Genomic DNA, 40,372 nt, shown 5'->3' with positions numbered 1-40,372 from the left:
AGTTCAAAAATGAAATCAAATTTTTTTCATTTTCCTATTGACATTTATTAGCTGGACTTAATCCAATGCTTCCTTCAGCACAGAGAGGTTATTTTCCATAACAGAGAGGTAGGTTGTGCCACTCTTTACATCCTTTGAGGTTGTAGCCTGCATGGAATCCATGGTCAGGACTTTCTGATTCTTATCCCTGGTATTTTGTACGATGGTTTCAGCAATCTTATGTTGTGCACCCTCTATGGTCAGCACGCAGGGCAGCTTCAGTTCATCCACCTTCTTTGCAAGGAAGGATACCGTTTCAAAGCTGGCTTCCGTTTCAGCGGAGCAGCCCACAAAGGCAGCATGATAGCTCAAGCCATAATCGTCCACCAGGTAGCGGAACGGGAACCGGTCGCCAAACAAGAGTGTCTTAACAGAGCCTCCGGAAACCTCCACCGAATAGGCATTGTCCAGTGCATTTAACCGTTCTTTATACTTCCGGACATTATTTTCATATACATTTGCATTCTCCCCATCTATACGAATAAGTGCATCGGCAATAGCGTCGCATAAAAGAGAAGCGTTTTTCAAAGAGAGCCACACATGTTCATCCAGTTCTTCTTCATGCTCGTGTTCTTCGTGTGCGTGTTCTTCATCCTCATCGCTGTGATTATGCCCAATCAGCTCTTCACACACCTGTTCAGCACTCAAATCTGCCGGGAAGAAGGTCGGCCAAGATGTTTCAAGGTCAGAGATGGCATCGAAGCTCTCCTTGCTCATTCGGATATGGAAATGTGCCGCCTGTGCAGGCTCAATCATGTGATCATTAAATTCAATATATGCAGGTGTGCCAGATTCCTTATCTGCAGCCTCAAACCTGTACAGAGCAGCTCTTGTGCCGCTCGACCAGTCCTGAATGACATAGCCGACATATCTGTAATCCGATTTTGCCGTATTCCCTTTGTTATCCGTGAATGTAATGGTATCGCCATCAATCGTGATGTGGTTGTAATCGGTTTTATATCCTCTTTGGTAATATTCTTTATATTCGTCGGCTGTCATCTCACCGGATTCAGCTTTTGCTTCAAAGGCCTTATCAAGAGCTCCGTCCAGTGCCAGCGGATAAGCAGACTGCCATTCGCCCGCCCAGTCTGAAAGGCTTCTATCCTGCACTTCATTATCTTCAAAAGTAGAGACTTCTTTGCTATGTCCGTGACTATGGTCATGGTCTGTTTCCATTCCCTCAACGACTTCTTCGGCTTTCGCCCTGTCTCCAAGCGTTTCAAGAAGATTGATGACGACCATGTCCTTATTGGTCGCCTGGGCGAGTACGTCTTTTACCCAGCCGTCAGATTCTCCACCGACATAGACAAACAGATCACAGGTGGATATTTTCAAAATGTCCTCCGCTGTCGGCTGGTAGCTGTGCAGGTCAACACCATTATCTAATAGCATGGTGATTTCAGCGTTTTCAGCCTTGTCACCCAAAATCTCCCGTACCCAGTCATATTCCGGGAAAATGGTGGTGACAACACTTAATTTATTTGTCTTTGCGGGTGCAGCCTGCTTTTGGCAGCCTGCCAAAGAACCGACTGCTAAAAGCAGGACAAGAGTGAGTGTAATTATTCTTTTCATAGTTCAAATAAACCTCCAGATTATAATAAGATTAAAAAGGGTACAAAATTTAATCCAGAAGCTCGACCTTGAGAGAAACCAGTGTAATTTTTTGAAGGTTTTCCGTATACGACTGAATTGCCTTATACAGAATATATAGCAATACTGCCCCAAAGGCTGTGGCAGAACCAGCAAGTGCAAGGTTTTTCAGAATATTTTCACAGATGCTAATCTGCTGACAAATTGGGCAATCTTCACCCTGACAATCATGATCTGCTTCAACAGCAATGCAGGCAACAGAGAGTAACAAAACAAAGACTACAGTCGTAGCCAGCAGTATACAAAAAAAACGATTATGCTTTGTCATTGTAACTCCCTTCCGTGTTAGCTTTCTTTACATTCTAAACAGATGCCATATAGAACGGTATCTGTTGTGTCTAATGTAAAGTTTTCACTTTCTTCCAAATACTTTGTAAACAAGGTAAGATTACCATGTGCCATATGAAAGGTCCTTCCACATTTTATACATATCATGTGTAAAGCACCTTTACAGGCTTCAGCGGCAATATACTGATAAAAAACTTCTCGTGTCCCAGCCTTTGTACATCGCCTTACCTTTTCCTCAACCTCCAGCTGTGAAAGGTTTCTATATACAGCACTCAGGCTAATTCCCTGATTTTGTAATGCTTCTGCAATCTGATGGGTAGACATCAATTTATCTGGGTGCTGGTTCAAATACGCAAGTAGAATTTTTCGCTGTTTTGTATTGTATTTCGACAAAGGGGTGAACCTCCAATTTGCGATTTATTCGCAATTATTATAACGCAGCAAGCTGCAAATGTCAACTGTAAAGTAAATGTTTCCTGATTACAATTAATCTAAAAAAAGTGTAAGCTTTGCTTACACTTTCCAAGTTAAGGTTTACTGAATATCTACAATAACCTTTTTGTCATCTCTTGATGCAGCTGCCTTTACAACGGTACGAATGCTTTTGGCAACACGGCCCTGTTTGCCGATTACCTTACCCATATCGTCAGCAGCAACCTTTAACTCAACAACAATTGCCTTGTCGTTTTCAGTTTCGGTTACAACCACTTCTTCCGGATGATCTACCAGAGACTTAGCAATTACTTCGACTAATTCCTTCATTACCTTTCACCTCCGAAGAATACCGATTATTTTGTGATTCCTGCATTTTTGAATAACTTGCCAACAACCTCAGTAGGCTGTGCACCGTTTGCTAACCACTTTTTAGCTGCTTCCTCATCTACGCGGAAAGCACTTGGCTCCTGGTTAGGATCATAGGTACCGATCTCCTCAATAAATCTACCATCACGAGGACTTCTGCTGTCAGATACAACAATTCTATAGAAAGGAGCCTTTTTCTGTCCCATTCTCTTTAAACGAATTTTTACTGCCATTTGTTTCACCTCCTTGGAATGTAATTAAAATCTATAGCTAGAAGCCAAATGGCATTCTAAACTTACCTCTTTTTCCTTTGCCGCCCATCATACCCGGCATCTGCTTCATCATTTTCTTCATCTGCTCCATCTGTTTTACCAGACGGTTTACCTGGCTGATATCCACACCGGCACCATTCGCAATTCTTCTTTTGCGGGATGGATTTAAAATCGCCGGATTGCTTCTCTCCTCCAGCGTCATAGAGGAAATAATTGCTTCAATTGGCTTAAAGGCATTATCATCAATTTCAATATCCTTTGGAAGACCGCCAGCTCCCGGAAGCATATTCAAAATACCGGAAATGCCACCCAGTTTCTTCATCTGCTCCATGGAATCTAAGAAATCATTAAAATCAAAATCTGCTTTTTTAAGCTTCTTTCCAAGGGCCTCTGCCTTATCTGCATCAATGGAAGCCTCTGCTTTTTCAATCAGCGTCAGTACATCTCCCATGCCAAGGATACGAGATGCCATACGGTCTGGATAAAACTGCTCCAAATCAGAGAGCTTTTCTCCCATACCAACATAGAGAATCGGCTTACCAGTCACTGCACGAATAGATAAAGCTGCACCGCCTCGGGTGTCGCCATCCAGCTTTGTAAGAATAACCCCATCAATGCCAATCTTTTCATTAAAGCTCTCGGCAACATTTACGGCATCCTGTCCGGTCATGGCATCTACCACCAGAATGGAATGTGCCACCGGAAGATTTTCCTTTATCTCAATTAGCTCCGTCATCATATCCTCATCAATATGAAGACGTCCAGCGGTATCCAGAATCAAAACATTCTGTCCGTTTTTCTCTGCATGCTCATAAGCTGCCTTTGCAATATTGACCGGCTTATGTCCATCGCCCATGGAAAATACAGGAACACCCTGCTTCTCTCCGTTAATCTGCAGCTGCTTAATCGCTGCTGGACGGTACACATCACAGGCTGCTAAAAGCGGTTTTCTGCCCTTCTGCTTAAACTTTCCAGCCAGCTTTGCTGTGGTAGTTGTCTTACCTGCACCCTGCAGACCACACATCATAATGACAGTAATCTCATTGGATGGCTTCAGGGCAATCTCTGTCGTCTCATCCCCCATCAGCCTAACCATCTCTTCATTTACAATTTTAATTACCATCTGGCCCGGTGTCAGACTGTTAAGTACATCCTGTCCAACTGCACGCTCCTGTACGGACTTCACAAAGCTCTTTACGACCTTAAAGTTCACATCGGCTTCCAACAGAGCCATCTTGACCTCTTTTAAAGCGGCTTTTACATCAGCCTCTGTCAGACTGCCCTTTCCACGAAGGTTTTTGAATACGTTTTGAAGTTTTTCTGTTAAGCTGTCAAATGCCATAATCGTTATCCTCCCTTCGCTTATTCCGACAAAAAAACTGCCGTTGTCTTAGCCGACTTTGATAGTGTATCACAGAAATTTATGAGTGTCAAGTATTTTTCTTTACACTTATATGAAGTGCTTATATTCTTGTGATATCAGCCACTGGCACTTACATATTTCCTTACAGCCACATTCCAAAGAGCCTTTGTCGCAGCAAAAAATATAACTGGTCCCAGAATTCCCCATATTAACTCAACTACCGTCAGCTTTCCTGTTACAAACAAGGTTCCATAGTTTGCCATAGGAAATAATGGATAAATAAAAGTTCCTATTCTCTGAATCAGTTTGCCATACACAGCTCGCGGCATCTTATTCATATCATGTACTGCATATCCTATGCTGTATACACCTGAAACTTTTACTGTCCAGAAAGAAAGGAGTGCCGGTAACAGCTGTAAAACATATACCCAGACGGCACCTAAGATAATAAATCCAAGAAATCCCAGTATATTTACAGTAGAAATGGGTATTCCCATTTTTCCCCAGCCAATAACAATAAGTACGATACCCACTATGAAGTCTGTAATCGGATATCCAAAATCTACATATCTGAGTGTAACTATAAATTGCAGTGAAAGTGGCTTTGTAATAAACAAATCTAGCTGTCCTGTCCTTAGATATTCCGGAATATTATAAAAATTTGTAAAAAACATACTCATATAGATTCCAGTTATCACCAGATATGTGCCTACAAACAAATATAAGCTATCTCTTCCAATATCCCCAATAGAAATATCCGAGGTATATAAAACCATCAAATATAATAAATGCGAACATACCCAGCCGCCCTCTGCCAATATGGAAAACAGGAAATTAACTCTATATTCCATTTGTGCCTGCAAACAATTCCTTAAAAACACAGAGTATAATAAGCAGTAATTTTTAATCCTTCCAAACATATATCTGACTCCTTACATTGACATACTATCAGCCTCCCACGGCGGCATATTTCTTCAATCCTGCAAACCACGTCATTTTGCATATGATGAAGAATAGACCAATCCATGCTATTTGAATAAAAATCCCTCTAACAAAACTATGTATATCTACCGAACCATTCAAGGTATTTGTTAAAAAATATGTAGTATAGGTAAATGGAAGAAATTCAAATATGTGGCTGACCTTATCTCCAAATATACTTAAGGGAAAGATACTTCCACTCACGATAGCCACTAATATATCTATGATACTATAAAGCCTGCCAACCTCAACTATCCAAAAAGCCAGCATACTCACACTTAGAAATATAAGGAAATTTAGTATCATTGCTGGAATGAAAGCTATAAGGAACATCCCTATCCCATTAAACTCTACACTCATTCCCATGCCAGGTGCTACCACAAATATAAACACCAGCAAAATTGTAAACACAATTAGCATTTCTAATATTTTCTCGCCAAAGGAACGAAACACCTGATAAACCACATACTTAATCGGTTGAACCAAAAACTGGTTTAAGGTGCCGCCTTTTATATCCTGTGATATTTGATGATGACAGCCTGTACTTATAAGCTTTGCTACAAAGCCTGCACATAGTGTGTAAATAATAGCTTCGGCGTAAGTTAAACCAAATATTCTTTCTCCTTCAGCTTTTCCTGTAAATACTGCTGTCCACACAAAATACTGCATCATAATCGGAAAAAAAACACTAATTAGATTGATTGCATAATTTCCTCTGTATTCTAATGCATTTTCAAACCCCAGCATAAAAATAGAATAATATTTTTTTAATTTATTTCTTCGCATATAGCCTTTCAAGCCCTTCTTCCAATGGAATATCTGATATACTAAAATCATTGATAGGCAAAGAATTCGTCACCTTCCATAGCAAATCCTTAACCGCATCCTTCTCTACTTCAATTTCCGCCTCTAACCTATCACACTTTCTAAGTCTTCCAAATTCCTTAAGCATCTCTGCCTCTACTTCATCGGAAAACTTAAGCGATATTATTTTTTTATTGTTATATATGGAATTTATGTCTTCATTCTTACCATCATATACTATGCTTCCTTCATTTATAACGATTATCCTGGAGCATAAATCCTCTATATCCTTCATATAGTGGCTGGTTAAAAGTATCGTGGCCTTATACTCTTTGTTGTAATATTTAAGAAAATTCCGAATATTTTTCTGAGATACCATATCAAGGCCTATCGTCGGTTCATCAAGAAAAATAATTTTAGGCTTATGAAGCAGGGCTGCTATTATCTCAAGCTTCATTCTCTCACCCAAGGAGAGTCGTCTAACCTGCACATCCATGACATGTCCTACCTCAAGCAAAGCTGCCAGCATATTTATAGTCTTTTTATATTCCTCATCACTAATTCCATAAATGCATTTATTTAGATATAAAGATTCCTTAGCCGGCAAATCCCACCAAAGCTGATTTTTCTGCCCCATTATTATAGAAAACTGCCTTTTAAACTCATCCTTTCTCTCCCATGGAGTATATCCTAAGATATCTATTTCACCCGTAGTCGGAAATAAAATGCCGGAAAGCATCTTTAATGTTGTCGTTTTCCCCGCTCCATTTGGGCCTAGAAAACCGACAAATTCACTCTCTTCAATATTAAAAGATACATTTCTAACAGACTCTTTGATTAGCTTCTTCCTGTGGAAAAAGTTTTTAACGGAACCCCTTACCCCTTCTTCCTTTTTGTAATACTCAAAGCTCTTAGTCAAATTTTTTACTTCTATACAATTTCCCATAGCAATTCCCCAGCATACCTTTCCCCAACAATTTTCTATATTTTTCACAGCAATCAATAATGATGGCTACATTATATTCTCCTCCAGGAAGAATTACAATATAAATTTGTGGTTTTTCTTGGATTTCACATACAATTTTCGATAAAAATCGACAAAATTATTTTTTACAGTTCCTCCAGTATCTCATCTGACAGTTCTACAATTTTCTTAAGCTCTGGTACCGTACCAGCCTCTTCAAGCTTGCTGGCTGCCTGATGAATTTCTCCGACCTTTTCTTTAATACAGTTAAATTTCTGTACCAGCCCCAGCCTTTCTTCATAATCAAAAAGCTCCCGGCTGCACCGCTTAATGGAATCATGGATGCCCTGTCGGCTGATTCCTCGCTCCCTGGCAATCTCCCCAAGAGACAAATCATTCAATATATAATCCTCAAAAACTTCTCTTTTTTGTTCCTTTAATAAAGCACCATAAAAATCATATAAAAGAGAGAGCTCATAAACATCTTCAATTTCTTTCATAACACCCCTTCCCCTTCCATTAAATAATACGCAAAAAGCATAACATAAAATCAGGAAGTATTCAACGCTTTTGAACACTTCCTGCTTCTGTTTTATGCTTTAAATTCTTTCATCTGGGTACGGATAGCTGCCGCAGTTGTCTCCAGGCTTTCAGCCATATTTTCTACCTCATGGCTGTTATCAGCAATATTCTGTGACTGCTCATACAGATTCTCAGAGGTAGCCAGAATCTCTTCTGTACTGGCTGACTGTTCCTCCGTGATTGCTGCCATGGAGCTTGCTACATCTCCAACTTCACGAATTTTAGAGGTAACATTTTTAATATTTTCATTTGTTGTAATAACCTTATCATAGATTTTCATAAAGGTTTCATAGGAGATATCTACCAGCTCCTTGCTTTCTCTTATGCTGTCTACACTCTGGCTGGTCTGATCAATTGTACTGCCTACCTGCTGGTTAATCCTTTCAATTAAATCAGAAATCTTCTTTACGGCATCTGCACACATATTAGCAAGAGTACCAATCTCATCTGCAACAACGGCAAAGCCTCTTCCCGCTTCTCCAGCCCGAGCTGCCTCAATACTTGCATTTAATGCCAATAGATTTGTCTGTCCTGCAATATCACCAATAATTTCTGTAATATTATTAATCTCTGCTGTAGACTCACCAACCTCACGGACAATCTTAGATAAAGCTTCAATACTTCCATTAATCTTATCCATATTAGCAGCAACCTTCTCAATGTCACTTTTTCCTTTTTCAGCTGCTACTACTGTCTCTGTCACCTTTTCTTCCGCTTCGGTCCCGTTATTAAATACAACACTTACCGCCTCTGCCAGAGAGGTTGCATTCTCTGCAATGCTTTCAATGGAATGTGCCAGGTCATCTACCGTTGTAGTCATCTGCCCCATAGATTCAGACTGCATAGCAGCAGACTCACTCAATCCTTTTGAGACCTCAGCACTGTTAGCTGACTGCTCACCCAAATGAGAAGAAATATCTGTCAGCTGGCATATGGTGCCACGCATGCTTTCAATGAATACCTTAAGCTTTTCCGACATCGTAGTAATTTCATCATTCCCTACCGGAATAACCTCTACGGTAAAATCGCCAGATGTCATACCTTCAATTACACTGGTAAGCTTTTTAATCGGCTTGGTTTTGCGATGAATAGAAAATGCAATAATAACCATAACAACTGCAGATAATATAACTGCAATTAAACTGATTTTAGAAAGCAAATGATGCAGCTTATTTAATACGATACCTTCTGAAATACAGGATACCAGATACCAGCTGGTGTTTTCTACCGGCTCAGCTACAACCATATAAGTGTCTTTATCTGTAGAAACTGTCAAAATCTCATCCAGATTGTCCGCTTCTGTAATCTGCTTCTGGAGCTGAGCGATAATGCTCTCCTGTGCGGCAGCTTCAGATAAGAGCATTCCGTTGTACTGTGACTCCTTATGAGCAATTATAATATCACTGCCAGGATCAAATACAAAGGAATAGCCTGCATTCATAACGGTAAGCCCAGAAATAAACTCCGAAATCCGGTTCAAGTACATATCTCCTGCCAGAACCGTATTTCCCCAGCCCTTAATATTTGCTTTTGATGAAATACTTACAATCGTTTGTCCTGTATTTGCATCCTGGAAAGGTTCACTTAACAAAAATTCCCTGTTCTGCATACTTTTCACATACCAGGCACGCTCTGTAACTACAAAATCAGATCCTGGCACCCATAACGAGGAGTCAAGGAAATGACCTCTGTCATCTCCTATATATACACCATTGGGAATACTCTCATTCAATGTTACTGTCGTTTCCATATAGCCCAGACGTTCTTTATCATCTGCAAAGTCAACGTTTTCCAAAGTATCCCTTATCGCCCTTAAAGTACTTATCACATCTGAAATAAATCGTGCCAGAACCTTTTCATTTCCATAGGCCTCTTTTTTTAACTCAGATTTTGCCATCTCACGAACAGAAATATTTGTCAGCAACATCGTTAATCCAACTGAAATAATCATCAGGACTGCAACCAAAGGAATTATGTGCGACATAAGCTGTGTGGTTATTGACGTCCTTTTTTTCATATTGTATACCTCCTATTTTAAACAGGATAAGCCTTATTATCTATATCTGCTACCGTCTGATCCACACGGGTCTGCTGAGCCTCACGATATTTAAAAAACTCTAAAGCAACCTGCGGGAACAGAGCATAGGATAATACATCCTCATCCTGCTGCTTATACTGAGCCATTTCTTTTTCCAGCTTTGGAAGCTGGGGCTCGATTAAGTCAGCCGGACGACAAGTAATTGGCTTAGTATCGCCAATACACTTCTTCTGTACCTCAGAGTCAAATGGCTTTACAGTCTGACCAAATTCACCGGATAAAAGCTTCTTGGATTCCTTGGTAACCATTTTGTAGCGTTCACCAGAAACCACATTTAAAACAGCCTGAGTACCTACAATCTGGGAAGAAGGAGTAACGAGCGGCGGCTCACCAAAATCCTTACGAACTCTTGGAACCTCCTCTAAAACTTCATAGTACTTATCTTCCTGACCCATTTCCTTTAACTGGGATACCAAGTTGGAAAGCATACCACCAGGTACCTGATACATCAATGTCTTAATGTTTACGCCCAGTACCTTTGGATTCATCAGTCCGCTTTCCAAAGCTTCTTCTCTCAGAGGACGGAAATAATCAGCGATTTCAGCCAAAAGATTCTGGTCAAAGCTCGGGTCATAAGGAGTACCACGGAAGGTCTCAGCCATAACCTCAGTAGCCGGCTGGCTAGTACCTAAAGCAAATGGAGACATTGCAGTATCAATAATATCACAGCCTGCTTCTACTGCCTTTAAGTAGGTCATGGAAGCTACACCGGAGGTGTAATGGGTATGTAAATCAATCGGCATATCCACAGTTTCCTTTAAAGCAGTTACCAGCTCTTTGGCACGGTATGGAGTTAAAAGACCAGCCATATCCTTGATACACAGGGAATTTGCACCCATATCCTCTATCTTCTTTGCAATATCCTTCCAATAATCCAGAGTATAAGCATCTCCTAAAGTATAGCTTAACGCTACCTGGGCATGTCCTTTTTCCTTATTTGCTGCCTTTACAGCAGTTTCCAGATTGCGGATATCATTTAAACAGTCAAAAATACGGATAATGTCAATACCATTCGCAATGGACTTCTGTACAAAATATTCTACTACGTCATCAGCATAGTGATTGTAGCCTAAAATATTCTGTCCGCGGAAAAGCATCTGCAGCTTTGTGTTCTTAAAGCCATCTCTTAATTTACGAAGTCTTTCCCAAGGGTCTTCCTTTAAGAAACGAAGGGAAGCATCGAAGGTAGCTCCACCCCAGCACTCTACGGAATGGTAACCTACCTTATCCATCTTTTCAATAATTGGAAGCATCTGCTCCGTTGTCATTCTTGTTGCAATTAAGGACTGATGTGCGTCACGAAGGACTGTCTCAGTAATCTTAACCGGTTTCTTTTCTGTTAAAGACATATGTCTTACCTCCTATACCATCTGAATTAGTGAACTCCAAAAATTGCCATGAATACACCGGCGGCTACCGCAGTTCCGATAACTCCAGCTACGTTTGGTCCCATCGCATGCATTAAAAGGAAGTTGGTTGGGTCAGCCTCTGCACCAACCTTCTGGGATACACGAGCTGCCATTGGTACTGCAGATACCCCTGCTGAACCAATCAGAGGATTAATCTTTCCTCCGGACAGCTTACTCATAAGCTTACCAAATAATACACCAGTTGCTGTACCTACAGCAAAAGCAATCAGACCAAGGGCAACAATCTTTAAGGTATCTAATTTTAAGAATGCCTCTGCACTTGTAGTTGCTCCTACAGAAGTACCTAACAGGATTACTACAATATACATTAACGCATTGGAGGCAGTCTCTGTCAGCTGCTTTACAACGCCGGATTCACGGAACAGATTACCTAACATCAGCATACCAATTAATGGTGCCGTAGAAGGTAAAATCATAACAACTACAATAGTAACCACAACAGGGAACAGAATCTTCTCTAATTTAGATACCGGACGCAGCTGCTCCATCTTAATCTTACGTTCTTTTTCTGTGGTTAAAAGCTTCATAATCGGTGGCTGAATAATTGGTACAAGGGACATATAAGAATATGCTGCTACCGCAATAGGTCCCATGTACTGTGTCTGTCCCAGCTTACCAGCAAGAAAAATAGAGGTAGGACCGTCAGCACCACCGATAATAGAAATCGCTGCCGCTGCCATATCGTTAAAGCCCATTAAAATAGCCATAATATAAGCACTGAAAATACCGAACTGGGCTGCTGCACCTAACAGGAAGCTCTTGGGATTGGCAATCAATGGACCAAAATCCGTCATGGCTCCAACACCAAGGAAAATAAGGGATGGAAGGATACTCCATTCATCCAGTAAGTAGAAAAAGTGCAATAAACCGCCCTCTTCCATAATTGGTGGATACATATTTACCAATAACATACCGAAGGAAATCGGTACTAAAAGAAGAGGTTCATATTCTTTTGCAATTGCTAAATATAGGAAAACACAGGCTACTGCAATCATCAGGTAGTTTCCCCAGGTAAGGGAAAAGAACGCCGTCTGCTGCAGCAGGTTTCCCAAAGTTGATGTAATATATTCCATTTGGACGATACCTCCGGTCTGATTAGTTTAAAGTAGCTAAAACAACTCCTGCTTCTACAGAATCACCAACAGAAACGTTGATGGTTGCTACAGTTCCATCCTCTGGAGCTACTACTTCATTTTCCATCTTCATAGCCTCCAGAATCAGAATAACCTGACCTTTCTTTACAGCGGTTCCGACTGGAGCCTTTACATCCAGAATTTTTCCAGGCATTGGAGCATTTACTTTAATACCTCCCTGTGCATCTGCTGGAGCAGCTGGTGCGGCCTTTACTGGAGCGGCTGGCATCTTAGGAGCACTTACAGCTGGTGCTGTACCGGCACCATTTTCTTCTACAGTAACATCATAAACATTTCCATTTACAGTAATTGTATAATTTTTCATTTTTTATCCTCCTATAATTTCCTGAATTATTAGCTATGTCTGCGGCGGATAGAACGGACAGTAAAGCCACTGCCGTCACCACCATTTTCTTCTGCACGAAGTGCCATGATTGCTGCTGTAATAACTGCAACAAGCTCTGTATCATCTGCTTCCGTTGGCACCGCCACTGGTACCGGAGCTGCTGCAACTGGGACAGCCACCGGCTCTTCTTTTTTCTTTTTCTCAAAAAGAGCTGGTACAAATTTTAATAACCATATGATAACAGAAATGAAAATCAGTACAAGAAATACGATTCCCATACCCATCAGAGTATTCATTCCCGCCTTTACCATGTTAGCCTCTCCGCCATTAGCGGTCGGAAGAGTTGCATCAATGGAAAGAATAGCATGGGACGGATCCTGCTCTGCAGCTGCTTTGTCAAAGGTAATAACAAAGTGAACACTGGAATTTGTATATTTCTCAACCAGGGTTACAACTACTGTATCATCTACCTCTTCTACTCTGACTTCAGTTTCTTCCTCATAGTCACCAATCTGATTCTTAATTTCCTGCCACTTGGTATATTGTTCAAGAATTGTCTCATCTGCAATGACACCCATATCTATATATTGCTGGAAATCCGTTTCATTCCAAATCTGGAAATAATACTCTGTCACCTGGGTAACAGCATCCTCACTGTATGCAAAGGCTGTCATACTGCCAAAGCCCAGTGTCACGGAAAGAATCAGGATAAACACACTTAATCTGGACAAAAATTTCTTCATCGCTGTCTCTCCTTATATTATACTGTGCCGTGTTTTCTGCTTGGACGGCTCTCCCTTTTTGTAAATAACATATCAAAGGCAAAAATAAGATGCTTTCTTGTCTCCTCCGGGCGGATAATATTATCTATGTAGCCTCTCTTAGCTGCAGACTCTCCGGAACCCTGTAATTTACGATATTCTTCTGCCCTTTCTTGAATCATAGCAGTAGAGTCAGAAGCCTCCTTAATCTCCTCTGCATACATAATTTCTGCTGCAGCCTTAGGCTCCATCATACCAACCTCAGTATCAGGAAGTGCAAAGACTAAATCTGCTCCGATATGCTTGGAATTCATGGTGATATAAGCACTTCCGAAAGCTTTTCCTACAATCAGGTTTACCTTTGGAACCGTTGCATTTGCAAAAGCATAAGTAAGCTTCGCAACAGCCTTTGCAATTCCTCTTTCTGCACATTTGGTAGCTTCATAGCCGGTTACATTTGTAAGAGTAAGCACCGGAATATTGAAAGCATCACAGAAGGATACAAAGGACTCTGCCTTTCTCGCTCCGCCAGTTGTTAAAACTGTATCGAAGCTTTCTGTCTCTTTTCCTTCTTCATCAAAAACAGCAGTACGGTTTGCTATAGCTCCAACGGTCATTCCATTTAAGCGAATAAATCCAGTGACCATACTCCTTGCGTATTCTCTTTTCACTTCAACAAATACATGGTTATCGGAAATCTCTGCCAACGCAGCAGCTGAATCCTTTACAAATGCAGCAAAGGATGGAACCAGACGATTTAAGTCATCGGTACATTCCTCATAGGAATCATCATCCTCGTTATTTGTAGGAAGAATAGAAACAAGATTTCGAATTTGAGACAATACATCCAGCTCATCCTCACCTACGAAATCTACCAGACCTGATTTTGCCTGATATTCAGCAGAGCTGGTATCACATTTTTCTATGTAATTACCCTCTAATGCATTTGGAGAATTTACAAAAAGATGACTTTCCTCCTTTGCCATAAAGGTAAAATCACTTAATGCTGCAGAAATTGCTGATCCTCCTCCGCAGGTTCCAAATACAGCAGAAATCTGTGGAATCACACCAGAAGCCATGGTCTGCTTAAAATATAGGTCACCAAAGCCTGCCAGTGCATCGGTAGCCTCCTGAAGGCGAAGTCCTGCACAATCAATTAATCCAATTACCGGTGCGGATACCTTTAATGCCATATCATAGATTTTTGCAATTTTCTTTGCGTGCATCTCACCCATAGAGCCCCCAAGCTGGGATGCATCCTGACTATATACATATACCAGATTGCAGTCAATGGTGCCATAGCCTGTGATAACACCATCAGCAGGAACGGACTTTTCCTGTAGGTTGAAATCTGTGCTTCTCTTTGTTACACAGGCACCAATCTCAACAAAACTGTTTTCGTCAAGCAGGGATTTAATACGATCCATCGCTGACATTTGAGACATTTTACTCATTTTTAGCCCTCCAATTCAATTTATGGTAAAAATAAACCAATATTCTCGCGATTATAATTGTAGTCCATTTTGCATAAAAATACAACGGACTTTACAATAATTTAACAATCTTTTTGTTTCATAAAAAGAACTCCTTCAGAAGCTGAAAAAAGTACCAATGAAATGTCACCTTAGGCACCGTATTCTGTGCCATTACGTTCGATTCGCCCAGCTTTTCTTCGTTAATGAAATAACTTACTTTCCCAACTACCGCATGCTCCTCTAAGGGAGCTGTTAAAGATGCTGGAAGCTCTGTTTTTACAACCAGTTGTTCATCCTTTCGAAGCAATAAAGAATTTCTCCCCTCCATGCTGCCGTCCAAAAAAGGCTTTTCTAATACCAGTGCTACTTTTGCCTCCTCTCCATAACATTTAGGCTCGCCGTCCACAACAGGAACTACCTTTAACACTTCTCCCTTTTGGGGAAGCTTTTCCAAGGATTTTTTTTCATAGTTGGCAATCCCATATTCCATCAGCTTTTTTGTATCCTTCCACTTATAGCCTTTATTATTTGGCCAACCACAGCCGAGTAAAGAGACAACAAAGGTTTTTCCATCTCGTCTTAAAGCACCTACATAGCAATAGCCTGCTTCTCCGGTAAAGCCTGTTTTTCCTGTTAGTGCTCCCTCCATCATATTAAGAAAGGCATTGTGGTTATTACAGGTAAACTGCCTTTTTCCTTCCAAATCAGAAAAGGAATGTGAGGATTTTTGAGTAATTTCTAAAAACTTTTCCTTTTGTGCCGATTCTGTAATACAATAGGACAAAAGCCTTGCTAATTCTACAGCTGTAGTTCTGTGTTTTCCTCCATCATCCTCTCCGTCCAGACCATTAGGAGTAACGAAATGTGTATGGGAAAGAGTAAGCTCCTTAGCTTTTTGGTTCATAAGATTTGCAAACCCCTCTACACTGCCACCCACATGCTCGGCAATCGCTACCGCAGCATCATTGTGGGATTCCAGCATAAGAGAATAGAGTAAATCCTCTAATTTATATTTTTCCCCGGTGCAGATATTCAGCTGAACGTCCGGCTGTCTGGCTGCATTTTCTGAAATTTTGACTTCATCCTCTAAATTTCCATGCTCCAGAGCAACTAACAGAGTCATAATTTTGGTTGTACTTGCCATTGCCCGTTCTTCTTCTCCGTTTTTTTCAAATAAAATACGCCCTGTATCTGCATCCATAAGACAAGCAGACAGCGCGTATAAGTTGTCCGGTTCTTTTATTTCTTCCATATTTGAAGCTGCAATGGAAACTCTCCCTTCAAAAAAAATGCAGCTAATAAGTAAAACCATGATGATAAAAGCTCCGATTTTTTTTCTCCAAATATTCAATGTACATTCCCTCTTAAAGGAGTTATCATTTGATTTTATGCAAATACAGAAAAAATATACCGTTATAAAAGCCGGTTCCGGTATTCGTTGACAAAGACACCTGTAAAGGTCATCGCTTCTTCAATTTCCTCCAGCTTATTTGTTTATTTTTGTACTTTCAGAATACTGGAAAACATATTTATACCTGTGTCCAGTATATCATCGGGAAATTCATAGTTTTCGGTATGAAGCTGTGGATACGTCTCTCCATCGCCAATGCCGAAAAAAGCTCCTTTTGTCTCTTTCAGATAATAGCCAAAGTCTTCCGACCACCGAAAAGGCTCTTCCACCTCAACAATGGATAATCCAGCTATCTTTGCAGCCAGACGTACCCGTTCTACGCAGGAATCAAAATTCACCGTATCCGGAAAGCCTTCCTGATAGGAAAAGGATACCAAAAGTCCATATTTTAACGCCTGCTCCCGGGAATAAGCCTCCAGTCTGTCCTTAAGACGGTTTAAATCCTTTTCATAGTGGGCACGAATCGTAAACATAATCCGGCTGTCACTGGCAGATACACCAAAAGCCGGCTCACCAAGCTCCACACAGATAGGCGTACACAAAATCATTCCTGTATAGCCTTTCTCTGACAGAACCTGCTCCGCCATAGTAAGTACAGCTCCTGTCGCTGCACCAGGATTCCTTCCAGCCTCCGGATAAGCGGCATGGGACAGCTTACCTTCAAAATGGATTGTCATACCGACAGATGCACAGGCAAAGGTGTTATCCCTTACTAAAATGGAATTTTTCGGAAAACCCGGAATATTATGAAGCCCGTACACTTCCTCTATCCCTTCTTCCAAAATAAGCTGACTGCACTCCTTGCCACCAGTACCATTTTCTTCTCCATGTTGAAAAATAAAATATACCGTATCCTTAAGCTCTTCCTTTGAAAGAGCCATGGCTGAACCAGCCAAAATAGAACTGTGTCCATCATGGCCGCATATATGCTTTGCCCCTCCGTCCTTTGCTGCTACTGCATCAAAGTCGGCACGAAAGGCAATTTTATGCCCGCCGTGTCCTTCCTTTTTTGCATAGAACCAGTTACCCCGGTCTATGATTTCCAGATTTGTATGTTTTATTAAAAATTCTTTTAAGATTTCCTTTGTTTTTGTCTCACAACCGGAAAGCTCCGCATTTTTATGAAGCTGCTGACGTAAGGCAAGTATTTCTTTCATTGCCAACTTTTACGCTTCCTTTCTTTTACCGTAGCTTTCACGGATTTTTTTACGAACCTTTAATACCATGCTTGGTGATACAGAAAGCTCATCAATTCCCATACGAAGGAATTCCTCTGTCAAGGAAATATCCGCTCCCAGTTCACCACAGATACCTACCCAGATGCCGTTCTTATGAGCATTCTTGGCTGTCATCTCAATCAGCTTCAAAACTGCCTTGTGATGAGCATTATAGAAACGATCCAGCTTTGCATTCTGACGGTCAATGGCCAGTGTATACTGTGTTAAGTCATTTGTACCAATACTGAAGAAATCTACTTCCTTTGCCAAATCATCACTGATAATGGCGGCAGCAGGTGTCTCTATCATAACTCCCAGCTCAATTTCTTTAAATGGAATCTTAAGCTCTGAAAGCTCTGCCTTGACCTCTTCTACAACTCCCTTAATTTCACGAAGCTCTTCTACCGAAGTAATCATAGGGAACATGACGGAAATCTGTCCATAGGCAGATGCCCGGTAAATCGCCCGCAGCTGGGTCTTGAAAATATCCTTCTGCTCCAGGCAGATACGGATAGCACGATATCCCAGTGCCGGGTTTTCCTCTGGATCCAGCTTAAAATAATCCACTTTTTTATCAGCTCCGATATCCAAAGTACGAATAATTACCTTTTTACCTGCCATATTTTCAGCAACGGTCTTATAAGCCTTAAACTGCTCCTCCTCCGTTGGGTAATCAGAGCTTTCCAGATATAAAAATTCGCTTCGAAACAAGCCGATACCCTGTGCATCATTTCTGAGCACAGTTGCAATATCCTTAACATTACCAATATTTGCATAGAGGTTTACCTTCTGTCCATCTAAGGTTACAGTCTCTTTTCCCCTCAGCTCCTGTAAAAGCTCCTTTTCTGCCAGACATTCCTCCTGCTTTTTCCTCATAGCTGTCAGTGTTTCCTCATCCGGATCAAGATAAATCTCTCCGGTAAAGCCATCCACACAGGCAAGCCTTCCATGATATTCTGGCAAAAGCTCAATATTTGTCTGAATAATCGCCGGAATATCCATGGTTCTTGCTAAAATCGCCGTATGTGAGTTTGCAGAACCTTCCCTTGTAATGAACCCCAAAAGCTTATCCTTTTCAAACTGAACTGTCTCACTTGGTGCCAAGTCCTCTGCCAGGATGATAACCGGCTCCTTCATTGTAAAGTCTGCCTGTTCACCATTAGAAAGCTCGGTCAGAAGCCTCTCTGTAATATCCTTGATATCAGCAGCTCTTCCCTGCATGTAAGCATCATCCATTGCCGCAAACATCGCTGCAAAATTATCACCGGTTGTGCCAACTGCATATTCTGCATTGACACTCTGCTCTTTAATTATATAGTGAATTGAATCCAGGTAATCAAGATCCTCTAGCATCATCTGATGCACTTCAAAAATCATCGCATTAGCCTCGCCGACTTCAGCAACAGCCTTTTTATATAGCTCTCCCAGCTGTACTATCGCTCTTTCCTTTGCTGCCTCAAACCGCTTGATTTCTGCATCTACATCATTAACATGCACCCTCTCAATCTTGTTTTCCTGCTTTTTGAAAAGAAATAGTTTTCCAATCGCAACTCCGCCAAATACGCTGGTTCCTTTAAAGGTATTCATTCCTTAAATTCCTCCTGTGATTATATTTAGCTCTATTATACTACGATTCTACATCCTTTTTCAAGACACCAAGTAAAATTGCACCAACTACAGTACCAACAACTAAAGAAACAACGTACTCCATCCTCCTTTTTTATATTAAATGACCGGTGCTCCGATACATTTAAAAACACCTTTCGTTAGAAGCTATCAGCTCTTCATAAATTTTCCGAACCTCATCCTTTGTAGCCAGACGTTCCGAAAATGCACTGGCACTTCCTGCTGCAATTCCTGTATAAAAGGCATGCTTATAATCACCCTTTTCCAGATAACCAGTAATAAAACCGGCAACCATGGAATCTCCAGCACCTACTGAATTAACTACCTTTCCCTTTGGTGCTTCACTTTTAAGAACACTTCCATCCTCTGCTACGAGAACAGCTCCATCTCCTGCCATGGAAATCAACACATTTCTTGCACCCATTTCCTGCAGCTTCTTTGCATAGGTAATAACCTCTTCCTTATCCTGAAGCTTCACACCAAAGATTTCACCCAGCTCATGATTGTTTGGCTTAATTAAAAACGGCCGGTACTTCAACACATTTACTAAAAGATCTCCTGTCGCATCTACCACAACACGAATATCCTTTTCTTTTAGTCTAGCCATAATATCCTGATAAATGGAAGCCGGAAGGGTGCCTGGTATACTTCCAGCCAGGACAAGCACATCACCATTTTCCAGACAGTCAAGCTTCCGATAAAGCTTCTCCAGATCCTCTGATGAAAGCTTTGGTCCCTGTCCGTTGATTTCTGTTTCCTCTTTTGCACGAAGCTTTAAATTAATCCGGGACATTCCCTGCTTTACAGAAATAAAATCTGTAAAACAGCCCCAGTCCTTTAAGCTGTTCTCAATCTCAGCTCCGGTAAATCCGGCAACAAAGCCAAGTGCTGTGCTTTTCTTTCCCAGGTTCATAAGTACCAGAGAAACATTAACACCCTTTCCACCCGGATAAACTAATTCCTTTGAGGTTCGGTTTACTCTGCCAAGCTCAAAATTTTCAACAGAAACAATGTAATCAATAGATGGGTTAAAGGTTACTGTATAAATCATTACTTTGCCACCTCCCTGACATTGTCATAGCCATCAAACTCTTTTGATTTTATTTTTGATGTAATAATGTCTGCTGCTTTAAAATCTGCAAAACGAATCGCCGAAATCTGATTGAATTTGGTAGAATCCGCTAGTACATAGCTCTGCTTACACTGCTCCATCGCCTTCTTTTTCACCATTGCTTCATCAATATCAGGAGTAGAAAAGCCCCGCTTTACACTGATTCCATTGGTTCCGAAAAAGCCCAGTGTAAAATTATATTTGTCCAATTCACTGATGGTTTCATTTCCAACCACCGCTTCTGTAGAAAGCTTTATCTTTCCACCCAGAATATGAGCCTCACAGCCCTTCTGCACCAGCCTCTTAGCATGGCTGATACCATTGGTAACATAAATTGCGTTTTTTTCTGTTATGTAATCTATCATCAGCTCTGTGGTCGTACCGGCATCCAGATATACAAAATCCTCTGGGAGGATCAAGGTAGCCGCATATCTGACAATCTCTAACTTTTCTTCTCTGTTCTGCGTCATACGGAGGGCAACATCCTCATCCTTGGTAGTATAATGGCCGATTGCTGTAGCACCACCATGCACCTTATTCAGCTTTCCCTCCTTATCCAGAATAGACAAATCTCTCCGGATAGTAGATTCCGATGTGTTCAGAAGCTCAGTAAGCTCCTGTACCGTAACCGTCTGCTTTTCCTCTATAGCCCTTAGAATCTCATAAAACCGTTGCTCCATTAACATACTCTTACCTCTTTTTGATTTATTTTGAGTGTTTTTGATTATATTTATTATACTACCATCATTTTCCGTCATTGTAAATCATTTTCCGTCATTTTGTTCACAAAAATAAGGAGCTATTTTTGTGCAGTTTACACAAAAACAACTCCTTATCTACCACGTTCTTGTTTTATTCTTTTAAATATCTAACTTCAGCTGAATCTCTTCCTCTGCCTCCAGCTTGAAATCCTCCAGCTTCTCCGGATTCATAACCGGAAGATCCTCCAGGGACTGAATACCGAAATGACGAAGGAAATCCTCCGTTGTTCCAAAAAGAATCGGACGTCCAGGAGCATCCAGCCTTCCAACCTCACAGACCAGATTATATTCTACCAGCTTATTTACTGCATGATCTGTCTTTACCCCACGAATTGCTTCAATCTCAATTTTCGTAATTGGCTGTTTATAAGCAATAATCGACAGAGTCTCTAGCAGCACATCCGTAAGGACATATTTTTTCGGCACATGAGCAATTTTAATAATTGACTCGTACATAGCCGCTTTTGTACACATTTGAAAGGCCCCATCCAGTTCAATAATCTGAATGCCTCTGTCCTCCTCCTCATACCGGTCCATCATACTGCGGATTACTTTACGGGTCGTATCTTCATCATGCTCTACTGCAGCAGCAATTCTCTCAAGCTCTATTGCGTCTCCCATGGTAAACAATATCGCCTCAATCACTGCCTCTAGCTTCTTTATCTGTAATTCCAATGCTATTTCTCCTTTTCCTGATACGTAATAAAAATATCATCAAAGATTGCCTCTTGAACAATTTTTAATTTTCCCATCTTCATAAGCTCTAAAATACAGAGAAAGGTTACAATAAGCTCCATCTTGCTGCACTGCTCCTCCAAAAGGGCCCGGAAGCTAAACTTCTTATGAGCCTTGGCATAGGCCTGGACATACAGCATCTTTTCCTCCTGGTTAACCTCCTCTTTTTCAATCCTACCAAACCGGCTCCGAATCGGGTCAATTTTGTCTACCTGCTTTTTCATGACAGAATTAAATACCATCTGAAGCTTGTTAAGTGTCAAATCAGACAAAAGGCTTCCAAGGTCTACCTCTTCCCGGTAATCTGCTACCTCCTCCGGTATTGTTGGCTTTTTGTACATTACCTTGGAGGCATCCACCTGTTTATCCTTCAGCTCATAAGAAATATACTTATACATCTTATATTCCAAAAGCCGCTCCACAAGCTCTTTTCTAGGATCCTCTTCCTCCTCTTCCTCTAGAACCTCCTTCGGAAGCAGCATACGCGATTTAATATTAACAAGAGTCGCAGCCATAACTAAGAATTCACTCATAACATCCATGTCTCTGGATTCCATCGCTTCAATATATTCCAGATACTGGTCTGTAATCAGGGCAATCGGAATATCATAAATATTTACTTTATTCTTTTCAATCAAGTGAAGTAAAAGGTCCAGTGGTCCTTCAAATACTTCCAGTTTTACAGGAATTCCCATAGCTTGTCCTTTTTACCTTTCTAACAGAAACAAAAAGATATTGGCACTAAAGCTCCGTATAATTCCAAGAATTATCGTCAGAATCAATATCATTTTGATTGTATAGTCATTTTTTATAATACTAAAAAATTTCTCTGGTGCTACTCCTGCAACAATCAGCCCCAAATCAAAAACAGATACCGGAAACAGATTGACAAAAAACATACCGATACTCAGCACCGACATATACTGGGCAATAACAAAAACTGCAACCGTTTGTGTTGTCCGACATACCAAAAGCCCGGCTACAGCAACTACAAGCAGCGTTATAAAGCCGGCAATTCCTACATATAAATTTGTTTTTCTGTCCCGCATCCGGTACATATAAGGCTTTGAAAAGCCCGAAAAGCCAAATAGACAAAATAAAAGCCCAATGGGATCAATATACTGATATATATGGAATATCTTGTGCTTTTCCGATGACTGTCCCCGGCTTCGTATTACAAACACAAGGGATTTTACCAGCTCATGTACTATCATGACAAAGCATCCGGCTCCCAAAATTGCCGCCACCGTAATCAACTGTTCCTTCATCCTATTCTTCCTTTCTTTTGGCCTACCTTTTTATTCTACTAATTCTTGAAGGTTTTCGCAAGTCTTTTTTACTCTGCTTATAACAGCCCACTTCCCTGTATTCCTTCTCCCGTCCTGTTTTTTTTCAATGTCAAAATCGAAAGCTCCGGTGGATTAAAAACGCGAAGCTTGATAGTATGAGCCCCCAGTCCCCGGGATAATACCATCTGGCTTTCCTTATTTGTAAAATAGCCATAATCGTATTCCGGAAATAAATCGTAATCAGGGGCTATTACACCTCCAAACCCTTGAAGAATCATAATGCCGCCGTGAACATGTCCCGACAATACCAAATCAGCTCCCCATTTGGCATAAGCTTCAAAATACTTCGGTGTATGAGCCAATAATATAGAAAACCGTTCTTTATCACATTCTCCAAGATTCTCAGTGATATAAGAAGACTCCATTGTTACAGCCTTCCATTTTTTACTATAATATTTATAATCCATCGTCAGGCCATAGAGCCGGACTTCCCCGGCTCCATGCCTAAGTGTTACTGCTTCATTATTCAGAATCCAGACTCCCATCTTCTCTAAGGCTTCTATATACTCCGGAAAAGAGCTGTCCTTGGTTTCCTCATAAGCCATAAGCTTCTGTTCATGATTTCCCATTCCCATATAAACGGGATATTTTTCTGTCAGACTTTGACAAAGCTTCAATGCTACTTCGGAAGAAAAGTCCCGTTTTCCTACAATTAAATCCCCGCCAAACAGTACATAATCCGGTACTGACTCATCAACAGCAGACAGCAATGCCTCGTTTTCCCTGCCAAGGCTTTCACTATGTAAGTCGGAAAGATATGCAATTTTAATTCCATCAAATTCCTTTGGAATCCGTTCCGATGCAATTCGGTAATTTTCTATTACAAGTCTTCCCATTTCATCTCCTCCATTTTACTTTCCCGTTTATTTCTCTCTTTTCATAAAAAAACGATCCACTGTTTTCTTAAAATAATCACCAAAGTGAGCCTTTTCTATTCCCTCTGTCGCAACGATAGCTATCGTTCCTGTCTTTGTTCCCTTTAAATAATAACTGATTTCTCCAATCTTGTCACCCGTTTTTATTGGTGCTTCCAGATTTTCATCATACACAATCTTTTTTGTAATATCATTTTCCGACTCATCCCTCATGAGTACCTGGGAAAAATCTGTTTCTGCCATAATTCCAACCTCATCCTTTTTTCCCCGCAGAACCGGCAGCCTGACATTTAAGAGCTCCTCATTTTCATCGGTATAAAGACTACAGCTGGCAAAGCCATAATCTAAAAGCTTTGCTGCATCGACAAATCGCTCCTTTGGGCTTTCTGATGCCATAACCACAGCAATTAAATCCATTCCATTCCTTTTCGCCGTAGCAGACAGACAATATTTTGCCTTACTGGTACTTCCCGTTTTTAAGCCGGTAATTCCATTATAGGTACGAACCAGCTTATTGGTATTAGTAAGTCCAAATTCACTGCTTCCTTTTTTGGTCGTATGGGTAAAGGAATCCATCCATACAGTAGAATAGTTACTAATCTGCGGATGCTTTGTAATTAATTCTCTTGACATCAAAGCAATGTCATAGGCAGAGGAATAATGTCCTTCGGTAATAGTATCATCCAATCCACAGCAATTTAAAAAATGGGTATTCTTCATTCCCAGCTCCTTGGCTCTTTCATTCATTCGTGCGACAAATTCACTCTCTGAGCCGCTGATATGCTCTGCCATGGCAACAGAAGCATCATTGGCACTGGCTATGCTGATACACTTAATCATCGTATTTACCGTTTGTTTTTCAAAGGGCTCCAGATAAACCTGAGAGCCACCCATACTGGCGGCATACTCGCTGACAGAAACCTCCTCCTCTAAAGTAAGCTTTCCAGTATCCAAAGCTTCAAAAATCAAAAGCAATGTCATAATTTTAGTGATGCTGGCTGGTATCAGCTGTTTATCCTTATCCATCTCATACAGAATCTTTCCAGTAGAGCCCTCCATCAGTACTGCTGACTGAGCTGAAATAGTAATAGCTGTCTCTTCTGCTCCTACCCCAAAGCCTGGAAGGAATGTCAGAAAAATGCAGAGTATACAAAAAATCCTTTTTCTCCAATAGCGCTTCATTTCTTTACTTCCAATCTTCCCATTCTTATTAGATTATATGAGAAGATAACAAAAAAATGCTGTCACACTTGCAACAGCATTTCATATTCTGTTATTGACCAGTACTTACCTCACCCTGAGCATCATCCAATTCTACGCTTTCGGCATTCTCATCATGTCCATAGATAAATTCCTGTAGTGCCGCATTGTTAAGCTCAAAATTTAACACCAGAACACTTCCTGCTCCATCTCTCTTTGCTCCATAATAAGCATCCTTCATCGGGATACGGAAGGTTTCAAGTTCTGTACTGCCGGTTGCTACAAAAGCAGAAATATAGCTTATAATATCAGTTTTTGTAAGATTCGTCGTAATATATGGCAGAATCTCATTTGCTATGCCAATCATTTCAATCAGGTTCTTGTTTTTATACTTTTCAAAGATGCAGCTTAATACTCTCCGCTGTCTTGCCGTACGTCCAAAATCATCGCGTTCTCCATCAACTTCCTTTACATAACGAACGCGGCTATATCCCAGAGCCTGGTTACCGTTCATATTGTTAACACCTGCTACCATCGTACGGTTTGCCCGATTCGAAATGTAATTGGTGCGATTTAAATATCTGGCTTCTTCTTCCGAAAGCTCAATTTCCACTCCGCCCAGCTTATCAATAATTGTTTCAAAGGCATCAAAATCTACCCGTACATAGCCATCCAGATGTACCTTGAAGTTTTGTTCAATCGTAGCGGCAAGAAGGGCTCCACCGCCCTGATTGTAAGCGGCATTCAGCTTATTATCTCTATGACCCGGAATAGAAACATAGCAGTCACGCATGATAGAAGTAAGCTTTAAAGACTTCTGCTTCTGGTTAATGGTAGCAATCATCATGGAATCAGAACGTCCTCTGGTACCATCATTTATCTTCTCCTCACCGATTAAGAGAACATTGATTACATTGCTGTCTGCCGGCTTTACATCTGCATTTTCATCCAGCTGAAGCGGCTCTCCACTTTCTGTTACCAATTCTTCACCTTTCTCATAATTTAAACGATCCAGGAAATAGTTTCCTGTAATTACAACTAAAAGGCAGATTGCAGCAAGTACACCTACTACAATACCTATTATTTTCTTTTTATTTACCGGCTTTTTCTCATTTCTTTTTGTCAATGGAATTCCCGGTTCCTCATCCGGGCTATGAAGGTTCTCCCGACGCTCCTGCTCCTTATTTTCCATCTCAGAAGTCACCTGCTCTCCCAGGCTCTTGCTAAGCTCCCGCATAAGGCTGTCAGCAGAATAATCATCGTCAAAATGGCTCATTACTCGACCTCTTTTCCTATTTTTAACGTTTTTAAGCTTTTCTAAAACACTTTAGCACCATTTTTTCAATTCGTCAACTAAAAACGACATCTAAAATCCTTAAATTTTACTTAACTTTTTAATAATCTGCCGGAAATACGATGTCCATCTGCTTTCTTGCATCATCCAAAAGATGAATGGTATCAGCAGAATACCTGTTATACTCTTCTGGTGCTTCCTCCCCCTGAATCATCTTAAGAAAAGCATTTATCTCATAATACATATCTGGCTGTATCATATCCGGCTGAAGCACCTCTTCTTTGCCATCCCGGAAGATAAACCTTATTTTCCCGGGTGCTGCTAAGGGATAAAATACGATATTTCCCTTTTCTCCCTGTATCTCAGAGGGAATATAGGAATTGGTAATCTTGGAATAAATAATTTCTGTCTGCATCTCCTTATATTTTCCCACTAAAGTTCCCATAGCGTCTATACTTCCCGGAAGCACAAGCCCCTTAGCAGACAGACTGTAGGGTCTTCCGAAAAGGCTGACCAGAAAATGAACACAATAAACACCAATATCCATGATTGCTCCATTAGAAAGCTCCGGCCGGAATGCATTTTCTATTTTTCCTGCTTTGAACTTATCATAACGCGAGGAATACTGGCAATAGTTTAAGTTAACTCTCCGTATCGTCCCCAGTTCTGGAAGCCGCGTTTTTATCAGCTCATAGCCAGGAGTAAATACACAGCGGATTGCTTCTAAAAGCACTACCTGATTCTCTCTGGCAATATAGAACATACTTTCCAGCTCATGGGTATTGGAAGCTATTGGCTTTTCGCAAAGCACATGCTTCCTATTCCGCATCATGAGAATCGCCTGATTTGCATGACAGGAGGTCGGACTGGCAATATACACTGCATCTATCTCCTGATCTGCTGCCAACTGATACAAATCATCATACGCCTTTTCAATATTAAATTTCTCAGCAAACTGTCTTCCTCTCTCCATCGTGCGGGAATATACAGCTTTTATCACTATTTTTTCTGTTTTTTCTGCCCCAATAATAAAACGTTCTGTAATAGCCCCCGTACCAATTACTGCAAACCTTACCTTTTCTTCTGTCATATACCTTTCCTCCAGCCCTTTTCACTGATTTTATCATATTCCTATATAAAATGCAATTCTCTCAAGAATTCCCGTTGACACAAAAATTATTTCAGTTTAAAATAGAAAAAATCAAGGATAATGAATCTATTTTGCACAGGAGGTACTTATATGAGCTTACATTTCATCAAGGAAGCCATTTCTCCAAAGGAGCTTTTAAGGGAATACCCGCTTCCAAAGGAGCATGCTCTTTTAAAAATAGAACGTGATAAAGAAATCAAAAAGGTATTTACCGGAGAATCAGACAAATTTCTGGTCATCATTGGTCCCTGCTCCGCAGATAATGAAGATGCTGTCTGCGACTACATCTGCCGCCTGGCTAAAGTGCAGGAGAAGGTAAAAGACAAGCTGATTCTTATTCCAAGAATCTATACCAATAAACCAAGAACTACCGGCGAGGGCTACAAGGGTATGGTACATCAGCCCGACCCGGAAAAAAAGCCGGACTTATTTGAAGGTCTGATTGCCATCCGTAAGATGCATCTTAGAGCTATAGCAGAAACCCATCTCTTTGCAGCTGATGAGATGCTCTATCCGGACAACTGGTCCTACCTAGAGGATATACTTTCCTATGTAGCTATTGGTGCCCGCTCTGTAGAAAACCAGCAGCACCGTCTGACCGTCAGCGGTCTGGACATCCCATGTGGCATGAAAAATCCAACCAGTGGTGATTTTTCTGTTATGCTTAACTCCTGTATTGCAGCCCAGGGCCGCCACACCTTCCTGTATCGCGGTTGGGAGGTAAAAAGCGATGGTAATCCTCTAACCCACACGATTCTGCGTGGTGCTGTCAATAAGCGTGGCATCTGCACTCCGAACTACCATTATGAGGACCTGCAGCTTTTATTAAGCCGTTATAATGATTTGGACTTACAGAATCCGGCTACCATTATTGATGCCAACCATGCCAACTCCAGCAAGTGCTACTATGAGCAGCCTCGTATCGTTTCTGAGGTTCTGCATAGCCGCAGGGTATCAAAGGATATCCACCGTCTGGTCAAGGGTGTTATGATAGAAAGCTATATCGAACCTGGCAACCAGGGTATTCATGACCATATTTATGGCAAGTCCATTACGGACGCCTGCTTAGGCTGGGATGAATCCGAACAGCTGATTTATTCCATTGCAGAGAATGCATAAAATGAAAGTATAAAACCACCTTCTAGCAGCTTTTATCAAAGCTCTCCGGAAGGTGGTTTTTTATTTAGAATGACACCTCAAAATAATACCAGTTATCTTCCAGTTTTTCTACATAACACCAGTTATCTCCATCCTCCTGAGTCCATTTTAAGCCTCGTCTTTCCTTTTCAAAGGTCAGAGAAGCTCCTTGATAACCACGGGCTTCATCATCCTTAGAATAATAAAAGCCTTTTACCTTTGCTGTAGAGCCAAAGCCCTTATAATAACAGGTAAAATCCACCTGTCTGTGATTCCAGAGGTTCGCCTCCTTAATTCCCTTTGGCATTTCCTCTGTTTTTTCCGTACTGCCATTTTCTAAAAGCTCTTCTGCTATTTTCATGCAGATTTTTTTGTTTTCCTTCCAGCATTCTAAAACCTCCTCCTGGCTGCTTTCTGACACCGCATAAACAGCTGTCACTGCCAGGAGCACCACACATAGCAGAGGAAGAATCCATTTTTTTAATTGCTTCACGTCTACCGCCTCTTTTCATGTTCTTCGCTCATTATATAATACCGTCTTATTTTCTATCTTAATTTTTTCTGAATATTCGTTAAAAATTTTTTTGACACATCTTACAAAGCTTAAAAAGAGGTATCAAGAAAAAGTGCAAATATCTGCCTTAAAATCCAGGTATTTGCATAGGCTTCTAAAATACATCCCGTAATTAAAATAGCCAGTACCGCAAATACCGCCGGAAGCTCTTTATATAGCCCAGACGCTCTTTCATGCCCTTCCATGCCAAGACGGTAGCCCTTACTCAAAATGGAAAAATAGGCTGGCACATAAAAAAAGCATTGTGGGAAAAATAAGCTGACAGCTAACAGACTCCCTTTGATTCCAAACTGAAAAAATACACTTCCAATCAAAAAACCGGATATGCAGCCTTTATATAAAAGAAAACCTCCAATATAAGGAAGTCCCAAAACAGAAATAGAAAAAACCATTAAAAGTCCCAGTCCCTTTAACTGCCTTCCCAGAATTTTCTTTAATAGAGGCATATAATCTATCTCTTCCTGGCTGATATTATTTCCAATCTGCTGGAAAAACTCTCCCGTCTCAACAGGATGACTTTTATATACTCCCTGAGAAAACAGAATTCCTGCTATGATACCAATTCCAAATAAAACCGCAGCTATCTGATAAAACTGCGGTTTTTTTATTTTTAGCAGACCTGCCCTTTTTCTCATAAAAAAATCCCCCTTTGCTTCTATTCTAAAGAATATGAAACAAAGGGGAAAAACATTACAATCCCATTTTTGCCTTATATGCTAAAATAGAGGTTATTGTCTTATTGTCTACAATTTTTCCTGCCAAGATCATTTCGGTAATCTCCTCCATGGAATGACGCTCCACATGAATAAACTCATCCTCATCCAAATGCTGCTTGGATGGATACAGACAGTTTGTATAATAAATTCCTATTTTTTCATTGGAAAAAGCAACTGTTGTATAAATGTCAAACAGATGCTCCGTTTTATCATACTCTGTACGATAACCGGTTTCCTCCTCCAACTCCCGGACAGCACAGGCTTTCCTGTCTGTCTCTCCAGGATTTAAGCCTCCCGCCGGAATTTCTAGCGTATAATTATCAATTGCATTTCTCCACTGACGCACCATCAGAACATTTCCAGCTTCATCTACCGGTACAATCGCTGCTGCACCCTTATGGTCAATAAAGTCCCATTTTGCCAGATTACCATTTGGTACCTCAACATAATCGGTATAAAAATCAATAATGGTTCCCTTATGACTTAGCTCTCTTTTTATCCGTTTAAATTCTTCCATGAAAATACTCTCCTTTGTCTGCTATTTCATAGCCTCTGCAAAATCCTTTAAAACTTTGCAAATCAAATCATACAGCCGTTTGGTAGAAGAAATGGACAGCCTTTCCTCAGTGGTATGAATATCTTTCATATTCGGACCTACCGAAATGATGTCAACATCTCCCATCTTTTCAGCCAAAATACCACATTCCAATCCTGCATGAATAGCTTCTATCTTCATTACTGAGCCATACATCTCCTGGTAAGCCTTTGTATAGATTTCTCTCAATCGTGAATCTTTCTTATATTCCCAGCCAGGATATTCCCCATCATAGGAATAAGTGCCGCCAAGCTGCTTTGTCAGAATCTCCAGCTTATTGCTTATATAAAATTTATAGGTAGCCTGGGAGCTTCGTACACCATAATCAAAGCAATATTCTCCATTTTCCTCTGAAAGAACACCAAGATTCAAAGAGCTTTCTACCAATCCCGAAATATCAGAGCTCATAACCTGAATACCATTTGGAGTATCCATAAGCATGCAGATAATTCGCTGCTTGGAGTCCTCATCCAGACAGCTATATTCCCTTTCCTCTCCCTGTGTTGTCAGAATTGTAAGATCCGGCTCATTGGTCCGGCACTCATTTTTATACTTTTCTGCTAAGAACTTAATTTCATTTAAAATAGTATAAACATCGGCTTCCGCTGCTAAAAGCTCTGCCGTTGCTTCCCTTGGAATGGCATTCTGCTTTGTACCACCCGCCAAAGAAATAATCTCATACGACTGCTTTTTTAAATCATATAAAAGCCGACCCAGCAAAATATCGGCATTAACACGATTCTTGTCAATTTCAGAGCCGGAATGACCACCTAAAAGCCCCTTAATAGTAACCGTAAGCTTCTTTCCTGTCTTCTTCTGTGTTGTAACAGGAATCCGGCAGTGAGCCGTCATTCCACCAGCACAGCTTACCAGAAGAGTATCATCATCCTCTGAGTCAATATTAATCATATGTCTTCCTTCCAAATCAAAGGTATCTAAGGCTGTAGCTCCCAAAAGACCGATTTCCTCATCGGTGGTAATTACTACCTCTAACGGAGGATGTACCAGAGTATCATCATCAAGAATCGCCAGGGCATAAGCAATCGCTGCCCCATCATCTCCACCCAGGGTCGTATCCTTTGCAGCCAGATAATCTTCCTCTACATAAAGCTGTAGCGGATCCTTAAAAAAATCATGGGAGGATTCACTCTTTTTTTCACACACCATATCCATATGTCCCTGCAAAATCAGCGGTGGACAGCTCTCATAGCCAGCGGAAGCAGGCTTTTTAATAATTACATTTAAGGCTTCATCCTGGCGGTAAGTAAGGCCATGCTCCTTTGCAAAGCCAACCAGATAATCACTAATTGCCTGACAGTTTTTAGAGCCTCTTGGAATATTACTGATTTCCTCAAAGTAGTAAAAAATCTTTTTGTAATCGATGTTTTCCAAAACCATAGTATTACCTCATTTCTTTTTATATCTTAATTCTTAAAGCTGTGAATTGGTGCCGGAATTATTCCTCCACGGTTCACAAAAGTCTCACAGCTGAAGGAATTGACTGGCATAATTGGAGCATAGCCTAAAAGGCCGCCAAATTCCGCTGTATCTCCTACTGTTTTTCCAATTACCGGAATCACACGGACTGCCGTTGTCTTCTGGTTTACCATACCAATTGCCATTTCATCAGCAATCAGACCGGCAATCGTCGTTGCCTTGGTATCTCCCGGAATTGCAATCATATCAAGACCCACGGAGCATACACAGGTCATAGCCTCCAGCTTTTCCAGAGTCAGAGCACCTTCCTTTACAGCATCTATCATACCCTGATCCTCACTGACCGGAATAAAAGCACCACTTAAGCCGCCCACATAAGAAGAAGCCATAACACCACCCTTTTTCACCTGATCATTCAGGAGTGCAAGAGCCGCTGTTGTACCAGGCGCACCGGCTCTTTCCAGCCCCATCACCTCAAAAATCTCAGCAACACTGTCACCGATAGCCGGTGTCGGTGCTAAAGATAAATCTATGATGCCAAAAGGAATTCCCAATCTTTTGGAAACCTCCTGGGCTACCAGCTGGCCTACACGGGTAATCTTAAAGGCTGTTTTCTTTACCGTTTCACAAAGAGTTCCGAAATCTGCTCCTTTTACCTCCTCTAGGGCTGTCTTTACAACACCAGGACCACTGACACCGACATTAATAACGGCATCGGCCTCTGTCACACCATGGAAGGCTCCCGCCATAAACGGGTTATCATCTGGTGCATTGCAAAATACTACCAGCTTAGCACAGCCTAAGGAATCATTCTCTTTTGTATATTCAGCTGTTTCCAGAATGATATCTCCTAAAAGCCGCACTGCATCCATATTAATACCTGTTTTGGTAGAACCAACATTGACAGAGCTACACACCCTGTCTGTAACTGCCAGTGCCTTTGGAATCGAACGAATTAAGCTTTCATCACTTTTTGTCATTCCCTTCGAAACCAGAGCACTATAGCCTCCGATAAAATTGACCCCTACCTTTTTGGCGGCCTTATCCAGAGTCTTTGCAATCGTCACAAAATCCTCCGGAGAGCGACAGGCATTAGCACCTACTAAAGATATCGGAGTAATGGAAATTCTTTTATTTACAATCGGGATACCATACTCCCTTTCTATCTCCTGTCCTACCTTTAATAAATCTCTGGCTGTGTCGGTAATCTTAATATATATATTCTCATTTACCTTATCCAGATTACTATCTGCACAGTCTAACAGGCTGATACCCATTGTAATGGTTCTTACATCCAGGTTCTCCTGCTCAATCATTTTATTTGTTTCAAAAACTTCAAATATATTAATCATAAGAGCCTCCCATTAAATCCGGTGCATTTTGTTGAAAATATCCTCATGCTGAACCTTAACCGTACAGGAAAGCTCTTCTCCGACTTTTTCCAGCTCCTCTGCCCAGATCTGGAATTCCTTTGTCGCCTTATTTCCATCTACAATCATCATCATATTAAAATACCCGGATATAATGGTCTGGGTGATATCCAGAATATTAATGCCATTTTCTGCAAGGTAGGTGCAAACCTTTGCAATTATACCAACACTGTCTTTTCCTACTACGGTAATAATTGTCTTTTTCATTCTTGTCCTCCTAAAAACCTTGATTAAACAGATACCAGCCTTGACGGCTCATCCCGTTTTGCTACCCAGATATTTAAGTTCTCTGATGGCAGCAGGCCATTTTGCTCCAGCTCATATCTTACTGTTTCATAAGCCAGCTCGGGATAATTATTTTCTTTGCTTAAATGACCTAAAAAAATATATTTTAATCCGCTTTGAACTAAATCACATAAAAGCCGTCCCGAATTATCATTGGACAGATGCCCCTTATCTCCTAAAATCCGCCGCTTCAGCATATAGGGATAGGAGCCTACCTGAAGCATGTTAATATCGTGATTCGCCTCCAGAAGAAGTATCTCACAGCCTTCCAGCCGGGAAATGATATAATCATCATAGGTTCCCAGGTCAGTAGCTACCCCTGCCTTATGCCCTTCACCTTCAAAGGTATAGCATACCGGATTGCTGGCATCATGGGGAATCGAAAAGGGATTGATTTTTAAATCCTCTATGTATATCGGTTCATCTGGTAGAATGGGATGAAATAGCTTAATATCAATCTCTCCCAGGTTTTTCATATCCTGGATATACTCCAGCGTTTCCCTTGTGCCATAAATGGGAATATGATATTTTCTGGAAAGTACTCCAAGGCCGCTTACATGGTCTGAGTGCTCATGGGTAATAAATATTCCCTTCAGCTCCTGCGGCTCAACATCAATACTTTCCAGTCCCTTTACAATCCTTTTCTTGCTGATACCGGCATCCACTAAAATCTTGGTCTTATCGGTTCCAACATAAACACAGTTTCCACTGCTTCCGCTGGCTATACTACATAATTCCATATATTTCCTCACTTCTTGCTTCTATTGTTTCCAGGAGATTTCTATCTCCGCACCTGCTTCTATAGGTGTCGTAAACTCTGCATCCATACCGTTTACCCTCTTAATAAGCTCTGAGCCCTTTGCTTCTGATAAATCAAAATCGTAAAAATCAAGAACATCTACCAGAATATAGGCTGGCTTATTTTTCAGAGTCAAAAAGGTTCCGTTGACGGTTACCGGTATTTCCTTTGCTTCCGGTTTTTTCTTCTCAGCAGTCTTTTCTGCTTCTGTTAAAACTATCTCCGGCAGTTCACTGGAAATCGTAAAGTTCTCATATACTCTCTCCTCCATATCGGCCAGTATATTATTTACATAATATTCGCCCTCCGTTGGAAGATCCATAAATTCCAGTACCTGCTTCAAGGTATAATAATTGAGAATTTCTATTTTGTCCTCATTCTGAATACTGTAGTACTCTGAAACCAGCTCATCGCCTACCTTGACAAACTTTGGACATATAATATTCTTCCCATTAAAGAAAAATTCAATCGTTCCCTTGTACTCTGGCAGCTGACGGATTTCATAAACAGCATCATTACCTACGGTAGAAAAGGTAATTTCAATCTGGTCATTAGCCTGGATTTCACTATTGATGCCGGCTGGTCTGCCATTTAAGGTCACGACAGCCGCCTCACCCTGCTCGCCACGAACCATTTTCTGCTTGCCATCAACATAAAACTCCAAAGCCTTGCCTCTCCGTGGGAATAAAAGCTCATTTTGAATACCCATCTGCATAGCAGCATCCATAATCGTTAAATGGTCATTATCATACAGCTTTACTCTCTCTCTGTTCACCGTTACGAAAATAAAGTTATTTTTCTGCTCATAGTAGTTAAGACAGATACCGATTGGCGTTACCAGCAAGGAATCCTTTTTTATCTTTTCCTGTAAAAATTCAACCTGTCCTAACACCTCTTCCCCTCTGAGTGCAACTCTCTCCTTTGCAATATTCAAATGCGAAGCCAAAGAATCCGTGAAGCCTGGTACCTTTCCGCCACCACCTACCACAAAAACTGCACTGACCGATTTTCCTCCATTTAATTCCTTAATCTTAGCAGCTACATTTTTTGTGATATTTTCCATCGCAGGCTTCAGCTTTGCGATAACAGCTTTTCCCTCTATTTTATTAGAAAGCCCTATAATATCCTTATAGGTAATCTGGCGTTTGGAACAGCTCCTTTTTATCTTCTCTGCTGTCTGAAAATCCGTCAGATATTCCTTTGCCAGAAGCTCTGTCATCTCGTCACCTGCAAAAGGCATCATGCCATAGGCCACGATTGCTCCATCCTTGGTAATACAAATATCGGAGGTACCTGCTCCTACATCCACCAGAGCAATATTTAAAAGACGGAATTTCTCAGGAATTGCCACATTAATCGCCGCAATTGGCTCCAGAGTAAGATTGGCTACATACAGTCCAGCCCGCTCCACGGCCCGGTAAAGACCATCAATAACCTCCTCCGGTAAAAAGGTAGCCAGAAGCTCTGTACTGATTTTACTTGCCTTATGCCCCTCCAGATTGGTAATCGGATAGCCATTCAGAAGATATTTAATTACGCTGTAGCCAACACAATAATAATTGCTTTCTTCGGACTTAGTATTGTCACGGATGATTTCATAGGCTTTTTCCACAGCAATCATATTTAAAGAATAAATATGCTCATCGCTAACCTCCGTTTCTTCCGAAAATTCATAATCAGCCGATACTGTTATTGTCTTAAGTACACGTCCCGCAGCTGCAATGCAGACTTCGGTTAATGGCCGGTCAATCTCCATTTCCAGTTCTCTCCGCACAACACCGATTGTCTCAGATACCTTGGCAATATCATGAATCTGTCCATCCAGCATGGCCCTGGTCTCATGCTCCTTTACAACCTGTGCAATTACCTTAAAGCGGCCGGCTCTATCCTTATAGCCGACTGTACCTACAATGCTTCGTGTACCTATATCCAAACCAAATACCAGATTATCCGGATATCTTGTTCCTTCCATTCTTTCTCCTCTCGCTTCCTTACTTCCCATATAATTCTCTTTTGCATAACTAGGGTAATTATAGCATAATGACTTTTATACTTCCAGTATAAATTTATCCACTGCTTCTTTTAGCTGCTTCTCCAGTGCTTCCTCGTCTCCATTATTGCTGATAAGTACATCCACCTGCTTCTTAAGCTCTTTTTCTGACAGCTGCTGTGCCATGATTGCCTCAAATTTTTCTCTTGTATAGCCTCTGGAAGCACGAAGCCTTTCAAACCTCACTTCCTTATCGGCAGTTACCGCAAAGATTACATCACAAAGTCCCTTTTCGCTGCTCTCCAGCAAAATCGCAGACTCCAATACCACAAAGGCACAGCCTGCCTCCTCTGCCGCATTTATCTGTTCCTTAACTGTTCTCCAGACAAAGGGATGTATAATACCATTTAAGACTGCAAGCTTATCCGGCTGTGGAAATACAATATCTCCCAGCCTTTTCCTGTCTATCTGTCCTTCATCATTCAAAATCTCTTCACCAAACAAAGTAACAATCTGCTGATAGGTTTCACAGCCCTTTTCCATAGCAAGATGACCAATCTTATCCGCTATAATTACTCTGGCCCCATATGCCTTTTCTAATATGGCTGCCGCTGTGGATTTGCCACAGCCGACACCGCCAACCAATCCGATAACCTTCATTTTTATACCTCTATTTCGCCTCATACCAGCTGTTTCCCTGATTTACATCTATTTCCATTGGAACTAAAAGCTTAGCTGCATTATGCATCGCATCCTCCAATATTTTTCTTACCTCTTCAATTTCTTCTATTTTTGTTTCAATCAGAAGCTCATCATGAATCTGTAAAATCAGCTGGGATTCTAATTTTCTTTCCTTTAATATCTCATTCACCCGAATCATGGCAATCTTTATAATATCTGCTGCTGTACCCTGAATCGGAGAATTCATCGCAATCCGCTCTCCAAAGGAACGCTGCATGAAATTATTGGAGCTAAGCTCCGGTATCGGCCGGCGTCTGTGGAAAATCGTCTCTACATAGCCATCCTTTTTCCCCTTTTCTACCAGCCCATCAAGAAAGCTTTTGATTCCCGGATAGGTATCAAAATAATTCTTAATGTACCCTTCCGCCTCCTTTCTCGTAATATTTAAATCCTGTCCCAGTCCAAAGGAGCTGATGCCATAGACAATACCAAAGTTTACTGCCTTTGCATTCCGCCGCTGCAGTGGTGTAACCTCATCATAAGGTGTATGAAATACTAAAGAGGCTGTCATCTGATGAATGTCCTGAGCCTCCCTATAGGCCTCAATAAGAGTTTCGTCGCCGGACATGTGTGCCAGCACCCTAAGCTCAATCTGGGAATAATCCGCATCTAAAAATACATAGCCTGGCTTTGGGATAAACACCTTGCGGATTTCTCTTCCCAGCTCCATCCGAACCGGAATATTCTGCAGATTTGGTTCTGTACTGCTGATTCGTCCGGTAGCTGTTACTGTCTGGTTAAACTTTCCATGAATCCTCTGGTCATCCTCCTGGATATATCCAGCCAGCCCATCCGCATAGGTAGACTTTAGCTTTGTCAGCTGCCGGTACTCTAAAATCAGGTTAATAATCGGGTCCTCACATTTCAGCTTTTCCAGCACCTCTGCTGAGGTAGAGTAGCCTGTCTTTGTCTTTTTTCCAAAAGGAAGCTTTAGCTTTTCAAATAAAATAACCCCCAGCTGCTTTGGAGAATTAATATTAAACTCTTCTCCCGCGAGCCGCCAGATTTCTGTTTCCAGAAAATGAATCCGTCCACTGAGCCGCTCTCCATAGGCAGAAAGCTCCTCCTTATTTATCATAATCCCACGCTTCTCCATATCATAAAGGGTATAAATCAAAGGCATCTCCATGGTTTCAAATAAGGACAGCATTTGGGTATCCAAAAGCTCCTTTCGGACAGCGTCTCTTCCACCAAAGGCTGCATAAGCCTCATAGCATAAAAGTGTAAAAGCCTTCTCCGGCTCCTCTGTCAATGCTTTTTCTAAGCCGGCTTTTCCCAGAAGCTCGCCCTTTGATGGCATCGTAAGTTCCATATAATCTCTTCCTATATCATCATAATTATAGGTGTCCTTTAAAGGATTTAAAAGGTAGGCTGCGATTGCCAGATCAAATACCTTATCCTGACTTTCAAAGGGCAGAACAGACAGCTTTTCCTTCAGCTGAAAAATACCAACTTCCTGCTTTTCTTCTTTTGCCTTTCTAAATCTCTCCATGAACAGTCCTAAAACAGTTTCATTACCGTTAACACAGGCAGCTGTTCTTTCACCATCACTGATACCAGCTGCCAGAAGCTTATCTCCTGCTGTAATACAGGAGATACCAAACTCTCCCTTAATTTCAGAAAACAGCTTTTTAGCTGCATTTTCCTCCTCTAAAAGGATAAAGCTCTCCTCCAGCTGATTATCCCTTGCCATGTCACTGTCAAACCGGCTTAAAATACTCTTGAATTCCAACCGCTTTACCATGGAAAAGGCCTCTTCTGTATATAGATTACCAATTTTCCCTTCGGAAAGCTCATATTCTATCGGGGCCTGGGTATCAATGGTAGCCAGCTTTTTGCTAAGCACCGCCATATCATAATGCTCCCGCAGGGATTCCCTTGCCTTTGGCGGAGTCACCTCATCAATATGCTCATGGGCATTTTCCACGCTGCCAAAGGCCGCAATAATGCTGGTTGCTCTCTTTTCTCCAATTCCCGGCACTCCCGGAATATTGTCGGAGGCATCCCCCATCAGCCCCTTTAAATCAATAATCTGTACCGGTGTAACACCATATTTTTCTATTACCTGTTCCGTATTATAGTCCTCGATTTCCGTACCACTCATCTTGGTCTTTGGAATTCGGATTTTAATTTTATCTGAAGCCAGCTGCAGAAGGTCCCTGTCGCCGGAAACCAAGGATACTAAAAAGCCTTCCTTTTCTGCTTTTTTTGCAATCGTTCCCAGGATATCATCTGCCTCATAGCCTTCCTTTGTCACTACCCGGATACCCATGGCACGAAGAAGCTCCTTCAATGGCTCCACCTGCTCGTGAAGCTCTGCCGGCATAGGCTTTCTAGTGCCCTTATAGGCCTCAAACATCTCATGACGGAAGGTCTTGGCCTTTACATCAAAGGCTACCGTCAGATAATCGCATTTCTCCTCCTCTAATATCTTAAACATGATATTTAAAAACCCATAAATACCATTGGTATGAAGTCCCTCTGAATTTGTTAAATCCGGCACTCCATAAAAGGCCCGGTTCAATATACTGTGTCCATCAATCAATACTAATTTTTTTTCCATTTTTCCTCATTTCTGCAAAATAAGCTTGCTAATTTTATTTTTTTCTTGCATTTTATACTCCATTGTGTTAAAATAATTTCGCTGACATTTTCAGTATGCCGCAGTGGCGGAATGGCAGACGCATCAGACTCAAAATCTGACGGGGGCAACCTCGTGCCGGTTCAAGTCCGGCCTGCGGCATTTTAGGAGATTTCTAAGGAAATCTCCTTTTTTATTTGATAGGAAAGTTCGACCTGCCGAATAAAAAACGCTCTGGCGTAGATTTTATTTCGCATAAATTTAATTTTACACTTAAACGTTAGATTTGTAAATGGAAATTGGAAAAGTCAACACGACAAACGCATGAATGTGTTCCTCAACCACGCCTATGCACTAAGTTCAAAAATTAT

The 40,372-nt window shown here is 41.1% G+C and carries 39 protein-coding genes and 1 tRNA gene; 2 read left to right on the top strand and 38 right to left on the bottom strand.

From position 1 onward, the window contains the following. Positions 1–57 precede the first annotated feature (57 nt). The 28 genes from ASU35_RS08455 to ASU35_RS08320 form a co-directional block, all read right to left on the bottom strand. Positions 58–1,611: a metal ABC transporter solute-binding protein, Zn/Mn family gene (locus ASU35_RS08455; protein WP_058352595.1), complete on the bottom strand. Its 1,554-nt coding sequence runs from the start codon at positions 1,609–1,611 to the stop codon at positions 58–60. A gap of 49 nt (positions 1,612–1,660) precedes the next feature. Then, positions 1,661–1,957, bottom strand: coding sequence for a hypothetical protein (locus tag ASU35_RS08450; RefSeq protein WP_058352594.1), 297 nt, complete (start codon positions 1,955–1,957; stop codon positions 1,661–1,663). A gap of 17 nt (positions 1,958–1,974) precedes the next feature. Further along, positions 1,975–2,370 (bottom strand): Fur family transcriptional regulator, encoded by a 396-nt coding sequence (locus ASU35_RS08445; RefSeq protein ID WP_058352593.1) that lies wholly within the window; start codon positions 2,368–2,370, stop codon positions 1,975–1,977. 141 nt (positions 2,371–2,511) lie between these two features. Then, positions 2,512–2,739 carry a KH domain-containing protein gene (locus ASU35_RS08440; RefSeq protein ID WP_058352592.1) on the bottom strand — a complete coding sequence of 76 codons (228 nt, stop codon included), beginning with the start codon at positions 2,737–2,739 and terminating at the stop codon, positions 2,512–2,514. Positions 2,740–2,765: 26 nt separating this feature from the next. After that, on the bottom strand, positions 2,766–3,011 hold the full coding sequence (gene rpsP / locus ASU35_RS08435) for a 30S ribosomal protein S16 (protein ID WP_058352591.1): 246 nt from the start codon (positions 3,009–3,011) through the stop codon (positions 2,766–2,768). A gap of 37 nt (positions 3,012–3,048) precedes the next feature. Beyond that, a complete protein-coding gene (gene ffh, locus ASU35_RS08430; RefSeq protein WP_058352590.1) occupies positions 3,049–4,392 on the bottom strand; it encodes a signal recognition particle protein in 1,344 nt (447 codons plus the stop codon). A 137-nt stretch (positions 4,393–4,529) separates the two neighbouring features. Continuing rightward, entirely contained in the window at positions 4,530–5,264 is a 735-nt protein-coding gene (locus tag ASU35_RS08425) for an ABC transporter permease (RefSeq protein WP_172794624.1), read from the bottom strand. Between the two features lie 97 nt (positions 5,265–5,361). Next, on the bottom strand, positions 5,362–6,192 hold the full coding sequence (locus ASU35_RS08420) for an ABC transporter permease (protein ID WP_172794623.1): 831 nt from the start codon (positions 6,190–6,192) through the stop codon (positions 5,362–5,364). Further along, complete coding sequence (locus ASU35_RS08415; protein ID WP_058352598.1) at positions 6,167–7,144, bottom strand: ABC transporter ATP-binding protein; 978 nt, start codon at positions 7,142–7,144, stop codon at positions 6,167–6,169. The genes ASU35_RS08420 and ASU35_RS08415 overlap by 26 nt, the downstream gene beginning before the upstream one ends. 164 nt (positions 7,145–7,308) lie before the next feature. Next, positions 7,309–7,662: a YlxM family DNA-binding protein gene (ylxM, locus tag ASU35_RS08410; RefSeq protein ID WP_058352587.1), complete on the bottom strand. Its 354-nt coding sequence runs from the start codon at positions 7,660–7,662 to the stop codon at positions 7,309–7,311. Between the two features lie 92 nt (positions 7,663–7,754). Next, the gene (locus ASU35_RS08405; protein ID WP_058352586.1) at positions 7,755–9,761 is read right to left on the bottom strand and encodes a methyl-accepting chemotaxis protein; all 2,007 of its coding nucleotides are present in this window, start codon (positions 9,759–9,761) and stop codon (positions 7,755–7,757) included. Positions 9,762–9,778: 17 nt separating this feature from the next. After that, positions 9,779–11,191 carry an oxaloacetate decarboxylase subunit alpha gene (locus ASU35_RS08400; protein WP_058352585.1) on the bottom strand — a complete coding sequence of 471 codons (1,413 nt, stop codon included), beginning with the start codon at positions 11,189–11,191 and terminating at the stop codon, positions 9,779–9,781. 26 nt (positions 11,192–11,217) lie between these two features. Further along, positions 11,218–12,345, bottom strand: coding sequence for a sodium ion-translocating decarboxylase subunit beta (locus ASU35_RS08395; RefSeq protein WP_058352584.1), 1,128 nt, complete (start codon positions 12,343–12,345; stop codon positions 11,218–11,220). A 22-nt stretch (positions 12,346–12,367) separates the two neighbouring features. Continuing rightward, a complete protein-coding gene (locus tag ASU35_RS08390; protein ID WP_058352583.1) occupies positions 12,368–12,730 on the bottom strand; it encodes a biotin/lipoyl-containing protein in 363 nt (120 codons plus the stop codon). Between the two features lie 29 nt (positions 12,731–12,759). After that, on the bottom strand, positions 12,760–13,494 hold the full coding sequence (locus ASU35_RS08385) for an OadG family protein (RefSeq protein WP_058352582.1): 735 nt from the start codon (positions 13,492–13,494) through the stop codon (positions 12,760–12,762). A gap of 17 nt (positions 13,495–13,511) precedes the next feature. After that, positions 13,512–14,966: an acyl-CoA carboxylase subunit beta gene (locus ASU35_RS08380; protein ID WP_058352581.1), complete on the bottom strand. Its 1,455-nt coding sequence runs from the start codon at positions 14,964–14,966 to the stop codon at positions 13,512–13,514. Positions 14,967–15,084: 118 nt separating this feature from the next. Beyond that, positions 15,085–16,338, bottom strand: coding sequence for a D-alanyl-D-alanine carboxypeptidase family protein (locus ASU35_RS08375; protein ID WP_242861236.1), 1,254 nt, complete (start codon positions 16,336–16,338; stop codon positions 15,085–15,087). Between the two features lie 143 nt (positions 16,339–16,481). Beyond that, the gene (locus ASU35_RS08370; protein ID WP_242861237.1) at positions 16,482–17,555 is read right to left on the bottom strand and encodes a M20 metallopeptidase family protein; all 1,074 of its coding nucleotides are present in this window, start codon (positions 17,553–17,555) and stop codon (positions 16,482–16,484) included. Positions 17,556–17,564: 9 nt separating this feature from the next. After that, complete coding sequence (gene ptsP, locus ASU35_RS08365; protein ID WP_058352578.1) at positions 17,565–19,202, bottom strand: phosphoenolpyruvate--protein phosphotransferase; 1,638 nt, start codon at positions 19,200–19,202, stop codon at positions 17,565–17,567. Between the two features lie 163 nt (positions 19,203–19,365). After that, a complete protein-coding gene (gene pfkB / locus ASU35_RS08360; protein ID WP_058352577.1) occupies positions 19,366–20,292 on the bottom strand; it encodes a 1-phosphofructokinase in 927 nt (308 codons plus the stop codon). Beyond that, complete coding sequence (locus ASU35_RS08355) at positions 20,292–21,038, bottom strand: DeoR/GlpR family DNA-binding transcription regulator (RefSeq protein ID WP_058352576.1); 747 nt, start codon at positions 21,036–21,038, stop codon at positions 20,292–20,294. Before ASU35_RS08355 ends, pfkB begins: the two co-directional genes overlap by 1 nt. A 174-nt stretch (positions 21,039–21,212) precedes the next feature. Continuing rightward, positions 21,213–21,788: an SMC-Scp complex subunit ScpB gene (scpB, locus tag ASU35_RS08350; protein WP_423229977.1), complete on the bottom strand. Its 576-nt coding sequence runs from the start codon at positions 21,786–21,788 to the stop codon at positions 21,213–21,215. Positions 21,789–21,790: 2 nt separating this feature from the next. Beyond that, the gene (locus tag ASU35_RS08345; RefSeq protein WP_058352575.1) at positions 21,791–22,543 is read right to left on the bottom strand and encodes a segregation and condensation protein A; all 753 of its coding nucleotides are present in this window, start codon (positions 22,541–22,543) and stop codon (positions 21,791–21,793) included. Between the two features lie 12 nt (positions 22,544–22,555). After that, positions 22,556–23,116, bottom strand: a complete 561-nt coding sequence (locus tag ASU35_RS08340; protein WP_058352574.1) for a hypothetical protein — start codon at positions 23,114–23,116, stop codon at positions 22,556–22,558. A gap of 77 nt (positions 23,117–23,193) precedes the next feature. Continuing rightward, positions 23,194–24,033: a metallophosphoesterase gene (locus ASU35_RS08335; RefSeq protein WP_058352573.1), complete on the bottom strand. Its 840-nt coding sequence runs from the start codon at positions 24,031–24,033 to the stop codon at positions 23,194–23,196. 27 nt (positions 24,034–24,060) lie between these two features. Beyond that, the gene (locus ASU35_RS08330; RefSeq protein ID WP_058352572.1) at positions 24,061–25,254 is read right to left on the bottom strand and encodes a D-alanyl-D-alanine carboxypeptidase family protein; all 1,194 of its coding nucleotides are present in this window, start codon (positions 25,252–25,254) and stop codon (positions 24,061–24,063) included. 91 nt (positions 25,255–25,345) lie between these two features. Continuing rightward, positions 25,346–26,548 carry an LCP family protein gene (locus ASU35_RS08325; RefSeq protein WP_058352571.1) on the bottom strand — a complete coding sequence of 401 codons (1,203 nt, stop codon included), beginning with the start codon at positions 26,546–26,548 and terminating at the stop codon, positions 25,346–25,348. Between the two features lie 118 nt (positions 26,549–26,666). After that, positions 26,667–27,656 (bottom strand): Gfo/Idh/MocA family protein, encoded by a 990-nt coding sequence (locus tag ASU35_RS08320; protein ID WP_058352570.1) that lies wholly within the window; start codon positions 27,654–27,656, stop codon positions 26,667–26,669. Between the two features lie 150 nt (positions 27,657–27,806). Between ASU35_RS08320 and ASU35_RS08315 the strand changes: the two genes are divergently transcribed. Further along, positions 27,807–28,835 carry a 3-deoxy-7-phosphoheptulonate synthase gene (locus tag ASU35_RS08315; RefSeq protein ID WP_058352569.1) on the top strand — a complete coding sequence of 343 codons (1,029 nt, stop codon included), beginning with the start codon at positions 27,807–27,809 and terminating at the stop codon, positions 28,833–28,835. Between the two features lie 64 nt (positions 28,836–28,899). Here the strand turns inward: ASU35_RS08315 and ASU35_RS08310 are convergent, their stop codons facing one another. The 10 genes from ASU35_RS08310 to polA form a co-directional block, all read right to left on the bottom strand. After that, the gene (locus ASU35_RS08310) at positions 28,900–29,346 is read right to left on the bottom strand and encodes a hypothetical protein (protein WP_058352568.1); all 447 of its coding nucleotides are present in this window, start codon (positions 29,344–29,346) and stop codon (positions 28,900–28,902) included. 110 nt (positions 29,347–29,456) lie between these two features. Continuing rightward, positions 29,457–30,062: a stage II sporulation protein M gene (locus tag ASU35_RS08305; protein ID WP_058352567.1), complete on the bottom strand. Its 606-nt coding sequence runs from the start codon at positions 30,060–30,062 to the stop codon at positions 29,457–29,459. Positions 30,063–30,117: 55 nt separating this feature from the next. Beyond that, positions 30,118–30,660: an NUDIX hydrolase gene (locus ASU35_RS08300; RefSeq protein ID WP_058352566.1), complete on the bottom strand. Its 543-nt coding sequence runs from the start codon at positions 30,658–30,660 to the stop codon at positions 30,118–30,120. 21 nt (positions 30,661–30,681) lie between these two features. Further along, positions 30,682–32,136, bottom strand: a complete 1,455-nt coding sequence (locus ASU35_RS08295) for an aminoacyl-histidine dipeptidase (protein ID WP_058352565.1) — start codon at positions 32,134–32,136, stop codon at positions 30,682–30,684. Between the two features lie 26 nt (positions 32,137–32,162). Beyond that, positions 32,163–33,527, bottom strand: a complete 1,365-nt coding sequence (locus tag ASU35_RS08290; protein WP_058352564.1) for a PFL family protein — start codon at positions 33,525–33,527, stop codon at positions 32,163–32,165. 12 nt (positions 33,528–33,539) lie between these two features. Continuing rightward, positions 33,540–33,812, bottom strand: coding sequence for an ACT domain-containing protein (locus ASU35_RS08285; RefSeq protein WP_058352563.1), 273 nt, complete (start codon positions 33,810–33,812; stop codon positions 33,540–33,542). A gap of 23 nt (positions 33,813–33,835) precedes the next feature. Further along, the gene (locus tag ASU35_RS08280; protein ID WP_058352562.1) at positions 33,836–34,630 is read right to left on the bottom strand and encodes an MBL fold metallo-hydrolase; all 795 of its coding nucleotides are present in this window, start codon (positions 34,628–34,630) and stop codon (positions 33,836–33,838) included. 21 nt (positions 34,631–34,651) lie between these two features. Next, positions 34,652–36,691, bottom strand: coding sequence for a cell division protein FtsA (locus ASU35_RS08275; protein ID WP_242861235.1), 2,040 nt, complete (start codon positions 36,689–36,691; stop codon positions 34,652–34,654). Positions 36,692–36,736: 45 nt separating this feature from the next. Beyond that, positions 36,737–37,363 carry a dephospho-CoA kinase gene (coaE, locus tag ASU35_RS08270; protein WP_083504207.1) on the bottom strand — a complete coding sequence of 209 codons (627 nt, stop codon included), beginning with the start codon at positions 37,361–37,363 and terminating at the stop codon, positions 36,737–36,739. Further along, the gene (gene polA, locus ASU35_RS08265; protein ID WP_058352560.1) at positions 37,350–39,983 is read right to left on the bottom strand and encodes a DNA polymerase I; all 2,634 of its coding nucleotides are present in this window, start codon (positions 39,981–39,983) and stop codon (positions 37,350–37,352) included. The genes coaE and polA overlap by 14 nt, the downstream gene beginning before the upstream one ends. A gap of 97 nt (positions 39,984–40,080) precedes the next feature. Between polA and ASU35_RS08260 the strand changes: the two genes are divergently transcribed. Beyond that, positions 40,081–40,163: transfer RNA gene (locus ASU35_RS08260), tRNA-Leu, on the top strand. The last annotated feature ends 209 nt before the right edge of the window (positions 40,164–40,372 follow it).

This window comes from Acetivibrio ethanolgignens (genome assembly GCF_001461035.1).
GTDB lineage: Bacteria > Bacillota > Clostridia > Lachnospirales > Lachnospiraceae > Velocimicrobium > Velocimicrobium ethanolgignens.
Note: the sequence above shows the minus strand (reverse complement) of the source record. Positions and strands in the feature narration are given on the sequence as shown.

Bases quoted from the DNA above. Each gene is read 5' to 3' on its own strand.
- ffh (WP_058352590.1), bottom strand. From the start codon at position 4,392: ATGGCATTTGACAGCTTAACAGAAAAACTTCAAAACGTATTCAAAAAC.
- ptsP (WP_058352578.1), bottom strand. From the start codon at position 19,202: ATGAATACCTTTAAAGGAACCAGCGTATTTGGCGGAGTTGCGATTGGA.
- ASU35_RS08295 (WP_058352565.1), bottom strand. From the start codon at position 32,136: ATGGTTTTGGAAAACATCGATTACAAAAAGATTTTTTACTACTTTGAG.
- ASU35_RS08345 (WP_058352575.1), bottom strand. From the start codon at position 22,543: ATGGGAATTCCTGTAAAACTGGAAGTATTTGAAGGACCACTGGACCTT.
- ASU35_RS08330 (WP_058352572.1), bottom strand. From the start codon at position 25,254: ATGAAGCGCTATTGGAGAAAAAGGATTTTTTGTATACTCTGCATTTTT.
- ASU35_RS08450 (WP_058352594.1), bottom strand. From the start codon at position 1,957: ATGACAAAGCATAATCGTTTTTTTTGTATACTGCTGGCTACGACTGTA.
- ASU35_RS08325 (WP_058352571.1), bottom strand. From the start codon at position 26,548: ATGAGCCATTTTGACGATGATTATTCTGCTGACAGCCTTATGCGGGAG.
- ASU35_RS08455 (WP_058352595.1), bottom strand. From the start codon at position 1,611: ATGAAAAGAATAATTACACTCACTCTTGTCCTGCTTTTAGCAGTCGGT.
- ASU35_RS08370 (WP_242861237.1), bottom strand. From the start codon at position 17,555: ATGAAAGAAATACTTGCCTTACGTCAGCAGCTTCATAAAAATGCGGAG.
- ASU35_RS08305 (WP_058352567.1), bottom strand. From the start codon at position 30,062: ATGAGAAAAAGGGCAGGTCTGCTAAAAATAAAAAAACCGCAGTTTTAT.
- ASU35_RS08335 (WP_058352573.1), bottom strand. From the start codon at position 24,033: ATGGGAAGACTTGTAATAGAAAATTACCGAATTGCATCGGAACGGATT.
- ASU35_RS08340 (WP_058352574.1), bottom strand. From the start codon at position 23,116: ATGAAGGAACAGTTGATTACGGTGGCGGCAATTTTGGGAGCCGGATGC.
- ASU35_RS08390 (WP_058352583.1), bottom strand. From the start codon at position 12,730: ATGAAAAATTATACAATTACTGTAAATGGAAATGTTTATGATGTTACT.
- ASU35_RS08440 (WP_058352592.1), bottom strand. From the start codon at position 2,739: ATGAAGGAATTAGTCGAAGTAATTGCTAAGTCTCTGGTAGATCATCCG.
- pfkB (WP_058352577.1), bottom strand. From the start codon at position 20,292: ATGATTTATACAGTAACCTTTAACCCATCTATTGATTACATTGTTTCT.
- ASU35_RS08385 (WP_058352582.1), bottom strand. From the start codon at position 13,494: ATGAAGAAATTTTTGTCCAGATTAAGTGTGTTTATCCTGATTCTTTCC.
- ASU35_RS08300 (WP_058352566.1), bottom strand. From the start codon at position 30,660: ATGGAAGAATTTAAACGGATAAAAAGAGAGCTAAGTCATAAGGGAACC.
- ASU35_RS08380 (WP_058352581.1), bottom strand. From the start codon at position 14,966: ATGAGTAAAATGTCTCAAATGTCAGCGATGGATCGTATTAAATCCCTG.
- ASU35_RS08290 (WP_058352564.1), bottom strand. From the start codon at position 33,527: ATGATTAATATATTTGAAGTTTTTGAAACAAATAAAATGATTGAGCAG.
- ASU35_RS08405 (WP_058352586.1), bottom strand. From the start codon at position 9,761: ATGAAAAAAAGGACGTCAATAACCACACAGCTTATGTCGCACATAATT.
- polA (WP_058352560.1), bottom strand. From the start codon at position 39,983: ATGGAAAAAAAATTAGTATTGATTGATGGACACAGTATATTGAACCGG.
- ASU35_RS08415 (WP_058352598.1), bottom strand. From the start codon at position 7,144: ATGGGAAATTGTATAGAAGTAAAAAATTTGACTAAGAGCTTTGAGTAT.
- ASU35_RS08400 (WP_058352585.1), bottom strand. From the start codon at position 11,191: ATGTCTTTAACAGAAAAGAAACCGGTTAAGATTACTGAGACAGTCCTT.
- ASU35_RS08320 (WP_058352570.1), bottom strand. From the start codon at position 27,656: ATGACAGAAGAAAAGGTAAGGTTTGCAGTAATTGGTACGGGGGCTATT.
- rpsP (WP_058352591.1), bottom strand. From the start codon at position 3,011: ATGGCAGTAAAAATTCGTTTAAAGAGAATGGGACAGAAAAAGGCTCCT.
- ASU35_RS08280 (WP_058352562.1), bottom strand. From the start codon at position 34,630: ATGGAATTATGTAGTATAGCCAGCGGAAGCAGTGGAAACTGTGTTTAT.
- ASU35_RS08355 (WP_058352576.1), bottom strand. From the start codon at position 21,038: ATGTTAATGGAGCAACGGTTTTATGAGATTCTAAGGGCTATAGAGGAA.
- coaE (WP_083504207.1), bottom strand. From the start codon at position 37,363: ATGAGGCGAAATAGAGGTATAAAAATGAAGGTTATCGGATTGGTTGGC.
- ylxM (WP_058352587.1), bottom strand. From the start codon at position 7,662: ATGAAAGAAATTGAAGATGTTTATGAGCTCTCTCTTTTATATGATTTT.
- ASU35_RS08425 (WP_172794624.1), bottom strand. From the start codon at position 5,264: ATGGAATATAGAGTTAATTTCCTGTTTTCCATATTGGCAGAGGGCGGC.
- ASU35_RS08395 (WP_058352584.1), bottom strand. From the start codon at position 12,345: ATGGAATATATTACATCAACTTTGGGAAACCTGCTGCAGCAGACGGCG.
- ASU35_RS08315 (WP_058352569.1), top strand. From the start codon at position 27,807: ATGAGCTTACATTTCATCAAGGAAGCCATTTCTCCAAAGGAGCTTTTA.
- ASU35_RS08285 (WP_058352563.1), bottom strand. From the start codon at position 33,812: ATGAAAAAGACAATTATTACCGTAGTAGGAAAAGACAGTGTTGGTATA.
- ASU35_RS08275 (WP_242861235.1), bottom strand. From the start codon at position 36,691: ATGGGAAGTAAGGAAGCGAGAGGAGAAAGAATGGAAGGAACAAGATAT.